Origin of the sequence: Citrobacter sp. Cb080 (assembly GCF_030334745.1) — a bacterium.
Lineage (GTDB): Bacteria > Pseudomonadota > Gammaproteobacteria > Enterobacterales > Enterobacteriaceae > Citrobacter > Citrobacter braakii.
The window spans coordinates 1-57,671 of record NZ_JAOWDG010000021.1 but is presented as its reverse complement, the minus strand read 5'-3'; the positions used below and the strand labels follow the sequence as shown (position 1 = coordinate 57,671).

Genomic DNA, 57,671 nt, shown 5'->3' with positions numbered 1-57,671 from the left:
TAGTCGCCCGCCGCCGGGAGGCCGATAATATCCCGGACATCGGCGTGAGAATGGCTCGTATCGACGACACCCACCGCGATATCCCGTTCACAAATGGGTTAATCGCTATCCATTCTTCCGGCCGGGGGAGCATCAGCCTGGAGGCATGGCCGATCAATCTCCTCGGTGGAACGCCGGCCCCAGGTAAATTTAGCGGTACAGCCACGATTACCGTTCTCGTGAAATAGCGGTTTACTCTATCCTCTGGCGTTGTGCCAGTTCGATGAATTGCTGCAGGGCGGGCTTTAGCTCGCCCTTCTTCCATGCCATCAACAATGCCAGCGTTGGCGCTTCACCGACGATTGGCCGAAAAACCACCTGCCCGGTATTAAAATTATTCATATAACCGGGTATCAAAGTCACCCCCAGTCCCATGCCGACCAGATTCATGGTCACCAGAATATTGGTCGCTACCTGCACAATATTGGGCTGGCTTTCCTGCTGCTGAAACCAGTTTTTGACAATCATCGCTAGCGCCCCGGAATAAGCGGGATCGGTACTGACAAAATTTACGCCATGCAGCTGTTCTGCGGAGATCGCTTGCTCATTGGCTAACGGATGATTCACCGGTAACACCACGACCAGCGGCTCATGAATCAGCTCCAGATAATCCAGCTCCGGGCTGTACACCGGGTGACGCATTAAGCCCACGTCCAGTTCTCCGTTGAGGATCCTTTCTTCCTGTTCGGTTGTTATCAGGCTTACCAGCTCAATGTGTGTATCCGGTTGTTTTAAACGAAATAAGGGCAGCACTTTCGGGAGCAAATTCACCTCAGCGGAAGGGACAAAACCAATAGCGAAATGATTATCTTCCTGCCCCGTTTTACGGGCGCGAACTTTGGCATTTTCCGCCTGCTCAAGGATCGCCAGCGCATCCTGTAAAAAGCATTCCCCCGCCGCCGTCAGCGCAACTTTTCGCTTATCCCGCACCAGTAACGGAACGCCCACGCAGGTTTCCAGATCGCGGATCTGGCTGCTTAACGACGGCTGAGAGGTATGCAGCTTTTCTGCCGCCCGGGTGAAATTCAGCGCCTGCGCCACCGCCACAAAATAGCGTAAGTGCCTCAGTTCCATGCCCTTCTCCTTGTTATCGAAAAAATGTCTCAACTGGTAGAAATTTACTATTTCACAGATTGATAACTAACCAGCAACATCCTTATGACACAAAAATAGAAGGTCAATACATCTTATCTTTCAGGATTAAAAAATATGACCACACCCTCAAATTTAGACATCTACCAACTGCTCGACACGCAAAACGGTCGTGTAACCCCACGGATTTATACTGACCCAGAAATTTACCAACTGGAGCTGGAGCGCATCTTCGGGCGCTGCTGGCTATTTCTCGCCCACGAAAGCCAAATCCCCAAAGCCGGTGATTTTTTTAACACCTACATGGGCGAGGATGCGGTCGTGGTGGTTCGCCAGAAAGACGGCAGCATCAAAGCGTTTCTCAACCAGTGCCGCCACCGGGCGATGCGCGTCAGCTACGCCGACTGCGGGAACACTCGCGCCTTTACCTGCCCGTATCACGGCTGGTCGTACGGTATCAATGGCGAGCTGATCGACGTCCCGCTGGAGCCTCGCGCTTACCCGCAAGGGCTATGCAAATCGCACTGGGGACTGAACGAAGTTCCTGGCGTAGAGAGCTATAAAGGGCTGATTTTCGGCAACTGGGACACCACCGCGCCCACGCTACGCGATTATCTCGGCGACATCGCGTGGTATCTCGACGGTGTGCTTGACCGCCGCGAAGGCGGCACAGAAATCGTCGGCGGCGTACAGAAGTGGACCATCGACTGTAACTGGAAATTCCCCGCCGAACAGTTTGCCAGCGATCAGTATCACGCATTGTTCAGTCATGCCTCCGCTGTGCAGGTGTTGGGGGCAAAAGACGACGGTAGCGATAAACGCCTCGGTGACGGACAAACCGCTCGCCCGGTGTGGGAAACCGCCAAAGATGCACTACAGTTCGGCCAGGACGGGCACGGCAGCGGCTTCTTCTTTACCGAAAAGCCGGATGCCAACGTGTGGGTCGACGGCGAAGTCTCCAGCTACTACCGCGACACCTACGCGGAAGCTGAACAGCGTCTGGGTAAGGTTCGTGCCCTGCGTCTGGCCGGTCACAACAACATTTTCCCAACGCTTTCCTGGCTCAATGGTACCGCTACGTTGCGCGTCTGGCATCCGCGCGGTCCTGATCAGGTTGAAGTGTGGGCGTTCTGTATTACCGATAAAGCCGCCTCTGATGAAGTGAAAGCCGCATTTGAAAACAGCGCTACGCGCGCTTTTGGCCCCGCCGGATTCCTTGAACAGGACGACTCGGAAAACTGGTGTGAAATTCAAAAACTTCTGAAGGGCCATCGGGCGCGTAATAGCAAACTGTGCCTGGAAATGGGGTTAGGTCAGGAGAAACGTCGTGAAGACGGCATTCCGGGGATCACCAACTACATCTTCTCAGAAACCGCCGCCCGCGGCATGTATCAGCGCTGGGCTGATTTACTCAGCAGCGAAAGCTGGCAGGAAGTGCAGGAAAAAACCGCCGCTTACCAGCAGGAGGTGATGAAATGAGTGCTTTAGTTTCCCTGGAACTGCATCACCGCATTACGCAGTTTCTCTACCATGAAGCCAGCCTGCTGGATGACTGGCAGTTTCGCGACTGGCTGGCACAGCTGGATGACGACATTCGCTATACCATGCGCACAACGGTCAATGCCCAGACGCGCGACCGTCGCAAAGGCGTGCAGCCGCCAACCACCTGGATTTTTAACGACAACAAAGATCAGCTTGAACGCCGTATTGCACGACTGGAAACCGGGATGGCCTGGGCAGAGGAGCCGCCGTCGCGTACCCGGCACCTGATCAGCAACTGCCAGGTCAGTGAAACCGAAGTGCCGGATGTATTCGCCGTGCGCCTTAACTATCTGCTGTATCGCGCGCAAAAAGAGCGCGATGAAACCTTTTACGTCGGCATGCGCATGGACAAAGTGCGCCGTTTACCGGGCGATGAGTGGCTCTTACTGGAGCGTGAGATCGTGCTGGATCAAGCGGTGATCACCTCCCACAACTTGAGTGTATTGTTCTGATGAGTCGTATTTATGCCTGCCCCGTAGGGGATTTGCCGGAGGGTGAAGCGCTCCGGCTCGACACCTCGCCCGTCATCGCGCTGTTCAACGTTGGCGGCGAGTTTTATGCCATTAACGATCGCTGTAGCCACGGTAATGCCTCGATGTCGGAAGGTTATCTGGAAGACGATGCGACGGTGGAATGCCCGCTGCATGCCGCCAGTTTCTGCCTGAAAACCGGTAAGGCGTTGTGTTTACCTGCCACCGATCCGCTGACCACCTACGCAGTGTACGTGGAAGGTAGCGATGTGTTCGTTGATATTCCAGAGGACGCGAGATGAGCGATTTACGCGATAACGTGGTCTTTATCACCGGCGGCGGCTCCGGTCTTGGCCTGGCGCTGGTCGAGCGTTTCATTGAGGAAGGCGCGCGGGTCGCCACGCTGGAACTTTCGCCAGCCAAAGTCGCCAGCCTGCGCCAACGTTTTGGCGAACATGTGCTGGCAGTAGAAGGCAACGTCACCTGCTACGCCGACTATCAGCGCGCGGTGGATCAAATTCTGGCGCGCTACGGCACGCTGGACTGTTTGATCGGCAACGCCGGGATATGGGATCACAACGCCTCGCTGGTCAATACGCCAGCAGACGCGCTGGAGAGCGGCTTTCATGAGCTGTTTAACGTCAACGTGCTGGGCTATCTGCTGGGCGCAAAAGCCTGCGCCCCTGCGCTTATCGCCAGCGAAGGCAACATCATCTTTACCCTTTCCAACGCGGCGTGGTATCCCGGCGGCGGCGGTCCGTTGTATACCGCCTCTAAACATGCCGCCACCGGGTTGATTCGCCAGTTAGCCTACGAGCTGGCGCCAAAGGTGCGCGTCAACGGCGTCGGTCCGTGCGGCATGGCGACCGATCTGCGCGGCCCACAGGCGCTGGGCCAGGGCGATACGTCGATTATGCAGTCGCTGACGCCGGAAAAAATCGCCGCCATTTTGCCGTTGCAGTTTTTTCCTGAGCCAGCGGATTTTACCGGCCCGTATGTGATGCTGGCGTCAAAGCGCAACAATCGCACATTGAGTGGCGTGATGATCAATGCCGATGCCGGTTTGGGCATTCGCGGTATTCGTCACGTTGCCGCCGGACTGGATCTCTGAGGAGGCGTTATGAGCCATAAAGTTATCGCTATCGTCGGCGGTGGTCAGGCTGCGGCAATGGCCGCCGTCGCACTGCGTCAGCAAGGATTTAACGGCGAATTGCATCTGTTTTCCGATGAGCCGTATCTGCCCTATGAACGCCCTCCGCTCTCCAAAGCGATGCTGCTGGACGAAAATCCACAGCGACAGCCGATCCTGAACGCTGACTGGTGGCGGGAGAACAACGTACAGCTGCATCTTGGCGTCACGCTGCGTCAGATTGACCGCACCTCGCGCACGCTGATGCTCGCCGATGGTCAGTCCTACCGCTGGTCGCAGTTGCTGTTGGCGACCGGGGCCGCCGCCAGACCGCTGCCGCTGCTGGATAAACTGGGCGAACGTTGCTTTACCCTGCGTCACGCCACAGATGCCGAACGTCTGCGCGGTGTCTTGCTGCCGGGCAAGTCGATTGTGATTGTCGGTGCGGGCACCATTGGCCTGGAATTAGCGGCCAGCGCGATCCAACGCGGCTGTAGGGTGACGTTAGTGGAGCTGGCCTCAACGGTAATGGGTCGCAACGCCCCTGCTCCGGTGCGCGACTATCTGCTAAACCGCCACCGACGGGCAGGGGTGCGGGTGCTGCTCAACAGCGCCATTGAGCACGCTGAAGCGGGAGAGTTTCTCTCGCTTACCCTGCAAAACGGCGAGACGCTACAGGCCGATGCGCTGGTTTATGGCATCGGCATCGTGGCGAATGATGCGCAGGCTCGCGAAGCGGGGCTGGAGACGGCTAACGGTATTATCGTTGACTCCGCCTGCATCACCTCCGATCCCGCGATTTTCGCCGCCGGTGATGTGGCGATAACGCGCCAGCCTGACGGTTCGTTAGAACGAGTAGAAAGCTGGGAAAATGCCAATAACCAGGCACAGATTGCCGCTGCCGCAATGCTTAATCTGCCGTTGCCGGAGAAGACGCCAGGCTGGTTCTGGACCGACCAATTTAATGACAATCTGCAATTTGTTGGCGATATGCAAGGGCAAACATGGTTATGTCGTGGCAATCCGGATGACGGCAAGGCTATCTGGTTCCAACTGCATGATGGGAAGCTAATTGGCGCAGTAGCGCTCAACAATGGACGCGAAGTGCGCGCACTGCGTAAGTTAATTCATTCAGGACGAGTGGTAAGCGAGGAAGCGCTATGCGATGAAGGCGTGCCGCTGAAGTCGTTGTGATAGCAGCCTGATAAGCGCATTTTTGCCCAGTCAACAACGCCGGAATAAGTATAGAAGCCGCCGAAGTTGACGTTATTCCTGCCCGTTTCCGGGCAGGGAGTTTAATAAGACTGAATATTCAGAGTCATCTTTTGCCGCATGCTTTCGCCGCATGCCAACAGGGTTAACTGACCAAAATCCGGGCGATGGTGATCGTCAGGCGCATGGCTCATGGGTTCAAAACAGAAAAAATCGAATGCATATCCCTTATCAAATGCCGGATCGGAAACAAAAACAAAATAGCAGGGCGCAGGTGGCTCGGTAGTCATCAAAAGCTGATACCCCAAATCGGGTTGCTGGATTGCCGCAGCCCCATCCCAGCCGGAGAAACCATTATTCACCCAATGTTCAGGCAGCGGAGCGGGCTGATTGAAATCCAGCTCTTGCGGCAAGCTCTCCTGGTGCGCGCCGGTTAGCCAGTGTTCTTTCTCAAGCCAGTAGCCGTTGGCATGCGCCTGTATACGGGTTCCCGGCGACAGCGGGAAATAGGGATGCCAGCCCAGGCCAAACGGGAGCGAATCCCCCTCATTGGTGACGATCAGTTCAACCTCAACCCCGCTGGCGCTCAGGGTAAAAACCTGCTGCGCCGTATAAAGATAGACTCCCTGCCGATGGATATACTCCAGTCTGAGCTGCGTCGGAGAGTGTGCCACACAGCGCCAGCGATTCAGCCAGCCATCGCCGTGAAGGTAATGGCGGTCCCACTCAACGTTAGGTTGCAGCTGATGCTCTCCCGCCGGTGAGCGAAACCGATTTCCGCTCACCCGATTACCGAACGGCACGAGGGGGAAACAAGACGATTCCACCGCAATTCCGCTTTTCAGGCCTGGGCGCAGCACGGGGCTCATTTCCCCCTGATGTTGCCACCACAGTCCCTCAATCGCCCCGCCCTGCTCCGCAACCTGAAGCCGCAGATTGCTATTTTCCAGCGTATAAAGCGTCATCTGGCCCCCTTAATCCGGAAAGTTAATAACCACTTTGCCGCACTTCCCGCTCGCCATCAGCGCATAGGCTTCCCCTGCCTGTTCAAGAGAAAAACGATGCGTAATCGCACTATGCGGCCAAAGCTTCCAGTCGGTCAGATCGCGGGCGCATTTCTCCATATGGAACAGGCTGGTTACCCAGGAGCCAATAATACGCCGCTGGTGATGCATCAGGTCGGCACTCACTTCAAATTCAACTTTCCCGGTTTCACCGATATAGACAACCCGCCCCCAGTCCGCTGTCGACTGCAATGCCAGCAGACGACCCGCTGCATTACCGGAACAATCCAGCGCCACGTCCGCGCCGCCGTGCGTCAGTTCGGCAATCAGCGCCGGTAGATTCTCCGTCGTGGCCAGGAATCCGTTGTCCATCACGCCCAGCTGTTTTGCCGTCGCCAGGCGATCCGGCAGCATATCGACGCCAATAACGCGCTTCGCCCCACGCCCCTTCGCCAGCATCATGGCCATCATGCCGACAGGCCCGAGGCCGACAACCAAAACGTTGTCACTGCCGGACACTTCGCCACGCAGAATACCTTCGTAGGCTGTCCCAACGCCGCAGCTAATAAACGCCCCGTCTTCATAGCTCAGGGCATCCGGGAGATGAATCAGGTCTTTCTCTTCCGCTAATAAATATTCAGCATGACCCCCGTCGCGCTGCCAGCCGTAGGCGGCTTTGCCCTCCCCGGTACAGGAGATCGGAAAACCCCGTCGGCAGTTGGAACAGAATCCGCAGCCGGAAATATGGTAAACCAGCACCCGGTCACCCGCTTTGAAGTGTCGACAGCCAGCCCCGGTTTCAATAATTTGTCCACAAGGTTCATGACCGTTAACAAACCCCTGATACAATGGCTTATCCGGCGCAGCAGCAGTCCCCCTATGCTGATGATAAATATAATGAACATCGCTCCCGCAAATTCCTGATGACTTCATTTTAATAAGAACCTGATTGATCCCCGGCGTTGGCACAGGAATTTCTCTGAGTTCAACGGTGGAATTTCCCGGTAAAAAAGCAGCCAGCATTGTTTTCATCATTCCCTCTACATAAATTAATAAATATTAATGTTTACTGTTACGTTGGGTCAGCAATATATTCGCCAGCACTGCCACCACAATAATTAGTCCGCGAACAACCTGCTGGAAGAAAGAGTTAATTCCCAGCAGCACCAGTCCATTACCAATAAGGGTAATCACCAGTACGCCTAATAAAGTGCCAAACAGTGAACCGCGACCGCCGGACAGCGCGGTGCCTCCGACCACAACCGCCGCAATGACGTCAAACTCCAGTCCATTTGCCGCCCCCGCATTACCTGAGCCAAGCCTGGCGGCCAACAGAATCCCGGTAATGGCAGCCAGCAAACCGGAGAGCGTAAAAATCAAAATACGCACCCGCTTAACGTTAATCCCGCAAAGCTGCGCGGCGGTCGCATTCCCGCCGGTGGCAAAAACGGAGCGACCAAACGCAGTCTTGCGGCTGATAAAGACAAAGATGACGAACAGAATCAGCATAATGAGTGCCGACACCGGGATGCCAAAAAGCTGCCCACCGAGCCATTCCAGCACCTCATTTTCATCAATCGGTACCGGAAGCGCGTTGGTCATAAACAGTCCCATACCGCGTAAGGCGCTCCACAAACCTAATGTGGCCACGAAGCTTGGAACGCTAAATACGCCACGCAATACGCCAGCAAGCGTGCCCAGCGCGGCGCCCAGAATTAACACCATCAGGCAGGCAAGGCTAAGCGGCACCTGAAACTGTAACAGGAAGGCCAGACAGACGGAGATAAACGCCACCATCGGCCCAACACTCACGTCTATCTCACCGGAAATAATAATGAGCGTCATTGCCCATGCGGCAATCCCAATAGTTGCGGCATCCCGGAGGACGTTCATTTGGTTATTTAACGAAATAAATCCTGGCGCGTTCAATGAAAATACCAGATATAAAATAGCAATAACCACCAGCAAACCAATTTCATTAATATGATTGCTAATAAATTGCTTTGGCGCGGTACTTTTGCCTTGCGGCAGCGTTAATGATGAGGCAGACATCTGTTATTTCCTCAATAAACGTAATGGCTAGTGCGTGGATAGAATGGCCGACATTAATTCATCGACATTTACAGGGGCTAAAAGCTCGCGGGTAAATTCGCCGTTTTGCAGCAGCAAAATACGATCGCAAACTAAAGGCAGTTCTTCTATTTCGCTGGAAATGAAGATGACACTTTTTCCTTCTGCGGCCAGCTCACGCACGATACGATATATCTGCTGTTTGGCTTCGATATCGACGCCGCGCGTCGGCTCATCAAGGAGCAAAATTTCGCTTTCGGCATATACCCAGCGTCCAATGACCACCTTTTGCTGATTGCCGCCCGATAACGTCCCGATTGCGGTCTGCGTATTTGCCGCTTTTACCGTCATCCTGCTCATCACCGCCGCCGTCAGCGCCTGGATCCGCTGCCAGTTCAACACGCCACGCTGACTCACCTTGTGTCGGTTGGTCATTACCGTGTTTTCATCCACACCCAGTAGCGGAATGATCCCCGCTTCTTTACGGTTTTCCGGGGTATAGCCCACGCCGCTTTTGAGCATTGCGGCATAATCAGGCTGCGGAGAAATCACGCCGTTCAGCGTGATTTCTCCGCGGGAAAATGACTCTAATCCAATGATTGCCTTGAGTAATTCGCTACGGCCCGATCCCAGCAGACCTGCAATCCCCAGGACTTCGCCCCGGTGCAGCGTAAAGCTAATATTATGTAGCTTTGGCGGATGGCATAATTGCGCAACCTGCAGAACCGGAGTCGTTAGCGAGATGCCGGGTTTAACCCGCGGGAGATCGATATGTTCCCTGCCCAGCATCAACGATACGATTTCCTGAGTGGTCGTGCTCTCCAGCGTAACATCCCCGGCGACCTGACCATCGCGCATGATCGTTGCGCAAGAGGCGATACGGCGGATCTCCTCCATGCGATGACTGACATAAATCACGGCGACGCCCAGCGCTGACATCCGTTTTACCGCGTTGATCACCAACTCAACTTCCGCATTAGCCAGCGAGCTGGTCGGTTCATCGAGAATAACCACCTGCGGCTGGCCTTTCATTACACGGGCAATCTCCACCAGTTGCTTTTGTGCCGGACTCAACGTCCCGACTAAAGCATCGGGTGGAACATCAACACCGAGAGCCGCCAGTGCCTCTGTCGCCTGGCGAGCCATCATAGTCTGATTAATCATGCCATTACGACGCGGCCATTGACCAAGACAGAGATTTTCAGCAACCGTCAATCCCTCAACCAGACTCAGCTCCTGGTATACGGCTCTGACCCCCAACTCCGCTGCGCGTCGCGTCAGCGTGGCATCGCTGCCCTCAAGGCGGGTTCCACCCAACCAAATTTCGCCGCTATCAGGACTTTCACTGCCGGTCAGCATACGAATGAGCGTGGACTTTCCCGCGCCATTTTTCCCCAATAGCGCCCGAACCTCACCTTTTGAGAGCATAAAATTCACGTTATCCAGCGCCACGACGCCGGGATAACGCTTATTTCCTGCGACTATCTTCGCGACCGGTGTCGACGTTTTTTCACTTGCTGTCATCACATCTCTACCTCAGTTAACGGACAAGAGTCATCAAGGCAGACCGTCGACATGCGTAGTCAGCCACTGCTTACCATCTTCAGATTTAACGTAGGTATCGATGTCCACAGGGATGATTTTGTTTGCCTGTGGGGTTTTATTAATCACATTCATGGCTTGTGCGAAAACGGCATTGCCCATTTTCTTACCCGAAATGTCGACAACGGCTTTCAGCACCTGATAGCTTTGCAATTCCTGAGCGATTTCCGTTGTCATATCCGAGCCGAACACGGCAATTTTGCCCGCTTTCCCTTGATTGCGGACCGCTTTAACCGCACCCAGCGTCGCCCCGCCGGACTCCCCCATAATGGCGTCCAGACTGGATGAGGAGATAATCAGCTTTTCGCCCACAGAGATGGCTTTATCGAGAACAGTTCCTTCCTGATTCGCGACAATCTGCATATCCGGAACGCGTGCTTTTAGCGCCTCTTCAAAGCCTTTACGCCGCTGCACACAGACCTCGAACGCTTCACAGTTAATTATCGCAATTTTTGGGGCACTGATTTTTTGTGCAATAAAATAATCAGCCGCGGCCTCCCCCAGCTTTTTACCAAATTCAACCGGATCGCCAACCAGGTAGGCAGAGACATACTTGTCCACGCCTTTATCATTGATACAGGTGTTGTAGCAAATCACCGGAATACCGGCTTCACTGGCCCGGCGAACCGCGCGGCTGCTGCCGTTTTCTGAAACGGCAGAGAGAATAATGGCGTCCACGTTGCGCGCGACCAGCGTATCGATAAACGAACTCTCTTTGGAAATATCGCCCTGAGCATTGGTTTCAATGAGCTGAATTTTTGCCTGATTCTCTAGTGCCGCATCCTGAACGCCCTGACGTACGCCAGCGTAATACCCCTGAGTATCAAGGTAGATTGCACCGACGGTAATCTCTTTCTCTGCGCTAAAGCCGGGGAATGAAATACTCAACAACGTTAACAGTAAATATGAAAAAAATGAGACTACCTTATTTTTAGACATACGTGCCTCCTGTAGGGTCAGGCATTTATTGTTGTTTAGCTTCGGCGGAACATAAGCGTCCGCCGGGCGATTTCACATATTCTAAACATCCCGAAGAAAGCGGCGGGTCAGGCCGCTCAAAGATTACAGTAAACGTTCTTTAGTTAATGAGGTGCAGCACGAAGGGCATTGTCTGTCGAAACAGCGCAGCTTTCGCCCAGGCGGGATTGAGCGCTTCCAGCTCAGATAGCGCCTGCTCGTAGCTTGCTCCGCCGCCCAGTCCTGCCGTCGCCAGGGAGCGCACAAGCAAACATTTCTCCTGATGCTGCTTTTGGATATCGGCATATAACGAGAGGAGATCGGGTTGGGATACCGCGAAGAAATCGGCCTCCACCTGCTCAGCCTCCATGTGTTGCGACCATTGCAGCATATCGTTGAAAAGCTGGTGGCTGGCCGCGTTTTCACCCGTCATCCGCAAGGCAATACCTTGCCAGAAGAGGTAATCCACCGGCTGATCGTTGTAGTAGCTATGAATGTTGATCGTCCGATCGCCCCGCGCCGCTTTCTGGAAACACTCGACAGCACGTTCTTCCATACCCTGCTGCCGGGCGCAAATCCCCAGCCAGAACCAGATATCGTTATCGGTCTGACCCGGCAACCGTCCTTCGCTGAGGTTATCCGGGTAGTGCAGCGCGGCAGTCAGCAACGCTTCAGCCTGCTGCGGACGCTGGTGCTGAATATGCTGCCAGGCTCGCAAAAGGTGATTGATAATAAACTGACTGGTTATTTTTCCTTCGCCACCTTCCCAGGGATGAAACTTACGCGAAGAAAGGATCCCGGCCGCGTGATCCGTTTTCCCGGCGAGATGCCAAAGATGCAGCAGCTCCGCCGTTAAATCGTCGCGTTTCAGTGCCGTAGCGAGATTTGCCTCCAGCCGGGCAAGGCGTTTGCCTGGCTCTGCGGCAGTGAGCTTATCCAGCAGATCGCGCTCAAACAAAAGACGAGCGTCTTGCGGTTGTTGCTCACACGCTTTATCCAGATACGCCGTCGCCAGACTGGCATCAGACAGTTTATTCCACGCATGAATCGCCAGCCCTCGCCAGGCATCAGCAAAATCAGGGGCCATCTCAACACAGCGCTGCCACAGGTGAGTCGCTTTCTCATAGTTACGCCGGCTGTAGTGAAAGCAGGCGAGCAGGTGCTGAGCAAAATAGCACTCTGTGACATTTTCCAGCGCCGCCACTTCCGGCAGCAGATTGGGAAAACGCACAAAGTCAGGAAACACCTCGCGCGCGCGGTTTATCAGCGCAAGGCGCTCATTCCCCTCGCTCAAACTGGCTTGCAAATAGAGCGGTAGCGTTTTCTGGCAGTTAAGCGCGGTCAGGACGGCTTTCGCCCGCTCAGTCATTCCCCAGTCCAGCAATAATCCGGCGGTCTGCAAGGCGTTAATATCCCGCGACTGGCAGACGCCCACCCAGCGGGCCATGTCCGATTCGGCTGCAGAGATCGTCGCTTTCACCCACCAGAAAGTGGGATTCAGCGGATAGTCGCGCAGCAGGTTTTCGGTCAGTTGCAGTGCCTCGCCATGACGACCGGTGAGGTGCAGTAATAATGTTTCGAGAGACAGCACATCCTGGTTGGTCTGACACGCCAGCAGACTCTGCCGACAAAAATTCAGGGCATCATCGTAACGCTCATTTCGCGTAGCCAGCCTGGCAAGCCCATAATATCCGCCCGCTTTGCTGTTACCACTCCACACTGCGCGCCCAAAATCCTCCTGCGCATCGTGCCATTGCTGTAGCCGTTCTCTGGCGCTGGCGCGGATCAGGCTTGCCTGCCCGCACTGCGGATTTTTGTTCAGGCGATGCGCACGCGCCAACGCCTGAGTGGCATAATCGCTCGCTCGTACGTAGTCGGCGCGATTATATTCCAGCATCGCCAGCGCCAGATTGCAGCGGTAATCCAGTGGATCCAGCTCAAGGCCGCGAAGGTAATAGTCGAAAGGTGAACGGCTGGCGTGGTGATATTGCTCCAGATGCTGGCCGATAAACCACGCCTCATCCACGCTGCCGATCTCATCCGCGCTTAGCGGGGCTTTCGCCACTTCCGGCAGCGGTATCTCCTGCGGCTGATGTTCCTGATAACGCAATACGCTCCTGTCGTGGCGATCGGACAGCGTTATCGTCAGACGAGCGGGATTAATCCCGGTTAACGCCCCCTGCACAACGGCGCATGGCATCAGCTCAATCACTTCATCCAACAGCGGCTGCGGGTTCCCCTCTTCGCAAAGGGTAAGACGGTGGGCGGAAAGAGGCGAAATGGCATACACACCCCAGGCAATCCCCTCGTCATCACGCTGTAGTTTAATCACCGCATCGCGCGAGGCGTTCTGTACCATGCCCAGCGAGTGGTAAGGCAGGAAGTATTGCTCAAAACGCTTTTCTTCAAATGGGTCAAGCCAGGTAAAATCCGGTTGGTTATCGGCAAAAATACCGGTCATCAGTTCGATATAAGGCCCATTCTCATCGGTCAGATTTTTATCCCATGCCTGACCAAATTCGCTATACCCCCAGCTCCACTGTTTTTTCCCCGGCGCGATATGATGATCCGCAACATGCAGAAGCCCGCCATTTTCATCATGGCACCAGGCGCCGACAAAATCGTATTCTGACTTTTCCGCCATGTAGGAGGTCGGTACCGGAACATTTTTATAGCGAGAGATATCAACACCCGCCGAATAGTCCACCTTGTAATACGTTCCGGTGGCGATCGGGAAGGCTGAAACCGCACGTTTGCCGTGATCAAACACCGCGGTGACATCCGGTGGAAAGACGCTTTGATGCCCGTCGCCACCTTTCACTGCCGGATTCGCCCACCATAAGAAATGACGCGGCGTGGCATTGCTGTTGTAGACCCGACTGCCAATCTCCAGCGCTGCACGTTGCGGGCGCAGAGTAAATCCGGTCATCACCTGCAGCCCATGCATCGGCTCTGTCTCGCCAACCCACACTGTTTTTGAGCCATCGTCATTTTCGCTAATCGTAAAATCCACCGGCATATACGTAGTGGGTCGATGGTGCTGCGGCCAGTTGAACTCGATCCCCCCGGAGATCCACGGACCAAGCAGCCCCACCAGCGCGGGTTTGATAACGTCATTGTGATAAACGAAATCACGCTGCCTCACCTTATCCCATGCGCGATGCACGCGGCCCCCAAGCTGAGGCAGGATCATGATTTTGATATAATCATTTTCCAGCCATACCGCCTGCCAGGCCTTTAACGTTTTATCCTCGCTCAGCGTATCCGTCACACCGTAGGGATACACGGCCCCGGAAGACCCCTGATAAACCCGATTCTCCAGAAACATGGGATGTACATCCTGCGCCCCCGTTTCATAGGTCGGAATATGTACCGTCTCCTGCCAAACGTTTACTGAACTCATAACGCCCTCAAAGTTAACAAGACATACTAGAGTGAAATAATGAGAGCAGTGTAATGGACAGAATTACGGGTTTTACGCACAATAATCACGCAATTTAGTTAACAAGGTTTAGTGTATGAAAGCCTGCATTAACAATCAGCAAATTCGCCATTACAACAAGGGTGTGCTGCTGGAGTACCTGTATCGCAAGAAACGAGCCAGCAAATCGACCCTCGCCCGACTGGCACAAATCTCGATTCCTGCCGTCAGCAATATTCTTCAGGAGCTGGAGGAAGAGGGACGCGTCGTAAATGTACCGGACGACCGTCTGTCACGCGGCCATAGCAGCGGCGCCTGGCTTATCGCCCCGGAGGGTGACTGGACCTTATGCATGAACATCACGCCTACCAGTATCGAGTGCCAGCTTGGCAACGCCTGCCTGAGTCCAAAAGGCGACGTTGAATACCATGCGATTGACGCCCCCCATCCCCAGGCATTACTCGCGGCCATTGAGAAATGCTGGCATCAGTACCGTAAAAATTGGCCTAATCGAAAAATCAATCTGGCGTTGGCGGTTCATGGACAGGTTGATGCGGGAACTGGCGTATCGCAGACGATGCCGCAGGCGCCCTGGAAACAACCCGTGGAGTTGAAATACCTACTGGAAGAAAAACTCAACGTGCGCGTCATGGTCGATAACGATTGTGTGATGCTGGCGCTGGCGGAAAAATGGCAAAACGACGGTCAGTATCGGGACTTTTGCGTCATCAATGTCGATTATGGTATTGGCTCATCATTTGTTATCAACGACCAGGTATGGCGCGGCAGTCTCTACGGCAGCGGACAAATCGGGCACACGATTATCAACCCTGATGGCGTAGCCTGCGATTGTGGTCGATACGGTTGTCTGGAAACCGTAGCGTCCCTCAGCGCGCTAAAAAAACAGGCGAGAATGTGGTTAAAAACGCGCCCCGATCTCGCTGATAATCCTGAAGCACTAACCATTGATGCCTTGATTGAAAAATGGCAACAGGGGGATTTACGCCTTCATGCCTGGGTTGAAGACTCGGCCAACGCCATCGGACTTAGTCTCTACAACTTCCTGAATACCTTAAATATAAACAATATTTTGTTATACGGCCGCAGCTGTGGCTTTGGGGAAGAGTGGCTGAATATCATCATCAGGCAGACGGGATTTAACCCCTTCGATCATCGTGACGCGACTCGCACCAGAGCAACCCAAATCGGCTTTGGCAAGCTGAGCCGCGCACAACAGCTGATGGGAATTGGTTATCTGTATGTGGAGGAGCAACTACAGACGATTCGTTGACCGGGATGAGCATGAAAAAAGGCCGCATCAGCGGCCTTTCGTTTTGCGTTAAGCAGAATTACGCGTAAACCGGGAAGCGTGCGCAGATATCCAGAACTTTACCTTTGACGCGCTCGATAACGGCTTCGTCATTGATGTTGTCCAGAACGTCACACATCCAGCCAGCCAGCTCTTTCACTTCCGCTTCTTTAAAGCCACGGCGAGTTACAGCCGGAGAACCGATACGGATACCGGAAGTCACAAACGGACTCTTCGGATCGTTCGGCACGCTGTTTTTGTTAACAGTGATGTTAGCGCGGCCCAGTGCGGCGTCAGCTTCTTTACCGGTCAGGTTTTTATCAACCAGATCCAGCAGGAACAGGTGGTTTTCAGTACCGCCAGATACCACTTTGTAGCCACGGTTCAGGAACACTTCCACCATCGCTTTGGCGTTTTTGGCAACCTGCTGCTGGTAAACCTTAAACTCAGGCTCCATCGCTTCTTTCAGCGCCACGGCTTTCGCCGCGATCACGTGCATCAGCGGGCCGCCCTGCGCGCTTGGGAACACCGCGGAGTTCAGTTTTTTGTACAGCTCTTCGTCACCGCCTTTCGCCAGGATCAGGCCGCCGCGCGGACCCGCCAGGGTTTTGTGGGTGGTGGTGGTCACTACGTGTGCGTGTGGAACCGGGTTCGGGTAAACGCCTGCGGCGATAAGGCCCGCAACGTGCGCCATGTCAACGAACAGGTATGCGCCAATGCTGTCGGCGATTTCACGCATTTTTGCCCAGTCAACAACGCCGGAGTAAGCAGAGAAGCCGCCGATGATCATCTTCGGCTTGTGCTCTTTGGCCTGCTTAGCCATATCTTCGTAGTCAATTTTACCGGACTCATCAATACCGTAAGGGATGATGTTGTACAGCTTGCCAGAGAAGTTAACCGGGGAACCGTGAGTCAGGTGGCCGCCTTGCGCCAGGTTCATACCCAGAACGGTATCACCCGGTTGCAGCAGAGCGGTGTAAACAGCGAAGTTAGCCTGGGAGCCGGAGTGCGGCTGTACGTTAGCGTAGTCAGCGCCAAACAGCTCTTTTGCACGATCGATAGCCAATTGCTCAACGATATCAACGTACTCACAACCGCCGTAGTAGCGCTTGCCCGGATAACCTTCAGCGTATTTGTTGGTCAGCTGAGAACCCTGCGCCTGCATAACACGCGGGCTGGTGTAGTTTTCGGAGGCGATCAGTTCGATGTGCTCTTCCTGACGTACTTTTTCCTGCTCCATAGCCTGCCACAGTTCGGCATCATAATCGGCAATGTTCATTTCACGCTTTAACATCCGCATCTCCTGACTCAGCTAACAATAGAATTTCGGCCTAAAAAGGCAGTCCCGTTGGACGACGGCGAACAGTATAACCGAATCATTCTTCGATAACAGGTCTTGACAAAGGATTTTACGCAAACGATTACCTTCACGGCGCGCAAGGCTTTGGAGAACAAAGGTCTGCTGAATTTCAACGGATTTCTTTTCAGGTTTGTGATGCAGATTTTTCACGATGTAACCTTTACAACGCAAAGTTACAAAGAACCATTTACAATGCAGGGGTATTTTTTATAAGATGCATTTGACATACATCATTGAAATTTCAGATAAAGGAAGACCGTATGCTTGACGCACAAACCATCGCTACAGTGAAAGCCACCATTCCCCTGCTGGTTGAAACAGGCCCGAAGCTGACCGCCCATTTCTACGATCGCATGTTTACGCATAACCCAGAGTTGAAAGAAATCTTCAACATGAGTAACCAGCGTAATGGCGATCAGCGGGAAGCGCTGTTTAATGCTATTGCCGCGTATGCCAGCAATATCGAGAACCTGGCGGCGCTGTTGCCTGCCGTTGAGAAAATCGCGCAGAAGCATACCAGCTTCCAGATTAAGCCGGAGCAGTACAACATCGTAGGTGGCCATTTGCTGGCAACGCTGGACGAAATGTTCAGCCCAGGCCAGGAAGTTCTGGATGCATGGGGCAAAGCATACGGCGTGCTGGCGAACGTTTTCATCAACCGTGAAGCGCAGATCTACAGCGAAAATGCCAATAAAAATGGCGGCTGGGAAGGTACCCGTCCTTTCCGCATCGTGGCAAAAAACCCACGCAGTGCGCTTATCACCAGCTTTGAATTTGAACCTGTCGACGGTGGCGCAGTGGCTGAATATCATCCGGGGCAATACCTGGGCGTCTGGCTGAAGCCGGAAGGTTTCCCGCATCAGGAAATTCGTCAGTACTCACTGACCCGTAAACCCGATGGCAAAGGCTACCGTATTGCTGTGAAGCGTGAAGACGGTGGTCAGGTTTCCACCTGGCTGCACAACCATGCGAATGTTGGCGACATCGTTCACTTAGCCGCACCTGCGGGCGATTTCTTTATGGACGTCGCGACCGATACCCCAGTGTCTCTGATTTCAGCAGGCGTAGGTCAGACCCCGATGCTGGCGATGCTGGATACGCTGGCAAAAGCGAATCATACGGCGCAGGTTAACTGGTTCCACGCGGCAGAAAATGGCGATGTACATGCCTTTGCCGATGAAGTGAATGAACTGGGCAAAACGCTGCCACGCTTTAGCGCACACACCTGGTATCGTGAGCCAACCGAAGCCGATCGCGCGAAAGGTGCGTTTGATAGCGTTGGTCTGATGGATTTGAACAAACGGGAAGGCGCAATCAGCGATCCGGCGATGCAGTTTTATCTGTGCGGTCCGGTTGGCTTTATGCAGTTTGCCGCGAAGCAGCTGGTCGGCCTGGGCGTGAAAAACGAGAACATTCATTACGAATGCTTCGGCCCGCATAAAGTCTTGTAATTACATCATGCCTGAAGGCGCTGCGCTTATCAGGCCTACGGGATATTGTAGGCCTGATAAGGTGTTTACACCGCCATCCGGCAAGCACGGCGCGGCTTAGATTGCCGCGTCGTCTTCTTCACCGGTGCGAATACGAATCACGCGTGCCACGTCGAAGACAAAAATCTTACCGTCGCCGATTTTACCGGTCTGGGCAGTACGAATAATGGTATCGACGCAGGTATCGACGATATCGTCGGTGACCACAATTTCAATTTTTACCTTCGGCAGAAAATCCACCATATATTCCGCACCACGGTACAGCTCAGTATGGCCTTTCTGACGGCCAAACCCTTTCACTTCTGTTACAGTCATACCGGTAATGCCGACTTCAGCCAGCGCTTCGCGGACGTCGTCCAGCTTGAAGGGTTTAATAATCGCATCAATCTTTTTCATGCTATTCCTTGAAAAGGTCGCCTGTCTTTTGATCGAATAAAACTAACATAATCCGCAGATTTATTCTTTGAAATCGTTTGCATCCAGCTCATGGCGAGAGAGCAACTTGTAGAATTCGGTGCGGTTGCGCCCCGCCATTCGCGCCGCATGGGTCACATTGCCCTTGGTGATTTGCAACAGCTTACGCAGGTAGTTGAGTTCAAACTGGTTACGCGCTTCAACAAAGGTCGGCAGCGCGGTGTTCTCCCCTTCCAGCGCCTGCTCCACCAGCGCGTCGCTGATCACCGGCGAAGAGGTCAACGCCACGCACTGCTCAATCACGTTAACCAACTGACGCACGTTACCAGGCCAACTGGCGGTCATTAACCGTTTCATGGCATCGGTCGAAAAGGCGCGCACGAACGGTTTGTGTCGTTCAGCAGACTGGCGCAGCAGATGGTTTGCCAGCAGCGGAATATCTTCCGTACGCTCGGCCAGCGCCGGGATCTTCAAACTCACCACGTTGAGGCGATAGTACAAATCTTCGCGAAATTCCCCCCGAGCCATCGCTTTGGGTAAATCACGGTGGGTCGCGGAAACGATCCGCACATCAATATCGATATCGCGGTTACTGCCCAGCGGCCTCACTTTTCGCTCCTGCAATACACGTAGCAATTTAACCTGCAACGGCGCGGGCATATCGCCAATCTCATCGAGAAACAGCGTCCCGCCTTCCGCGGCCTGAAACAGCCCTTCACGATTGCTCACCGCGCCGGTAAAGGCGCCGCGCGCATGACCAAACAGCTCAGACTCCAGCAGTTGTTCCGGCAATGCGCCGCAGTTAATGGCAATAAAGGGCTTGTGGCTGCGCGGGCTGGCGTTGTGAATGGCCTGGGCAAAAACTTCTTTCCCGGTTCCGCTTTGGCCGTTGATCAATACGCTTACGTCCGATTGCGCCACCATGCGCACCTGTTCCAGCAGGCGCAGCATCAGTGGGCTGCGGGTGACGATGGACTCACGCCAGCTGTCATCAGCGGCAGGCGCAGACTGTTCCAACGCCCCGTCGATCGCATGGTATAACGCGTCTTTATCGACCGGCTTAGTGAGAAAGCTGAACACCCCTTGTTGAGTCGCCGCAACGGCGTCGGGGATGGAACCGTGAGCGGTGAGGATAATAACCGGCATTCCCGGCTGCACTTTCTGGATTTCAGTAAACAGCTGCATGCCGTCCATTTCATCCATGCGCAGATCGCTAATAACCAGATCCACTTTTTCACGGTTCAGTACCCGTAACCCTTCCTGCCCGCTTTCTGCGGTTACGACGCTGTAGCCTTCGCTGGTCAGGCGCATTCCAAGTAATTTCAACAGACCGGGATCGTCATCCACCAGCAGCAGATGCGCGGGCTTACGGCTTATCATGGCGTGACCTCATCGGCAGACGGCGCTGCGCCTTCCTCGTTATCAGGTGGGGTGAGTTTATCGTTCCCGTGCGGCGCATCAGGGTTGTAACTACCGGCAGGTTTGCGCGTGGAAAGCTGGCGTTCAATATCGGTTAGATTCTCCAGCTTGCGGGTCGTGAGATCGAGCTGAGACTGCAAATGTTGTTGCTGCTGACGTAGCGTATCAAGATCGCTGTCTGACGCCTGCTGAAGCTTGCTGTAGCGCATACGCTCTTCGGCCAGTTGCAACTGCAACGTCTGACTGCTGCGCCAGACCTGATACAGCGGCCGTACCTGTGGCGGAATTTGCGGGCTTAATGCGTCGAGGCGCGTAACCGTCTCCCGCCTTTCAGGCGGCGTAATGTTGGCGTTATCAAGCAGGATCCCGCGCCTGAAAGCCCCCTGCCAGGTATCAGGCATCATCGTGCTGGCTTCACTACGCGCCTGTACCGGCATCAGGCGATTGGCGCAATCCATCGCCCGCAGCCAGTACAGCGGATTGGTCTCTGTGGGCTGACCAGACAGCGACCAGATATCGCTACAGTCGGTAGCAAGGTAGTCCGCCAGTTGATGAGGCGGAATTTTCTCCTGCGAAGGGTCGCCGATAATATGATTCACCGCGTTCGGGACGCAGCCTACCAGCGCCAGACACGGCAGGCTTGCGAGGATGACGCGACGGAAAAAATGTCGTTTAAGCATTCGGACAACAACGTATGGCATACTCACCAGACTTAGGTTTATTTTAGTGATTTTTCGCTGCAGATAGCGGCAGTTCTATGCGAAAACAAACGTTTTGCGCATGCTCATCAACCAGATACAGTTTGCCCCGCATACGGCGGATGCAATCTCTGGCAATGCTCAGCCCCAACCCGCTTCCTTTTACCGCCCCTTTTCGCTGATGGCTACCCTGGAAAAAAGGCTCGAAGATCATGGTCTGTTCTGCTTCTGGAATCGGTGTGCCGGTATTCATTACATCAATGTATACCATTGAGCCATGCAAACTGCTGCGGATCCAAATGTTACCGGATTCAGCGCCATAGTGCACCGCATTGGAATAAAGATTGTCCAGCACGCTCATCAATAGCATCGGTTCTGCCAGGCAGGCGTTCACCGCAAGCGCAACATCAGTATGTATCATTTTGGCGCGAGCGGGCAGGCTATGTGCAGAAACAACGCTTTCCACTAGCGGCGCGATTTCCACACGTTCAAGCTCAACCTCGTCATCCGCCAGCTTGCGGTTGTAATCGAGCAGTTGCTCAATCAGTTTTTGCAGGTTGCGGCTACTGTCATCAAGAATACCGACCACCTCTTTTTGCTCTGGCGTTAACGGCCCAACGACCTGATCGGCTAACAGCTCGGTACCTTCGCGCATGCTCGCCAGAGGCGTTTTTAGCTCATGGGACAGGTGGCGTAAAAACTGATGTCGTTGTGACTCCAGCCAGGAGAGACGTTCGCTCAGCCAGATAATGCGCTGGCCCACGGACCGCAGCTCCCGGGGTCCCGTAAATAATACGCTATCGCCCAGCGAGCGCCCTTCCCCCAGACGATTGATCATTTTTTCTATGCCCTTCACCGGACCGATTATCATGCGGGTAAACAGCAACACCATCGCCAGGCTGACAAGAAACAGCACCAGCGCCTGCCAGCCAAAGAACTGCCCACGTTCGGCGATTTCCTGCTGTAGCTGCTGCCCACGAGAAAAGACGACCGTGCGCGTCGCTTGTACCATTTCAGTATTGGCACTGGCGAAAGCGTCCAGCCGCGCCGCCGCCACGCTATCAGGACCACTGTTGGTGCACTGTAACTGCGCGAGATCGTTGAGGTCCTGACGCAGTGCCTGATAAAGCTTGGTATCCGGCAACACGCCCGCATGCGCATCCAGCATGTCGCTGTAGCGTTTACGTTGGCTCTGGTAAACCTTAGCCAGCGTCGGGTCATCAAGCACACAGTATTGCCGGTAGCTACGCTCCACCTCCAGCGCGGCATTGGTCATCGCTTCGCTGCGTCTGGCGTCAATCAGCGTGGTTTGGTTCGTCAGCGCCGCCTGCGCGCTCAGGGCATTCAGACTTTGCCACGCCTGCCAGGCCAAAACTAACAACGGCAGCAGGATAAGCAAAAATGCCAACGTAACCAATTGACGTAAAGATCGGGGGAAAACAGACCAGCGCTTCAAGGCGTTACTCTCAATGGACAGGAATAGGTTGATGCTAACTGAGGGGAACGTCAGATACAACAAAGCCGGGATTAACCCGGCTTTGTTGTGGAATAAGGCGGTGCCTAACTCGACGTTTCGCCCGAAGGTTGATATGAGCGATGCTAATATCAGATGTTGGACGGCAGGCACCTTGTTGTGCGTCATTCGAAGTTTATGTAGCACGTCCCGAAGGGGCTGACATAAGAAGGTGAATGAGCCACTGGGCAATATTATGCAGCATCTGTGCCAATATTCAAAACACTTTATTAACACAATGATAAATATAGAAAATGTTCTTATTCACATGAAAAATAATTTTGGCTATTTTTCACCCTTACTGTCGCCAATCAGCAACACTTGCAGCACTTAAAAACAAATTCATTGTAAATCATATAATTAAATGTCTCTTTTTAGCGACAACGTAACCCCACCTATGTCGGGATTTCCCGACACTTAAACGCATTGTCGGATAGCGGCATACAAAATGACAGACAAAAAAAAGCCCCTTACACAGAGGGGCTTAAAGGTTATCGAGCTGATTACCCGAGCTGTTTACGCGCGTTGCGGAAGATACGCATCCACGGGCTGTCCTCGCCCCAGTTTTCCGGGTGCCAGGAGTTGCTCACGGTACGGAATACGCGTTCCGGGTGCGGCATCATAATGGTGACGCGACCATTTTCAGTAGTAACGGCAGTAATTCCGTTCGGCGAACCGTTCGGGTTAGCCGGGTAGGTCTCGGTCACCTTACCGAAGTTATCAACGTAGCGCAGCGCCACCAGTCCCTTACTCTCCAGCGCGGCCAGATGCGCGCCGTCACGCACTTCCACACGGCCTTCACCGTGAGAAACGGCAATCGGCATCATCGAACCAACCATATCGGCAAGCAGTAAAGACGGGCTTTGCGTCACTTCGACCAGGCTGAAGCGGGCTTCAAAACGATCGGAGTGGTTACGCACAAAGCGTGGCCACAGCTCGCTTCCCGGGATCAGTTCACGCAGGTTAGACATCATCTGGCAACCGTTACACACCCCGAGCGCCAGCGTTTGCGGGCGATGGAAGAAGGTTTCGAACTCATCGCGGACGCGGTTGTTGAACAGAATCGACTTCGCCCAGCCTTCCCCTGCGCCGAGCACATCGCCGTAAGAGAAACCGCCACAGGCTACCAGCGCCTGGAAGTTACCCAGACCGATGCGTCCGCCCAGCAGGTCGCTCATATGCACATCGATGGCGTCAAAGCCCGCACGGTGGAAGGCAGCCGCCATTTCAACGTGGGAGTTCACGCCCTGCTCGCGCAGCACGGCCACTTTTGGACGCGCGCCGGTAGCGATGTACGGGGCGGCAACATCTTCGTTGATATCAAACGACAGTTTAACGTTGAGGCCAGGATCGGCATCGTTGGTTTTAGCGTCGTGTTCCTGATCGGCACACTCCGGGTTGTCGCGCAGACGCTGCATCTGCCAGGTGGTTTCCGCCCACCACATGCGCAGCGTGGTGCGGCTTTCGCTGAACACCGGCTGACCGTTGGCGCTCAGGGTGAAACGGTCACCCGTTACCGCCTGGCCGAGATAGTGCACGCAATCTGCCAGGCCATGTTGTGCCAGCAACACCTCAACCGCTTCACGGTCAGCAGCGCGAACCTGGATCACTGCGCCCAGCTCTTCATTAAACAGCGCCGCCAGACGATCGTCACCCAGAGAGTGGATATCAGCGTCAATACCGCAGTGACCGGTGAAGGCCATTTCCGCCAGCGTAACCAGCAGTCCGCCGTCGGATCGGTCATGGTAGGCCAGCAGCTTACGCTGCGCGACCAGCACCTGAATGGCGTCGTAGAAGCCTTTCAGTTGCTCAACGTTACGCACGTCGGCAGGCTTGTCGCCCAGTTGACGATAAACCTGTGCCAGCGCCGTCGCGCCCAGCGCGTTGTGACCAAGACCGAGGTCAATCAGCAGCAGGGCGTTGTCTTCAGTAGAGAGCAGTGGGGTTATCGTGTGGCGCACGTCTTCCACGCGGGCAAAGGCGGTGATCACCAGCGACAGCGGCGAAGTCATTTCACGCTGCTCATTACCTTCCTGCCAGCGGGTTTTCATCGACATAGAGTCTTTGCCCACCGGAATAGTCAGGCCAAGCGCCGGACATAATTCTTCCCCAACGGCTTTTACCGCTTCGTACAGCCCGGCATCTTCACCGGGGTGACCTGCAGCCGCCATCCAGTTAGCCGACAGTTTAATGCGTTTGATATCGCCAATCTGCGTTGCCGCAATGTTAGTCAGCGCTTCACCTACCGCCAGACGCGCAGAGGCCGAGAAATCCAGTAGCGCAACGGGCGCACGCTCACCGATAGACATCGCTTCACCGTAGTAGCTATCCAGGCTTGCGGTGGTGACCGCGCAGTTGGCTACCGGGATCTGCCACGGACCAACCATCTGGTCACGCGCCACCATGCCGGTAACGGTACGGTCGCCGATCGTCACGAGGAACGTTTTCTCAGCGACAGTCGGCAGATGCAGCACGCGGTTAACCGCATCTGCAATCGAGATTTCGCCACGATTCAGGGCGTCGCCTTTGGCTTTCAGCGTCTGCACATCGCGGGTCATTTTCGGGGTTTTACCCAGCAGCACATCAAGCGGCATGTCGATCGGCTGGTTATCGAAGTGGCTGTCGCTCAGTGTGAGATGCTGTTCTTCAGTGGCCTCACCGATCACCGCATACGGCGCGCGCTCGCGCTTACACAGTTCGTCAAACAGCGGTAGCTGGTCAGCGGCAACCGCCAGCACATAACGCTCCTGGGATTCGTTACACCAGATTTCCAGCGGGCTCATACCCGGCTCGTCGCTAAGGATATCGCGCAGCTGGAACTTACCGCCGCGACCGCCATCGCTTACCAACTCCGGCATGGCGTTAGACAGACCGCCCGCGCCAACGTCATGGATAAACAGGATCGGGTTCGCATCGCCCATCTGCCAGCAGCGGTCGATAACCTCCTGGCAACGACGTTCCATTTCCGGGTTGTCGCGCTGTACCGAAGCGAAATCAAGATCGGCATCAGACTGGCCGGAAGCCATGGAGGAGGCCGCCCCGCCGCCAAGCCCGATGTTCATCGCCGGGCCGCCGAGGACGATCAGCTTGGCGCCAACGACGATCTCACCTTTTTGCACGTGATCGGCACGGATGTTACCGATCCCGCCCGCCAGCATGATCGGTTTATGGTAACCGCGTAGCTCTTCGCCGTTGTGGCTGTTGACCTTTTCTTCGTAGGTGCGGAAGTAGCCGGTCAGCGCCGGGCGACCGAATTCGTTGTTAAACGCCGCGCCGCCCAACGGACCTTCGGTCATGATATCGAGCGCGGTAACAATACGGTCCGGCTTACCAAAGTCTTCTTCCCACGGCTGTTCAAAGCCAGGAATACGCAGGTTGGAAACGGAGAAGCCCACCAGCCCGGCTTTCGGTTTTGCACCGCGACCGGTTGCACCCTCGTCGCGGATTTCGCCGCCGGAGCCGGTAGCCGCGCCCGGCCACGGAGAGATAGCCGTCGGGTGGTTGTGGGTTTCAACCTTCATCAGAATGTGGGCTGGCTCCTGATGGAAATCGTAGCGGCCGGTTTTGTGGTCGGCAAAGTAGCGGCCCACTTCAGAACCTTCCATGACCGCGGCGTTGTCTTTATAGGCAGACAGCACGTGGTCCGGCGTGGTTTCGAAAGTGTTTTTGATCATCTTGAACAGCGACTTGGGCTGCTGTTTACCGTCGATAACCCAGTCGGCGTTAAAAATTTTGTGGCGGCAGTGCTCGGAGTTAGCCTGCGCAAACATGTACAGTTCAATATCGTTCGGGTTGCGTCCCAGTTTGGTAAACGCATCCTGCAGATAGTCGATTTCGTCTTCCGCCAGCGCCAGACCCAGACGCAGGTTAGCGTCGATCAGCGCCTGGCGTCCCTCACCCAGCAGATCAACACTGGAGACCGGCGCAGGCTGGTGATGGACAAACAGTTTTTCGGCATCGTTCAGCGCAGAGAAAACCGTTTCCATCATGCGGTCGTGCAGTTCGTCGGCAACCATCTGCCACTGCTCAGCGGTCAGCGTAGAGGCTTCTACATACCAGGCAATGCCACGTTCCAGACGGCTAATCTGTTGCAGGCCGCAGTTGTGGGCAATATCAGTCGCTTTAGAAGACCACGGGGAGATGGTGCCAGGGCGAGGCGTAACCAGCAGCAGTTTGCCTTCAGGGGCATGGCTGTGAAGAGCAGGACCATATTTCAGCAGGCGTACAAGCTGGGCGTGCTCATCCTCATTCAACGGTGCATTCAGATCGGCAAAATGGACGTACTCGGCGTAAATATTGTGGACCTGGAGGTTGGCAGCCTGAAAACGTGCCAGCAGTTTGTTAATACGGAATGCAGACAGTGCAGGTGAACCACGCAGAATTTCCATCATAAGTCTCTCGTCTTCTAAGCTTTCGGTGTGCCCAAGTGGGGGAAACGGGCGTCATTATAAAGAATCTACCGCGCCGACGAAACCGTTTGCGTCGAAATAAAATCACGACCTTCTCTTATCATCAAATGCGGTCTGGTTTCTGAATAAGTTGCCAACTGACGCAAGTTTAAGCAAAATGCCGCTCATTAATGACGACTTCACTTCTTAATCATCACCACAGCAGGCAGAGACAACGTACGGTTCAGAGAATTAACTAATTGAAAAAATTAAAGATTAATTATCTGTTCATCGGCATATTAACGCTGTTGTTGGCAGCGGCCCTCTGGCCATCTATTCCCTGGTTCGGTAAAGCCGAAAATCGTATCGCCGCCATTCAGTCGCGGGGAGAACTGCGCGTCAGTACCCTCGACTCGCCGTTAACTTACGCGACCCTCAACGGTAAGAAATTCGGCCTGGATTATGAACTGACTCAGGCGTTCGCCAACTACCTGGGCGTGAAGTTAAAAGTCACCGTGCGCCAGAACATCAGCCAGCTTTTTGACGACCTGGATAACGGTCATGCCGATCTGTTAGCCGCAGGCCTGGTATATAACAGCGAGCGGGTGAAAAATTACCAGCCAGGTCCGACCTACTATTCGGTTTCACAACAGTTGGTGTATCGGGTTGGGCAATACCGCCCGCGCACTCTTGCCACCGTGAACGAAAATCAGCTGACCATCGCCCCGGGGCACGTGGTGGTTAACGATCTCCAGTTGCTTAAAGAGAATAAATTTCCCGATCTGAGCTGGAAGGTGGATGACAAAAAGGGCACTACTGAACTGCTTGATGATGTTATCGCCGGGAAGCTGGATTACACCATTGCCGATTCCGTCGCCATCAGCTTATACCAACGCGTACATCCTGAGCTGGCCGTAGCGCTGGACGTATCTGACGAACAGCCGGTGACCTGGTTTAGTCGCCTGGACGATGACAACACGCTGTCTGCCGCCCTGTTGGATTTTTTTAACACCATGAATGAAGACGGCTCTCTGGCGCGACTAGAAGAAAAGTATCTCGGACATGGCGATGATTTTGACTATGTTGATACCCGCACCTTTTTACGCGCCGTAGACAGCGTATTGCCGGACCTTAAGCCGCTGTTTGAGAAATATGCTCAGGAGATAGACTGGCGACTGCTCGCCGCAATCTCTTATCAGGAGTCACACTGGGACGCGCAGGCCACTTCCCCGACCGGCGTACGCGGGTTGATGATGCTGACCAAAAATACCGCTCAAAGTCTCGGACTTACCGACCGTACCGATGCCGAACAAAGCATCAGCGGCGGCGCGCGGTATTTGCAGGATATGATGAGTAAAGTGCCCGATACCGTCCCCGAAGGGGAACGCATCTGGTTTGCGCTCGCAGCCTACAACATGGGTTATGCGCACATGCTGGATGCACGGGCGCTGACCGTGAAAACCAAAGGCAATCCGAACAGCTGGTCCGACGTAAAACAGCGTCTGCCACTGCTCAGCCAAAAGCCGTATTACAACAAGCTGACCTATGGTTATGCGCGAGGCCACGAAGCCTACGCTTATGTAGAAAATATCCGTAAGTACCAGATTAGTCTGGTGGGGTATCTGCAGGAGAAAGAAAAACGGGCGCTTGAAACGCAGCAACTGGCGCAGGATTACCCGGCGGTGACGCCGGCAGAGCTAATAGGTAAAGATGAATTGCCGCTTTCGGCGTTTTTGTCTCAGACGTCGTCAAATTACCTGTCGCACTCCCCTTCCCTGCTGTTTTCACCGCAGAAAAAAGAGGGCAAGTAGCCTCGTAGGCCTGATAAGCGCAGCGTCATCAGGCAATCAGACCGGCATTTACAAATTGGCGTTTTTTTTCAGCGCTTTGATTTCCTGACGACGCATGCGGAAGAAATCACTGAGCAACGTGGCGCATTCATCCCGTAGCACCCCTTCGGTCACCTCCACCCGATGATTCATTCCAGGGTGATGCAGTACATCCATTAATGACCCGGCAGCCCCCGTTTTCGCATCGCGCGCGCCAAAAACGACATGGCCGATACGGCTGTGCACCATCGCGCCTGCGCACATCACGCACGGCTCCAGAGTGACATACAGCGTGGTATCCAACAGACGGTAGTTTTGCAGCACCAGGCCGCCCTGACGCAGCGCCATAATTTCAGCGTGGGCAGTCGGATCATGGTGACCAATCGGACGGTTCCAGCCTTCGCCAATCACGCGGTTGTTATGTACCAATACCGCGCCCACCGGGACTTCACGCTCATCCCAGGCGCGCTTAGCCAGCGTTAAAGCATGACGCATCCAGTATTCGTGGCTAAATTCAACTTCAGACAAAGGGGGTAACTCCAGTAATCAAAGCGGGCGCATTATACACAGACGCTATCGTTTACTCTATTCGAGTTGTTGCAGCTCTCCGCGCGGCGTGACGCGCCAGCGATGCTGGCAAAAAGAGAGCAGAGGATTGTCCTGATTACTGTCGCTGTAGCCACTATAAAGCTGAAGCGGCGCACCAATGTGGCGTTCCAGTTGCGTCACTTTCTCATGGCCCAAACAGCGCAGAGGCAGCACCCACCCGCCGAATCCCCGCGCCATTTTACTGGCGATCAGATTGACACGCGGTAGCCACGGCGTGTCGAAGTACACCTGCTCGACCAGCGACTGCGGGGAGCCAGTGATAAGCCAGATTTCGGCGTCAGAGCTTAACAGGTAGGTTGTCAGCCGCTGCTGCACGAGCGGAAAGGCCGTCACGTTACTGCGAAACCAGCGCACAAAGTCAGCCTGATGCCCTTTCAGACGCGCCTCGCTACGACCAAAAGTGCATCCCCATAACAGCAGGCTCATTGGCCAGCGGGCGGCGCGCCCTTGTATCAGCAGCGCCAGCGCAATCACCGGTAGCAGAGGCAGCACAAGCAACGCATTCAGCGGCTGGCGACGCAGCAGATAACGTATAAAGCTACCGAACATATCCTGCTGATGTAACGTGCCATCCAAATCAAAAAAAACAACGCGGCGCTGGTGATTGGTCAAACCTTATTCCTCTGGATCGTTGAACCCCAATAGCCAGGTAAACAGGAACCCGGCGATAACTGCTACCAGATAGCCTAACAGATAGAACATCACTTTTCCGGCAACAATCGTCAGTGCCAGCGGCAAACCGGAGATGCCAAAGGTGATAACCGTCGCCACCTTCCAGTAGCTAATCAGCGCCCCGCCTACCGCTCCGCCAAGACAGGCACCGATAAACGGTTTACCCAACGGCAGCGTGACGCCAAAAATAAGCGGCTCGCCAATACCCAGCAGCCCGACCGGCAGCGCTCCTTTGATCACTTTCTTAAGCCGCGCATTGCGGGTTTTCATCAACACCGCTATCGCAGCCCCTACTTGTCCAACGCCTGCCATCGCCAGGATAGGAAAGAGCGCGTTATAACCGTGTGCCTGTACCAGCTCAACGTGGATGGGCACCAACCCTTGATGAAGTCCGGTGAGCACCAATGGCAGGAAAGTTCCCGCCAGTATCGCACCAACCAGGAACCCGCCGCGGTCGATAGCCCAGGATGCGCCGTGAGCGATAGATTCAGAAATCCAGCCTCCAAGCGGTTGTAGCGCCACAATCGCGATGGCCCCGGTAATGATGGTGGTCAGCAGCGGGTTAAGAATAAGCTCCAGCGATTCCGGCAACAGCTCGCGGAATTTGCGCTCGATCCAACACATCAGCGCAACCACCAGCAGCACTGCGATCACCCCGCCGCGCCCCGGCTGCAACGCTTCGCCAAACAGGGTAATCTGCGCCAGCTGCGGACTGGAGAGGATCCCCGCCATCACCCCGCCCATCGCCAGAGAGCCGCCGAAGACTTTGGCGGTATTCACCCCAACCAGAATATTCATGATGGCAAACACGGCACTACCAAATATGCCCATCAGCCCCAGCATATTCGGATAATGGGTCGCAAAATCCCCCACGATATCCGGTCGCTTAAGGATGTTAATAATGCCGGTGATCAAACCGGAGGCGATAAACGCCGGAATAAGAGGGATAAAGACGTTCGCCAGCTTGCGCAGCGCATCGCTCATTGGTGCTTTGTACTTCGCTTTGGCCTCTGATTTGGTGCGCTCGATATTATTCACATCTGCACGCTCGCCGCCACCGGCAATCAGGGAGCGCATGGCATCCACCACCTTGGCAGCTTTACCGGGGCCGACGATTATCTGATGCTGCGCGCCCTGCTTCACGTAACCGCTAACACCGGGCAGTTGCCTGAGACGGGGAATATCAATCTGATCGTCATCCTGAACTTCCACCCTGACGCGGGTCATACAGTTTTCCAGGCGCAGAATATTTTGCTCTCCACCTACGCCCAGCAGAATGTCGCTGGCCAGCACCGCCGTCTTATCCATATACACCTCTTAGTGTTCTAACGCCGCGCGTAAAAAACCCTGGTGAGCGGCAAGCTTTTCGCGGGCGGTAGCGGCATCCAGGCCGGTGAGCGCCATTAAAATCGCTGGCTTAACGTCAAAATCAGTCTGCTTTAGCAGCGCTTGCGCCTGTTCACGCGCAATGCCGGTGGCTTCAACCACCATACGGCACGCCCGATCGACCAGTTTGACGTTGGTTGCCTGCATATCCACCATCAGGTTCTGGTACACCTTGCCAAATTTCACCATCGCACCGGTGGAGATCATATTGAGCACCAGTTTTTGCGCGGTGCCGGATTTCAGTCGCGTTGACCCGGTCAACGCCTCCGGCCCCACCACCGGGGAGATAGCAATATCCGCTTCATGCGCGACAGGAGAATCCGGATTGCAGGAAATAGCCGCCGTCGTACAACCCACCGAACGCGCATATTTCAGCCCGCCAATCACATACGGCGTGCGACCTGAAGCCGCCAGACCAACCACCAGATCCTGTGCGGTAAGGTTGAGTGCGCGCAGATCGTCCTCGCCTAACTGCGGGTTATCTTCCGCGCCTTCTACCGCCTTGAGCAGCGCGCCCGGCCCCCCGGCAATCAGCCCAACCACCAGACCATGCGGTACACCGAAGGTCGGTGGGCACTCAGACGCGTCCAGCACCCCAAGACGCCCGCTGGTCCCTGCGCCCATGTAAATAATGCGTCCACCGGCTTTTAACGCGTTGGCTGCCGCATCGACCGCGCACGCAACTTGAGGCAGAGTTGCTTTTACTGCTTCCGCTACCAGCGTATCCTGTTGATTAAATCGATGAACCAACTCCAACGTTGAGAGCGCATCCAGATCCATGGTCTGTGGATTGCGGGTTTCTGAAACTAATGCACCGAGATTCATTTTTTGTTCCTTAGGAATTTTTAATTCATAATAATCTGTCATAATGGAATATTATATTCATCCAGGCGAGTGAAATTTTGTTTTGCAATCGCCATCACGTTTTCGCCAGGAGACAGCATGAACTGTTTAATTCGCATTCGTCAGCGTTACCCGGACCTCGCGCAAAGCGATAAAAAACTTGCGGATTATCTTCTTGCTCAGCCGGATACCGCGCGTCATCTCAGCTCACAGCAGCTGGCCTTTGAAGCAGGCGTCAGCCAGTCCAGCGTGGTGAAGTTCGCGCAAAAGATGGGCTTTAAAGGGTTTCCGGCGCTGAAACTGGCGATTAGCGAAGCGTTGGCAAGCAATCCCAACCCTCATTCCATTCCGGTGCATAATCAGATTCGCGGTGACGACCCCATGCGTATGGTGGGCGAAAAGCTGATTAAAGAGAACGTGGCGGCGATGCATGCGACGCTGGACGTCAACAGCGAAGAGAAACTGATAGAGAGCGTCACGATGCTGCGCTCAGCCCGGCGCATTATCCTGACCGGGATTGGCGCATCGGGTCTGGTAGCGCAGAATTTTGCCTGGAAACTGCTAAAGATTGGGTTTAACGCGGTGGTTGAACGCGATATGCACGCCCTGCTGGCGGCGGTGCAGGCGCTTTCACCCAACGATCTGCTGCTGGCCATTTCGTATACCGGAGAACGGCGCGAACTCAACCTGGCTGCGGATGAAACGTTGCGCGCCGGAGCCAAAATTCTCGCCATCACCGGATTTACACCTAACGCCCTGCAACAGCGCGCAACTCATTGTCTGTACACGATTGCTGAAGAACAGGCCACGCGCAGCGCAGCGATTTCCTCTACCCATGCGCAAATGATGCTCACTGATTTACTGTTTATGGCGCTGGTGCAGCAAGATCTGGAGCATGCTCCGGAACGCATTCGCCACAGCGAAGCACTGGTAAAAAAACTGGTCTGAGCAAAGAATGCGCGTATAATGCCCGCCCGATTTGTGATGTTTTGAGAGTTTCCTGATGGCCCTGTTAATCACTAAAAAGTGTATCAATTGCGATATGTGCGAGCCCGAATGCCCGAATGAGGCGATTTCGATGGGTGACAGCATTTACGAGATTAACAGCGACAAGTGTACGGAATGCGTAGGCCATTACGACACGCCAACCTGCCAGAAGGTGTGCCCGATCCCCAATACTATTTTGAAAGATCCGGCACATGTCGAAACGGAAGAGCAGCTGTGGGATAAGTTTGTACTGATGCACCACGCCGATAAGCTGTAACGTTGCCTGATGACGCTATGCTTATCAGGCCGATGAAACGTTAGCTCTCGATAATCACCGTGGCGCAGGCGTAGTGACGCTCATCGGCCAGCGTCACATGCATATGTGCGACGCCGAGTTTTTCCGCCAGTTTTAACGCCTCCCCCCATAACCGCAGACGCGGCTTACCGAGTTCGTCGTTAAAGACTTCAAACTGATTAAACGCCAGACCGTTGCGAATACCGGTACCAAAGGCTTTTGCTGCCGCCTCTTTGACCGCAAAACGTTTCGCCAGAAAGCGCACCGGTTGCTGATGCGTCTCCCAGATTGCCCATTCGTTGTCGCTGAGCACGCGTCTTGCCAGACGGTCGCCGGAACGGGAGATCACCGCTTCGATGCGGGCAATCTCCACGATATCCGTACCTAATCCCAGAATCGCCATTAGCCACGCGCTTCCAGCATCAGGCGCTTCATTTCGACTACTGCATCTTTCAGACCGCTCATCACCGCGCGGCCGATAATGGCATGGCCAATGTTCAACTCGTGCATTTCCGGGATCCGGGCGATGGCTTTAACGTTGTGGTACGTCAGGCCGTGCCCCGCATTCACCTTCAGGCCAAGGCTGGCGGCAAAGGTCGCCGCTTTGGCGATACGCGCCAGTTCGCTGGCCTGTTCAGCGTCGGTTTTCGCATCGGCGTAACAGCCGGTGTGAATTTCGATGTACGGCGCGCCGACTTCAGCAGCGGCCTTAATCTGTTCGTCATCAGCATCGATAAACAGCGAAACCAGAATGCCTGCGTCCGCCAGGCGTTTGCAGGCATCACGCATCTTGTCACGCTGACCGGCGACGTCCAGGCCACCTTCAGTCGTCACTTCCTGACGTTTTTCCGGCACCAGGCAGCAAAAATGCGGCTTAGTCTCAACGGCAATCGCCAGCATCTCTTCGGTTACCGCCATTTCCAGATTCATACGCGTATCCAGCGTCTGGCGCAAAATGCGCACGTCGCGATCGGTAATATGGCGACGGTCTTCACGCAGGTGCACGGTAATGCCGTCTGCGCCCGCCTGCTCAACGATAAACGCCGCCTGAACCGGGTCAGGGTATGCGGTGCCGCGTGCATTACGTAAAGTGGCAATGTGGTCAATGTTGACGCCTAACAGTAATTCGGCCATGGCAATCCATCCTCGTTAATCATTTTTTGTTTTTACTGCGCGTTTTGGCATAAATTGCCGGAACAGTTCCCGGCTTTTTAACGGCTTACCACCAAGATACGGCTTTAACGCCATGCGGGTAAAGCGTTTCGCGGCGCGAAGCGTATCAGCATCCGGAAATTCCCGCGATTCGAGTGCTTTCAGATGGCGTCCGGTAAAGGTGGCGTTATCAATCACTACGCTTGCGATAAACCCTTTTTCTTCCCGATAACGATAGGTCATGGTGTCGTCCACCGGCTCGCCACTACCCGCACAGTGGGTAAAATCGACGCCGTACCCCAGATGTCCAAGTAAGGCCAGCTCAAAGCGACGCAGCGCAGGCTCTGGCGAACCCGTCGCGCCAGCCAGCGCCTGAATACAGTTGAGGTAGTCGAAAAAGAGTTCAGAAAAGCGGGTCTCATACTCAAGTACACGAGAGATAAGCTCGTTGATATACAAGCCGCTGTACAGTGTGATACCGCTAAGGGGGAGAGCCAGAGAAACGGCTTCGGCACTGCGTAAGGTTTTGACCTCACCACGTCCACCAAAGCGAAGCAACAACGGAGTAAAAGGCTGGAGCGCGCCTTTGAGATTAGAACGTTTGGAGCGCGCGCCTTTAGCCACCAGGCGCACACGACCCGATTCTTCCGTGAAGACGTCCAGCACGAGACTGGTTTCGCTCCACGGGCGGCTATGCAGGACAAAAGCGCGTTGCCATCCTTCCATCATACCCGCCGTCTTTCAAGCTGCAGGTGTGTTGGCTGCGCCCACTCACCCCAGTCACTCACTTGAGTAAGCTCCCGAGGATCTGCGGTCTTGCCGCCTTCCTGCACCTCGAAAGCCATAACCTATGAAAAATTAGACGTCGTCGCCGTAACCGAGGCTACGCAGCGCGCGCTCGTCATCGGCCCAGCCGGATTTCACTTTCACCCACAGCTCGAGGTGAACGGGCGCTTCGAACATCTCCTGCATGTCTTTACGCGCTTCGATGCCGATGGTTTTAATTTTGGCCCCTTTGTTGCCAATAACCATTTTCTTCTGCCCTTCACGTTCAACGAGGATCAGACCGTTAATATCGTAACCACCGCGCTCGTTAGATATAAAGCGCTCAATCTCCACGGTAACGGAGTACGGCAGTTCAGCCCCCAGAAAACGCATCAGCTTTTCACGGATGATTTCAGACGCCATAAAGCGCTGAGAACGGTCGGTGATGTAATCTTCCGGGAAGTGATGAATGGCTTCCGGCAGGTGCTTACGCACGATGCCCGCAACGGTATCAACATTCAGGCCGGTTTCGGCAGAAATCGGGACAATATCAAGGAAGTTCATCTGGCTTGCCAGGAACTGCAGGTGCGGCAGTAAATCGGCTTTTTCCTGAACGTTGTCCACTTTGTTCACAGCCAGAATAACCGGGGCTTTACCGTCGCGCAGCTTGTTGAGCACCATTTCGTCGTCCGGCGTCCAGCGGGTGCCTTCCACAACGAAAATAACCAGTTCAACATCACCAATCGAGCTGCTTGCCGCTTTGTTCATCAGGCGGTTGATCGCCCGTTTTTCTTCCATATGCAGGCCCGGGGTATCAACATAAATTGCCTGATACGCACCTTCGGTATGGATGCCAACAATACGGTGACGTGTTGTCTGAGCCTTACGTGAGGTAATGGAAATCTTCTGCCCAAGCAGATTATTCAACAGGGTGGATTTGCCGACGTTCGGGCGACCGACGATGGCAATAAATCCGCAGTAAGTTTTCTCTTCGCTCATTCCAGCTCCAGTTTTTTCAACGCCTGTTCGGCGGCAGCCTGCTCAGCCTTACGACGGCTCGAACCTGTGCCAACCACCGGTTCACTCAGGCCGCTGACCTGGCAGTGGATAGTAAATTCTTGATCGTGTGCTTCACCACGAACCTGCACCACCAGATAGGACGGTAGCGGCAGGTGGCGACCCTGCAAATATTCCTGCAGGCGCGTTTTCGGATCTTTTTGTTTATCGCCTGGGCTAATTTCATCCAGACGAGTCTGATACCAGTTCAGGATCAGTTGTTCAACGGTTTGAATATCGCTGTCGAGGAAGACGCCGCCGATCAAAGCTTCAACGGTATCAGCCAGGATCGATTCACGACGGAAACCGCCGCTTTTCAGCTCGCCTGGCCCCAAACGTAAACATTCACCGAGGTCAAACTCACGGGCTAATTCAGCCAGCGTATTGCCGCGAACCAGCGTCGCGCGCATGCGACTCATATCACCTTCATCCACACGCGGAAAACGGTGATACAGCGCATTAGCGATAACAAAGCTCAGAATAGAGTCGCCTAAAAATTCTAAACGCTCGTTATGTTTGCTGCTGGCGCTACGGTGAGTTAATGCCTGCTGCAACAGCTCCTGATGATTAAAAGTGTAGCCCAGCTTCCGTTGAAGCCGATTAATTACGATGGGGTTCATGCGATACCAATAAATGAATGCGTCAACAATTCAGCACACGAAACAGACCTGATATACGCATTTCGCTTAGCCATCCCGCTTCGGCTGAATGCATTTATACACAAACCAACGCTGTTTCGTGTGCCGTGGCAACCTGTCGGTGCCAACCTCAAACTTCGGGGGAATATTCTATACACGACGACAAGGGATGTCGTTAGTCTGCGGGAATTTATCCGAGAAATAATTCACGCTGTCGCCATAATGACGACAACGTGAACGATTATCAGCGATTAGTGAATGCCACCAATACGGCTTAAGCGCACACCGGTCGGCCATTCGCCTTCTTGCTTATCGAAACTCATCCAGATAGCGGTTGCTTTACCAACCAGATTCGCTTCCGGCACAAATCCCCAGTAACGGCTGTCCGCGCTGTTGTCACGGTTATCACCCATCATGAAGTAGTGTCCCGGCGGGACGATCCAGGTTGCCAACTGCTGGCCTGGCTGGCGGTAATACATCCCCACCTGATCCTGCGCGATTGGCACGGTCAGAATGCGGTGCGTTACCTCACCCAGCGTTTCTTTACGCTCGGAGAGGCGAATACCGTTATCTTTCGTTTCATTCAGCGGAACCTCAAAGAAGCCGCTGGTCGCTTCACCGCCGTTACGACGCGCAAATGTCTGCACAAAATCACTTGGCTGAACATCAGAGTACGTTACCGGCAGCGCGTTTTCACACGCCTGACCGGAACTGCATCCTGGCTGAATAGTTACCTCTTTCGCCACCGGATCGTACGTCACTTTGTCTCCCGGTAAACCGACAGCACGTTTGATGTAGTCCAGACGCGGATCTTCCGGGTATTTAAACACCACGATATCACCGCGTTTCGGATGGCCGGTTTCGATCAGCGTTTTCTGGTAAATCGGATCTTTAATCCCGTAGGCGAATTTCTCCACCAGGATAAAGTCACCGATAAGCAGTGTCGGCATCATCGAACCAGACGGGATCTGGAACGGCTCATAAATAAATGAACGCACCACCAGCACAATAGCTAAAACCGGGAAAACGGATGCCCCGGTTTCCAGCCAGCCTGGCTTAGGGGCCACTTTTTTCAGCGTTGCTTTATCCAGTGAATCACCTGCAGCAGCTTGCGCTGCTGCCTGACGCTCCCGGCGTTTAGGCGCGAAGATGAATTTATCTACGCACCATAAAATGCCCGTCACCAGTGTGGCAATCACCAGAATCAGGGCAAACATGTTCGCCATGCCAACTCCTTAAGATTATTTGCTGTCTTTACCGACATGCAGAATGGCGAGGAAGGCTTCCTGTGGCAGTTCGACGTTACCGATCTGCTTCATGCGCTTTTTACCCTCTTTCTGTTTTTGCAGCAGCTTTTTCTTACGGCTGATATCGCCACCGTAGCATTTCGCCAGAACGTTTTTACGCAGCTGCTTAACCGTTGAACGCGCGATGATGTGCGTACCAATGGCCGCCTGGATCGCGATATCAAACTGCTGGCGAGGGATCAGATCTTTCATCTTCTCGACCAGTTCACGACCACGGCTCTGGGAGTTGTCGCGGTGGGTAATCAGCGCCAGCGCATCGACACGTTCGTTGTTGATGAGAACATCAACGCGCACCATGTCAGACGCCTGGAAACGTTTGAAGTTATAGTCCAGCGACGCATAGCCGCGAGAAGTTGACTTCAGACGGTCGAAGAAGTCGAGTACCACTTCCGCCATCGGAATTTCATAGGTCAGCGCCACCTGGTTACCGTGGTAAACCATGTTGGTCTGTACGCCGCGCTTCTCGATACACAGCGTGATGACGTTACCGAGGTAAGCCTGCGGCAGCAGCATGTGACACTCAGCAATCGGCTCACGCAGTTCGTAAATGTTGTTCAACGGCGGCAGCTTGGACGGGCTATCGACGTAGATCGTCTCTTTCGCCGTGGTTTCGACTTCGTAGACTACGGTCGGCGCGGTAGTGATCAGATCCAGATCGTATTCACGTTCCAGACGTTCCTGAATGATCTCCATGTGCAGCAGACCGAGGAAGCCACAGCGGAAGCCGAAGCCCAGCGCGGTTGAGCTTTCCGGTTCATAGAACAGGGAGGCGTCGTTGAGGCTCAGCTTGCCGAGCGCGTCACGGAAGTTTTCGTAGTCGTCAGAGCTCACCGGGAACAGACCGGCGTAAACCTGTGGCTTCACTTTTTTAAAGCCTGGCAGCGGCTTGTCCGCCGGGTTACGCGCCTGCGTCAGGGTATCGCCAACCGGTGCGCCCAGGATGTCTTTAATCGCACAAACCAACCAACCCACCTCGCCGCATTTCAGCTCGGTACGGTCAACCTGTTTTGGCGTGAAGATGCCCAGACGGTCAGCGTTATAGACCTGACCGGTGCTCATCACTTTAATTTTGTCGCCTTTACGCATGGTGCCGTTTTTAATACGCACCAGTGATACGACGCCCAGGTAGTTATCGAACCAGGAGTCGATGATCAGCGCCTGTAACGGACCTTCCGGGTCGCCTTCCGGCGGCGGGATGTCGCGCACCAGACGTTCAAGAACGTCAGTGACGCCAACGCCGGTTTTCGCCGAACAGCGAACGGCATCCGTCGCATCGATACCGACGATATCTTCGATCTCTTCCGCCACACGCTCAGGATCGGCGGCTGGCAGGTCAATTTTATTCAGTACCGGCACCACTTCCAGATCCATTTCCATGGCGGTATAGCAGTTAGCCAGGGTCTGTGCTTCGACGCCCTGTCCGGCATCAACCACCAGCAGTGCGCCTTCACAGGCGGCAAGCGAGCGGGAAACTTCATACGAGAAGTCAACGTGGCCCGGGGTGTCGATAAAGTTAAGCTGATAGGTTTCACCATCAGATGCTTTGAAATCGAGCGTCACGCTCTGCGCTTTGATAGTAATACCGCGCTCACGCTCAAGATCCATCGAGTCGAGAACCTGCGCTTCCATTTCACGGTCAGACAGGCCACCGCAGATCTGGATAATACGGTCAGACAGCGTCGATTTACCGTGGTCGATGTGAGCTATGATTGAAAAGTTACGTATGTTCTTCATATAGTGTAATTATTGTGCCTTACGCCCGCCTGAGCAGGCTCTGAGAAGTCGCTGATCTGAGCTTAACGTCTGTTTAAGTGAAACGCCGCATTCTACACTACAACGCTGAGGCGAGGAAATGTTCATAGAGCAAGGATAGCGGGAACTGGAAACAACTTTGCAAAGTCGGTGAAACTTTTGCCGGATGGCGACACAAGCGCCATCAGGCAAAGCTATCACTGTGGGGTTTCGACGCGAATGAGATCGGGTGGGAGAGCAACGTTCAGAATGACCGGCTGCCAGGCTTCGCGCTCAGCAAGCTTACGAGAGTATCCACGGGCAATCAGGAATCCGCCCACGCCCCCCAGCACGGCACCGCTTAATGCCGCAAGGTCGGAACCAAACAGCACCTGGAATAACGCCGCGAAGAGAAAGAGCCCCGCCAACGGAGACATGTAGACCAACATCGCTGAACCCAGCAGGCTACCCTCGGCAATACCCAGTTCAACTTTTTGACCGGGCGCTAAGGGTTCGTCGCTGGGCACCACAATGGTATGCGTGGTCTGCGGCCCAAGTTTGTTCAGCACGCGGCTCCCGCATCCGGCCCGCGAAGCACAGCTGCTACATGATGCTTTAACATCACAGCTGACCGTCGCCAGACCATTTTGCCAGGAGACGACTGTCGCCCACTCTTTAATCATTGTGCAGCCCTGAACTTAATATTGTCCGCGATACGCTTCGCCGTTTGCGGTGGAAGCTCGCCCACAATCGTAATTTCCGCGTTATCACGCACGCTGGTACTAACCGTTCTACGCCCGGTTCGCAACAGCTGATCGGCGCTGTTTTGCATCGCACGGTTTACGTTTACGGAGAAACTGAACAGGCCATCAGAATATAGGCGCGATTCGATCGGCATGTTATCCATCGTCGGCAGCGGACGTCGACTGCTGGAAACTTCGCTGAAGCCTTGCGGCAACCACGACGGACTCCAGTTGAAGTTGGTTTTTTCGCCCGCAGGAACTGACAGCAACGGCGGTAGATTGGCTTTCGCCAGCGTCTGCATGCTATCGCTAACGCCGTTGTTTACGGTAAACGCGATAACACGGAACTGTTCCAGCGTCTCACCATCACGGTCGAGAAGATCGACGCGCATCGGCAGCTTAGTCTCCGTGTCCATCCAGACGATATAGCTGTAACGCGTACCGTCACGGGCGACTACGCGGATCACTTCACAGAGCCGATCGGCAATGCGGGTGCGACCTACTGAGATAAAGTCATAGTAGGGAGCAAGACGTTTGAAGTCGGTGTAAATCAGAGAGGGCAGAGAGTCAACGATATAGTCGCCGTTCAGCGTGAACGGTTCGAGACCAGGCTCAAAATAGCTGATTTCATTGCCACGCTGCACCACTTCCCGGCGCGGTCCATCCATTTGCAACAGTTGCGCTAGCGGACGGTTATCCAGGCGAGCATGGCGATAACGTAGGGATTCAACACCCTGCTTATTGATGCTGACAAATGACAGCTCATAAGTTAGCGACTGGCTGGCCAGATTCATCTGCTGCAACAACGCCCCGGACGCAGGATTGGCCGAGGCGTTTACAGAGAAAAACAGGCTACCAGCCACAAGTGACATGGCAAACCAAAGTTGCTTCATTACTGCGATTGCGTTCCTAAAGTTTGAATTCCTGGCACCTGCACAGCGGCTTGCTGTGTTTGGGCCTGCTCAAACTGAAGCTGTTCAGAGTGCAGTCGACGTTGCAGTTCGTAGTCCTGCAACATGGCATTAATACGACGACGCTGCTCCTGTACCTGCTGTTGCTGACCACCGCTGGCCGTCGCGTCAGAGGGTACACCCAAGCTTACCGGACTGGCTTTACCCATCATCGGTAATGTATTAAATACCGGCGTTTCGGGCTGCTGGGACGTTTCAGATTGCCCATTATAGTGCTGGACGCCAACAATAACTGCAAGTGATACACACGCGGCCACACCCATTTGGGTAAGCTGCGCGGCCCATGGACGCATTTTCTTCCAGAATGGCATTTTCTGCCACTGGTGCGGTGCTGGCTGGGCCTCAGGAATCAATGGCACCGTCTGACGTACTGGCTCATCCTGGATGGCAGCCATTACGCGGGCGGAAATATCGAAATGGAGAACGTCGGCGGTATCACCTCGCATAGAATCGCGAATCAGGTGATAACTCTCCCAGGTTTTTTGCATTTCCGGGTCCTGAGTCAGCTCTTTGAGTAACTCAGTATCCAGCGTTTCGCCATCCATTAAAGCGGAAAGTTTTTCTTTCTGCATGCCTAATACCTTTTCCAGTATCCCGCTATCGTCAACGCCTGATAAGCGGTTGAACTTTATTATCAATAGCTTCCCTCGCTCGGAAGATACGTGAACGCACCGTACCTACCGGACAATCCATGATAGCGGCTATCTCTTCATAGCTCAGGCCATCCAGCTCCCGCAAGGTTATTGCCATGCGTAAATCTTCCGGGAGGGACTCAATAGTCCGGAAAACTATCTGTCTCAGTTCTTCTGACAACATTAAGTTCTCAGGGTTCGAAATTTCTTTCAGCGCACCGCCACTTTCGTAATTTTCTGCTTCAATCGCATCAATATCACTGGAAGGTGGACGACGCCCCTGAGCGACCAGGTAATTCTTCGCTGTATTGACTGCAATACGATACAGCCAGGTATAAAAAGCACTATCTCCCCGGAACGAGTCCAGCGCACGATAGGCCTTGATAAATGCTTCTTGTACTACATCGGGTACATCGCCCGATGGTACATAGCGAGAAACCAGACTCGCCACCTTATGCTGATAGCGCACTACCAGTAGGTTAAAGGCTTTCTGATCTCCCTTCTGGACCCGTTCTACCAGGACCTGGTCCGTTAACTGCTCGCTCATCCGAGGTAAAGTCTCCCCAAACCAAATTTCCACGCGCCTTCGAAACGCCACTCCATCAGCTTCACTATGAGCAAGCAAATGCTTAGAGTGCTCAAGTTTCGTAAAGTTCCGTTACGCATTGTTTTTTGTTTGTCATGTTGTAGACAGGTCTTATCTCTCATTATAAGTCTACATAATCCGATCGACGCACTATCTGTTTAGAAATGCCCATTTCACCGCTTGCAGAGTAACCCAACGGCCACTTTATTTCATCACATAATCTGGTGCTAACGGCCTGCTTCACAAAATATTTTTGCTCATTTCGTCCTCGTCATGCTTTTTTTTCATGTTTAGTCACTGCAACACATTTAAAAATAAAACGTGCAGTATCGCGCAATGTGGTGCTATGGTGACCAAACACTGTTTAGTAAATTAAACAAAAATCATGAATACGACTCCTGAATTATCCTGTGACGTGCTGATCATTGGCAGCGGGGCTGCCGGACTCTCACTGGCGCTGCGCCTGGCCGAAAAACATCAGGTTATTGTCCTGAGCAAAGGTCCGGTCAGCGAAGGCTCGACATTTTATGCCCAGGGCGGTATTGCCGCGGTGTTTGATGAAACCGACAGCATCGATTCCCACGTTGAAGATACTCTGATTGCCGGGGCCGGCCTGTGCGATCGCCATGCGGTTGAATTTGTCGCCAGCAATGCCCGCACCTGCGTTCAGTGGCTTATCGATCAGGGCGTTTTATTTGATACGCAGGTTCAGCCCAACGGTGAAGAGAGCTATCACCTGACCCGTGAAGGCGGTCATAGCCATCGACGCATTCTGCACTCTGCGGATGCCACCGGTAAAGAAGTCGAAACCACCCTCGTCAGCCAGGCACAAAATCACCCAAACATACGGGTTCTTGAGCGCAGTAATGCCGTCGATCTGATTGTCTCCGATAAAATCGGTCTGCCGGGAACGCGTCGGGTTGTCGGAGCCTGGATCTGGAACCGTAATAAAGAAGCCGTAGAAACCTGCCATGCCAAGTCAGTAGTGTTGGCCACCGGCGGCGCGTCAAAGGTGTACCAATACACCACCAATCCAGATATTTCCTCGGGTGATGGGATTGCGATGGCCTGGCGCGCGGGATGCCGTGTCGCCAACCTGGAATTTAACCAGTTTCACCCGACGGCGCTGTATCATCCGCAGGCGCGCAACTTTCTGCTAACCGAGGCGCTGCGTGGCGAAGGCGCACATCTGAAGCGCCCGGACGGTTCGCGCTTTATGCCCGATTTTGACGAGCGTGGCGAACTGGCTCCCCGCGATATTGTTGCCCGCGCCATTGACCACGAAATGAAGCGCCTGGGCGCTGACTGCATGTTTCTCGACATCAGCCATAAACCGGAAGAATTTGTTCGTCAGCATTTCCCGATGATTTATGAAAAATTGCTGGGACTGGGCATCGATTTGACCAAAGAGCCGGTTCCCATCGTTCCTGCCGCGCACTATACCTGCGGCGGCGTGATGGTGGATGACTTTGGCCGTACGGATGTCGACGGGCTGTATGCGATCGGCGAAGTGAGTTACACCGGCCTGCATGGAGCCAACCGGATGGCGTCAAACTCATTACTGGAGTGCCTGGTTTACGGCTGGTCCGCGGCTGAAGATATCGACAGGCGAATGCCTTATGCTCGCAGCGTCAGCACCCTCCCGGATTGGGATGAAAGCCGGGTAGAAAACCCGGATGAACTGGTTGTGATTCAGCATAACTGGCATGAGCTGCGGCTATTTATGTGGGATTACGTCGGTATCGTGCGCACAACTAAACGTCTGGAGCGCGCCCTACGCCGTATCACCATGTTGCAACAGGAAATCGACGAGTATTACGCTCATTTCCGCGTGTCGAACAACTTGCTGGAACTGCGCAATCTGGTGCAGGTTGCTGAGCTGATTGTCCGCTGCGCGATGATGCGTAAAGAGAGTCGGGGCCTGCACTATACGCTGGATTATCCAGAACAGCTTCCAGAGGCGGGCCCGTCCATTCTCTCACCGCTAAGTCATCACATGAACAGATAAAACGCCTGGGTCAGCGCCGTGTAACCTTCAGAGTAACGTTGGTCTGGCCCACGGATCACCAGCCTGTCACTAAAGCACTCCCCGGCCTGCGGGGAGAATGCCAGCAGTACCCGATTCGGTAGTCGGGCCTCAGTTTCTGCTACATCCGTGCGCAATCGCAGATGCCAGCCCATGCCCAGTGCCTGCTGGGAAAAGGCGTTACCAATCTGTTCGGGCAGCACCACACAGAAAAAACCTTCTTCCGTAATGCTGTCTGCCGCCAGCGTCAGCAATACTTGATGATCGAGCGTGGTGGTGTAGCGAGCCTGCTCGCGCTGCGGCGTGGCACATTCCACTCCCTGTTCATAATAGGGAGGGTTGCTGATGATCAAATCAAAGCGCACGGTCTGGCGCGGTACCCACTGCTGCACATCTTCCGTATGAACGTTCACGCGATGCATCCACGGGGATTGCGCGATGTTCTCCTGCGCCTGCTGCGCGGCATCAACATCAAGCTCCACAGCGTCAATGATGACGTTTTCATCTGTGCGCTGGGCCAGCATCAGCGCCAACAGGCCGCTCCCGGTACCAATATCCAGGATCCGCTTTACGCCAGCAACAGGGGCCCAGGCCCCCAATAAAATGCCGTCCGTTCCGACTTTCATTGCACAACGATCGTGTGCCACAAAAAACTGCTTAAAAGTAAATCCATTACGTCTAAGTACGGATGTAGACTGGGGCATGAAGAACAACCTTCCTGGAAAAAAAACGATAACATAGGATAAAAACAATACCTGAGAAGGTATATCCATACAAACAGATGAAGATTGCAGCCGTAACGTCTATAATCAGCGCCCCACTCAGAGGTAGAACATGACTGTAACGACTTTTTCCGAACTTGAACTCGATGAAAGCCTTCTGGATGCCCTCCAGGAAAAAGGTTTCACTCGCCCGACCGCCATTCAGGCTGCCGCCATTCCGCCTGCGCTCGATGGCCGTGATGTACTCGGTTCTGCGCCGACAGGCACCGGTAAAACGGCGGCATATTTGCTGCCAGCGTTGCAGCACCTGCTCGACTTCCCGCGCAAGAAATCTGGCCCGCCGCGCATTTTGATTTTGACACCGACGCGCGAACTGGCGATGCAGGTTGCCGAACACGCCCGTGAACTGGCGAAGAATACGCATCTGGATATCGCCACGATTACCGGCGGCGTGGCTTACATGAACCACATGGAAGTCTTTAGCGAAAACCAGGACATCGTGGTCGCCACTACCGGTCGTCTGCTGCAGTACATTAAAGAAGAAAACTTTGACTGCCATGCGGTTGAGACACTAATCCTCGATGAAGCAGACCGCATGTTGGACATGGGCTTTGCCCAGGACATCGAGCATATCGCTGGAGAAACCCGCTGGCGTAAGCAAACTATGCTGTTCTCCGCCACGCTGGAAGGCGATGCGATTAAAGATTTTGCTGAGCGTCTGCTGGAGGATCCGGTTGAAGTTTCGGCGGATCCGTCTACCCGCGAACGCAAGAAGATTCATCAGTTTTACTACCGTGCCGATGATATCGAGCACAAAACGGCCCTGCTGATCCATTTGTTAAAACAGCCGGAAGCGACCCGCTCGATTGTTTTTGTACGTAAACGCGAGCGTGTGCACGAGCTGGCAGGCTGGTTGCGCCAGGCGGGCATTAATAACTGCTATCTCGAAGGCGAGATGGTGCAGAACAAACGTAATGAAGCGATCAAACGCCTGACCGATGGTCGTGTGAACGTGCTGGTAGCAACCGACGTTGCCGCTCGTGGGATCGATATTCCTGACGTCAGCCACGTGTTTAACTTCGACATGCCGCGCAGTGGCGATGCCTATCTGCACCGCATTGGCCGTACCGGTCGTGCAGGCCGTAAAGGTACTGCGATCTCTTTGGTTGAAGCCCACGACCATCTGCTGCTCGGCAAAGCGAGCCGCTACATTGACGAGCCACTGAAAGCACGCGTCATCGACGAACTGCGTCCAACCACGCGCGCGCCAAGTGAGAAATCTAACGGTAAGCCATCCAAGAAAGTGCTGGCGAAGCGCGCCGAGCAAAAAGCGAAAGAGAAAGAGAAACCGCGGGTGAAAAAACGTCACCGCGACGCCAAAAATGTCGGCAAACGCCGTAAGCCGAGCGGAGCTGCTACCCAGCAGTCCGACAAAGAGTAAACCGAATGCCGGGCCGTTTAGCCCGGCATTTTTTGTGCACAAAAAAGCGGAAGATACGTTGGCATCTTCCGCTTTCAGATTCTCTGCCAGACGGGGTTATTCCCCGTGAGCCTTACAGGCTCTCAGTAAAGGTACGAGCAATAACGTCGCGCTGCTGTTCTGGCGTCAGAGAGTTGAAACGCACGGCATAACCAGAAACACGGATGGTCAACTGCGGATATTTTTCCGGATGCTTAACCGCATCTTCCAGAGTTTCGCGGCGCAGAACGTTCACGTTCAGGTGCTGACCACCTTCCACACGGACTTCCGGCTGTACGTCTACCGGTACTTCACGGTATTCGATCTCACCCAGTTTGCTGACAGCAACGACTTCATCAGCATTGAAACCTGCTTTCGCAACGATGCAGCGTGCTTCGCCTTTTTCGCTGTCCAGCAGCCAGAAAGAGTTCAGCAGGTCGTCGTTTGCAGCTTTAGTAATCTGGATACCTGTAATCATTTGATACCTCCCCGGCAAAATTATTTGATCTCGGTTGGCCGTCTTCCGGCCAATTGGTAAAACCATTGTTGCTTGAGTGTATATATACCCCTCACACACCCTTGAATCTTTGATTTAAATCAATAAAAACCACACATGAAAAGTGGTGATAGGTGGATTTTATTGTTTTACATCAACTTACGCCACATGCGCAGCTAAACTTTTTACATAAATTTTCAACTATCTTTAAGGGGTAGACCCTTGAGAAACGTACAGAATTTTGCGACGTCGAAAGAAGCAGTTAAGCTAGGGGGATTGAAAATTCGCAGGAGAGCGAGATGGCCACCGAATTAACCTGGCACGATGTGCTGGCAGAAGAGAAACAGCAGCCTTATTTTGTTAACACGCTGCATACTTTGGCGGGCGAGCGTCAGTCAGGTATGACAATTTATCCGCCACAAAAAGATGTATTCAACGCTTTTCGCTTTACCGAACTTGGCGACGTGAAAGTCGTCATCCTGGGGCAGGATCCATACCACGGTCCGGGCCAGGCACACGGTCTCGCGTTTTCTGTCCGCCCCGGTATTGCCACCCCGCCCTCGTTGCTGAACATGTACAAAGAGCTGGAAGCAACGATTCCTGGCTTCACACGCCCAACGCACGGATATCTGGAAAGCTGGGCACGCCAGGGTGTGCTGTTACTCAACACCGTGCTTACCGTCCGTGCCGGGCAGGCACATTCGCACGCCAGTCTGGGATGGGAAACATTTACCGATAAAGTCATCAGCCTGATTAACCAACATCGGGAAGGCGTGGTATTCCTGCTCTGGGGTTCACACGCACAAAAGAAAGGTGCGATTATTGATGCGCAGCGTCACCATGTATTGAAAGCGCCGCACCCATCACCGCTCTCTGCGCATCGCGGTTTCTTTGGCTGCAATCACTTTGTACTGGCTAATGAGTGGCTGGAACAACGAGGTGAAAAGCCGATTGACTGGACGCCGGTATTACCCGCAGAAAGCGAGTAAAAAAATGCCAGCGAATCGCTGGCATTTTTATTATCAGGCTTTGTTCTGACGCCACCACTCCGCGAGCAGCACGCCGGTCGCAACAGAAACGTTGAGCGTTTCTACGTTGCCCGTACCGTCTATCGCCACGCACAGGTCGTCGGCTGAGCATGCTGCTTCTGGCAGAGCCTCGCGCTCACGCCCTAATACCAGCACCATTTTTTCCGGCAACGTGGTAGTAAACAGCGGCTTGCCTTTCACGCTTGAGGTCATCACTACCGTGTAACCCGCTTTACGGAAGTCGTCCAGCACATCGACAATACTGTCACCGGTGATCGGCTGAACGTGCTCAGCTCCGCCTTCAGCAGTGCGGATAGCCGCACCTGATTCCAACAGCACCGCATCCTGTACCACTACGCCTTTCACACCGAAGTGCGCGCAGCTACGCATCATGCCGCCCAGGTTGTGCGGGTTAGCAATGTCTTCCAGGGCCAGCACGCAATCCTGCGCCCCGGCCTGACCAACCCACTGCTTAACAGTGGTACCGTTACGTTTCTTGATCAGGAAACAGACGCCGCCATGGTGTTCAGTGCCGGAGGCTTTCGCCAGCTCGGCTTCGTCAACCACGTGGTAGGCTTTGCGGTTCGCCGCCATCCAGCGTAATGCTTCTTTAAAGCGCGGGGTTACGCTCTGAACAAACCAGGCGCGAACAATAGCGTCCGGACGACTCTGGAACAGAGCCTGACAGGCATTCTCACCGTAAACGCGGGTTTCTTCCGCGCGCTGACGACGTAATACTTCAGGATCGATAAAGCTTTTGCCGCTGATACCACCGTGATCGGCTTTGTCTGCTGCATCATCATTCGGTGCGCGGGACACGGTACGCCATGGTGAATCTTCACGTCCACGGTCGCGTTCTACATCGCGGCCACGACCACGTTCACGACCACGTTCGCTGTTCGGACCCTTTCTGTCATCACGGGCAGGGCGACGACCGCCTTCGGCTCGGGAAGTACCGGGGCGACCGCCGCCTTTACCAGTACGTGGATTTTGGGTGCGTTTGTCCGAGTCATCGTCACTGCGGACGTACATCACTTTGACCTTGCCGTTTTTATTCTTCAGTTCGTCGCTCATGTTTTTCTCCACCTGCTCTGCGCGAAGCGCGAAGATTACCCGATGTGCACGTCGTTAGCCATTATTTCATTTAAAAGCTAAGGACTATTGTACTCATTGAATAAAACGCATTGTTGTTTAGAACAGACTCCCCGATAATATGTAACATAATAGAAACATACTGGCGTTACTGCCGTGAAGTCCACTCCACTCATCCAGAGGTTAGTTATGAATACCGTTTGTACCAGCTGCCAGGCTATCAACCGCATCCCCGACGATCGTGTCCAGGAAGCGGCTAAATGCGGACGCTGTGGTCACGACCTGTTTGATGGGGAGGTGATCAATGCGACCGGTGATACACTGGATAAACTGTTAAAAGACGATCTCCCGGTGGTGGTTGATTTTTGGGCCCCCTGGTGTGGTCCATGCCGTAACTTCGCCCCGATTTTTGAAGATGTCGCGGAAGAGCGTAGCGGTAAAGTGCGTTTTGTTAAAGTGAATACAGAAGCCGAGCGAGAACTCAGCGCCCGTTTCGGTATCCGCAGCATCCCGACCATTATGATCTTCAGAAAAGGTGAAATCGTCGACATGCTTAATGGCGCCGTACCTAAAGCCCCGTTTGATAGCTGGCTTAACGAATCATTATAATCTCTACGGGGCGCATCTTGTGCCCCGTTTTCACCTCTGCGACAATAGCGTTTTTCAACGTGTTCTCCCATGACCGATAACGCTGTTCTTCAGTTACGCGCTGAGCGCCTCGCGCGCGCCACGCGCCCTTTCCTTGCCCGAGGTAATCGCATTCGCCGCTGTCAGCGCTGCCTGTTGCCACTGAAGCTCTGCTTGTGCGCAACGCTGGTGCCGTCTGAGGCCAAAAGCCGCTTTTGTCTGGTGATGTTTGATACCGAGCCGATGAAGCCCAGCAACACGGGACGTTTGATTGCCGATATTTTGCCCGATACCACGGCGTTTCAGTGGTCACGCACCGAACCGCCGCAGGCGCTGCTCGAACTGGTGAAAAATCCGGATTACCAGCCGATGGTTGTATTCCCGGCATCCTATGCGGGCGAAGAGCGTGAAGTGATTTTCGCTCCACCAGCCGGTAAACCGCCGTTGTTTATCATGCTTGATGGTACCTGGCCTGAAGCACGTAAAATGTTCCGTAAAAGCCCGTACCTTGATAACCTGCCGGTGATCTCTGTTGATTTATCGCGACTTTCCGCTTACCACCTGCGTGGCATTCACGCCGAAGGGCAATACTGTACTGCCGAAGTGGCCATCGCGTTGTTGGATCTGGCGGGCGATACGCAAGCTGCGGAGGGGTTGAGCGATCATTTTACTCGCTTTAAAACCCGCTACCTGGCAGGAAAAACTCAACATCAGGGAAGCGTCACAGCAGACTCGCCAGAAAGCGTTTAAAATCATTCGGTCACTGGTGTCATTAAGGAAGCCGATATGAGTCAGCGTGGTCTGGAAGCACTACTGCGACCGAAATCCATTGCGGTGATTGGGGCGTCAATGAAGCCTAATCGCGCAGGTTACCTGATGATGCGTAACCTGCTTGCCGGCGGTTTCAATGGACCTGTTTTACCAGTGACGCCAGCATGGAAAGCAGTGTTGGGCGTCCTGGCCTGGCCCAATATCAACAGCCTGCCTTTTAGCCCAGACCTTGCCGTGTTGTGCACCAATGCCAGCCGCAACCTGGCATTACTCGAAGCGCTTGGCGAGAAAGGCTGTAAAACCTGCATTATTCTTTCAGCTCCCGCATCGCAGCACCTGGAATTGTTGGCCTGCGCCGCACGCTACAACATACGTCTGCTAGGCCCCAATAGCCTGGGACTTCTCGCGCCCTGGCAGGGGCTTAACGCCAGCTTTTCCCCCGTCCCCATCAAGCGCGGTAAGTTGGCATTTATTTCCCAGTCAGCGGCGATTTCCAACACCATTCTGGACTGGGCGCAGCAGCGCGACATGGGTTTTTCCTGGTTTATCGCGCTGGGCGACAGCCTTGATATCGACGTTGATGAACTGCTGGATTACCTGGCGCGCGACAGTAAAACCAGCGCGATATTACTTTATCTCGAACATTTAAGTGATGCCCGGCGCTTTGTCTCCGCCGCCCGTAGCGCCTCGCGCAATAAACCCATTCTGGTGATTAAGAGTGGTCGTAGTCCGGCGGCGCAGCGTTTACTGCATACCAGTGCAGGGATGGACCCTGCGTGGGACGCGGCTATCCAGCGCGCCGGTTTATTACGCGTACAAGACACTCACGAGCTGTTCTCTGCGGTAGAAACCCTGAGCCACATGCGTCCACTGCGCGGCGACAGGCTGATGATCATCAGCAATGGGGCCGCGCCTGCCGCACTGGCATTAGATGAGCTGTGGTCAAAAAATGGTAAGTTGGCGACATTGAGTGAAGATACCTGCCAGAAATTACGCGATGCGTTACCTGAACATATTGATATCGCCAACCCGCTGGATCTGCGTGACGACGCCAGCAGCGAACACTACGTTAAGACGCTGGATATCCTGCTCGCCAGCCAGGATTTCGACGCACTGATGGTGATTCACTCACCCAGCGCAGCCGCCCCGGGAACAGAAAGCGCACAAGCGTTAATCGAAGCGGTAAAACGTCATCCCCGCGGTAAGTTTGTCTCGTTGCTGACCAACTGGTGCGGAGAGTTTTCCTCTCAGGAAGCCCGTAGACTGTTTAGCGAAGCCGGATTACCTACCTACCGCACGCCAGAAGGCACCATCACCGCGTTTATGCATATGGTGGAGTACCGGCGTAACCAGAAGCAACTGCGGGAAACCCCTGCGCTGCCCGACTACCTGACCACCAACACCGCCGAGGCGCATAATCTGTTACAGCAGGCGATTGCTGAAGGAGCAACGTCGCTGGATACCCATGAAGTGCAGCCGATTTTACAAGCCTATGGCTTACACACGCTGCCGACGTGGATCGCCAGCGACAGCGCTGAAGCCGTACACATCGCGGAGCAAATCGGTTACCCGGTGGCGCTAAAGCTGCGTTCTCCTGATATCCCGCATAAATCAGAAGTTCAGGGGGTAATGCTCTACCTGCGGACAGCAACAGAGGTGCAGCAGGCAGCCAATGCGATTTTTGATCGGGTAAAAATGGCCTGGCCGCAGGCGCGCATTCACGGTTTATTAGTACAAAGTATGGCGAATCGCGCTGGCGCTCAGGAGCTGCGCGTCGTCGTTGAACATGACCCGGTATTTGGCCCGTTGATTATGCTTGGTGAAGGCGGAGTTGAGTGGCGACCAGAAGAGCAGGCCGTGGTGGCGTTGCCGCCATTGAACATGAATCTGGCGCGTTATCTGGTGATCCAGGGGATCAAAAATAAAAAGATCCGCGCTCGCAGCGCATTACGCCCATTGGATATCGACGGGTTAAGTCAGCTTCTGGTGCAGGTCTCCAATCTGATCGTCGATTGCCCGGAAATTCAGCGTCTGGATATTCATCCGCTGTTGGCCTCCGCCGGTGAATTTACCGCGCTGGATGTCACGCTGGACATTGCCCTTTTCACGGGCGATAACGAAAGCAGACTGGCTATACGTCCCTACCCCCATCAGCTTGAAGAATGGGTGGAGTTGAAGAACGGCGAGCGTTGCTTGTTCCGCCCTATTTTGCCCGAGGATGAACCTCATCTGCAGCAGTTCATTTCTCAGGTAACAAAAGAAGATCTTTATTATCGCTATTTCAGTGAGATCAACGAATTTACCCACGAAGATTTAGCCAATATGACGCAGATCGACTACGATCGGGAAATGGCCTTTGTTGCGGTACGCTGTAAAAACAATCAGCAAGAGATCCTCGGCGTAACGCGAGCAATCTCGGATCCTGATAACATTGACGCCGAGTTCGCCGTGCTGGTTCGTTCAGATCTCAAAGGGCTTGGACTGGGTCGCCGGTTGATGGAAAAATTAATTGCATATACCCGAGATCACGGACTTAGACGTTTGAATGGTATTACGATGCCAAACAATCGTGGGATGGTCGCCCTGGCCCGGAAACTCGGGTTCGCTGTTGACGTCCAACTCGAAGAGGGAATTGTTGGGCTAACGCTTAATCTGGCCCAATTTGAGGAATCGTGAGTAAGGTACTGGAAATGTTGACCACATTAATAGGTACTGGTGGTATCATTACCCGCTTATGTCGTCTGCATAGCACAGAGGACCCTTCAATGAACAGAGAAGAAATGCACTGTGATGTTGTCAAAATTTAAGCGTAATAAACATCAACAACACCTTGCCCAACTACCCAAGATTTCTCAGTCAGTTGATGATGTAGATTTCTTTTATGCTCCCGCTAATTTCAGGGAGACTCTGCTGGAAAAAATAGCCAGCGCGACGCGACGGATCTGCATTATTGCGCTGTACCTGGAACAGGATGACGGTGGCAAAGGCATACTCGACGCGCTCTATGCGGCAAAACGGCAGCGTCCTGAACTGGATGTCCGGGTGCTTGTCGACTGGCACCGAGCCCAGCGCGGACGTATTGGTGCTGCGGCATCGAATACCAACGCTGACTGGTATTGCCGAATGGCACAAGAAAACCCAGGTATTGATATTCCTGTCTACGGTGTTCCGATTAACACCCGAGAAGCGCTTGGCGTCCTGCATTTTAAAGGCTTTATCATCGATGACAGCGTCCTGTACAGCGGGGCCAGCCTGAATGATGTTTATCTGCATCAGCATGATAAATATCGCTATGACCGTTATCAGTTGATTCGCAACGCGCAAATGGCCGATATCATGTTCGATTGGGTCACGCAGAACCTGATGAACGGTCGCGGCGTTAATCGTCTTGATGATATTAATCGCCCTAAAAGCCCGGAAATTAAAAACGACATCCGCCTTTACCGTCAGGAACTGCGCGATGCGTCATTCCATTTTCAGGGTGATGCGGATAATGAACAGCTCTCGGTAACGCCTCTGGTAGGCCTTGGAAAATCCAGTCTGTTAAATAAGACCATTTTCCACCTTATGCCCTGCGCGGAGCACAAGCTCACAATCTGTACCCCTTATTTCAACCTGCCCGCTATACTGGTGCGCAATATCATTCAGCTGCTGCGTGAAGGCAAAAAGGTCGAGATCATTGTCGGTGATAAAACCGCCAACGACTTTTTCATTCCAGAAGATGAGCCATTTAAAATCATCGGCGCGCTGCCCTACCTGTATGAAATTAACCTGCGCCGTTTCCTGAGCAGACTGCAATATTACGTGAATACCGACCAACTGGTCGTGCGCTTATGGAAAGATGATGACAACACCTATCATCTGAAAGGCATGTGGGTTGATGATAAATGGATGCTGCTCACCGGCAACAACCTTAACCCTCGCGCCTGGCGTCTGGATCTGGAAAACGCCATCCTTATCCACGATCCGAAGCAAGAGCTGACTCCCCAGCGCGATAAAGAGCTGGAGCTTATTCGCACGCATACCACCGTCGTTAAGCACTATCGCGACCTGCAAAGCATTGCCGACTATCCAGTCAAAGTGCGTAAGCTCATCCGTCGACTACGCCGTATCCGTATCGACAGATTAATTAGCCGTATTCTGTAACCAAGACCCCGTCAAGTGACGGGGTTTTTCCTATGGAGGCAACGGTGCGCTTGTTTATTCTTTTCAGTATCCTGGCCATTTCTGGCTGCAGCCACATGGCAAACGACCGCTGGAGCGGACAAGACAAGGCTCAACACTTTATCGCCTCCGCTATGCTCTCCGCAGCTGGAAACGAATATGCTCAACATCAGGGCAACAGCCGCGATCGCAGCGCGGCTATCGGCCTGATGTTCTCTGTCAGCCTGGGCGCATCAAAAGAGTTATGGGACAGCCGTCCCGCTGGGAGCGGCTGGAGCTGGAAAGACTTCGCCTGGGATGTTGCAGGTGCGTCTACCGGCTATGCGGTCTGGCAACTGGCACATCACTAGAGGCGCAGACCTTTCCCCTTCCCATGCAGCATCAGCGATACCAAAAATGCGACTATTGCCAGTGCTGTAACGTACCAGAAGAATGTTGTTTCCATACCGACAGACTTCAGGGATAACGCAACATATTCGGCTGAGCCACCAAACAGAGCATTGGCCACCGCATAAGATAATCCAACCCCCAGAGCGCGCACCTGTGCCGGGAACATCTCGGCCTTCAGAATACCGCTGATTGACGTATAGAAACTCACAATTAGCAAGGCACACATCACCAGAGCAAACGCCATATACGGAGACGTCACGCTTTGCAACGCTGTCAGAATGGGGACGGTGAAAATCGCGGCCAACGCGCCAAAACACAGCATTGAAGTACGTCGGCCAATTTTATCTGACAAGGCACCGAACAACGGTTGCACCAGCATAAACACACACAGTGCCGCCGTCATAATCCCACTGGCTACGTTGGCATGCATACCGGCAGTGTTAACCAGGTACTTCTGCATGTAAGTTGTGAACGTGTAAAAACACAGCGAGCCAGCAGCGGTAAAGCCAAGCACCATGATGAAGGCTTTGCGATTACGCCACAGACCTTTCAGAGAGCCAGCTTCTTTCAGCGCGCGAACGTCCTGTTTCGAGGTTTCATCCAACTGTCGACGCAGCCATAACGCAACAATAGCCAGTACGGCGCCCAACGCAAATGGAATACGCCAACCCCACGATCTTAGCGCTGAGTCTTCTAACGTTTGCTGTAATATGACCACAACCAGCAGTGCCAGTAACTGCCCGCCGATTAACGTCACGTACTGGAAGGAAGCATAAAAACCTTTCTTCCCTTCAACGGCTACTTCACTCATATAGGTAGCGCTGGTCCCGTATTCACCACCGACAGACAGCCCCTGAAATAACCTAGCCAGCAGCAATAGAGCAGGAGCCCAGGTACCGATGGTTTCATATCCCGGAAGACAAGCGATCACCAGCGATCCCATACACATCATACAAACTGACAGCAGCATCGACTTTTTACGCCCGTGCTTATCCGCGATGCGACCAAACAGCCAGCCGCCAATCGGTCGCATCAGAAAGCCTGCAGCAAAAACTCCGGCTGTTTGTAAGAGTTGCGTGGTGGTGTTTCCTGATGGAAAAAAGATATGAGCAAAATAGAGAGAGCAGAAAGAATAGATATAGAAATCAAACCATTCGACCAGATTCCCTGATGATGCTCCGACAATCGCCCATATACGACGCCGAGTATCGCCGTCTGCCAGCGCCCCGTTCTCAGTTACACTGCTATCAGCCATTAGAATTGTACCCCTGCCAACGATTGCATTAATTTATCAATGGTGGTTGTGTCTTTTTTGGTGAAATAAATGTTATATAATTGTTATAATTTATTATGAGAGAAAGATCACGGTTTTCATTAGCAGAGAAAGGATTCAGATATGTTCGAGAAAGAGAAAAATCGGTTTGAAATAGAGTGGGCTTTTATGGGCTGGATAAAATGGTACGCTGCATCCGGCAGTTTCATTCTCTGCAGACGCAAAAAAGCCCATCCGGCAGGATGGGCTTCTTCACTTATTTGATGCCTGGCAGTTCCCTACTCTCGCATGG

At 53.9% G+C, this 57,671-nt stretch carries 53 protein-coding genes (1 of these 53 running past the window's edge); 20 read left to right on the top strand and 33 right to left on the bottom strand.

From position 1 onward, the window contains the following. Positions 1 to 227 carry the 3' portion of a fimbrial protein gene (locus tag OGV38_RS00515; RefSeq protein ID WP_077249785.1) on the top strand. It extends 865 nt beyond the left edge of the window, so only the last 227 of its 1,092 coding nucleotides appear in the window; its start codon lies off the left edge, out of view; its stop codon occupies positions 225 to 227. Between the two features lie 4 nt (positions 228 to 231). Here the strand turns inward: OGV38_RS00515 and hcaR are convergent, their stop codons facing one another. Next, entirely contained in the window at positions 232 to 1,113 is an 882-nt protein-coding gene (gene hcaR / locus OGV38_RS00510) for a DNA-binding transcriptional regulator HcaR (RefSeq protein ID WP_019077393.1), read from the bottom strand. A gap of 135 nt (positions 1,114 to 1,248) precedes the next feature. On the opposite strand from hcaR, the gene hcaE reads away from it, so the two are divergent. From hcaE to hcaD, 5 genes are read left to right on the top strand one after another with little or no spacing between them, the layout of a single operon-like run. Then, entirely contained in the window at positions 1,249 to 2,610 is a 1,362-nt protein-coding gene (hcaE, locus tag OGV38_RS00505) for a 3-phenylpropionate/cinnamic acid dioxygenase subunit alpha (protein ID WP_049041536.1), read from the top strand. Continuing rightward, positions 2,607 to 3,125, top strand: a complete 519-nt coding sequence (gene hcaF, locus OGV38_RS00500; protein WP_202195619.1) for a 3-phenylpropionate/cinnamic acid dioxygenase subunit beta — start codon at positions 2,607 to 2,609, stop codon at positions 3,123 to 3,125. Before hcaE ends, hcaF begins: the two co-directional genes overlap by 4 nt. Then, positions 3,125 to 3,445 (top strand): 3-phenylpropionate/cinnamic acid dioxygenase ferredoxin subunit, encoded by a 321-nt coding sequence (gene hcaC, locus OGV38_RS00495; protein ID WP_016154025.1) that lies wholly within the window; start codon positions 3,125 to 3,127, stop codon positions 3,443 to 3,445. Before hcaF ends, hcaC begins: the two co-directional genes overlap by 1 nt. Next, a complete protein-coding gene (hcaB, locus tag OGV38_RS00490; protein ID WP_019077395.1) occupies positions 3,442 to 4,254 on the top strand; it encodes a 3-phenylpropionate-dihydrodiol/cinnamic acid-dihydrodiol dehydrogenase in 813 nt (270 codons plus the stop codon). Before hcaC ends, hcaB begins: the two co-directional genes overlap by 4 nt. A gap of 9 nt (positions 4,255 to 4,263) precedes the next feature. After that, positions 4,264 to 5,466 (top strand): phenylpropionate dioxygenase ferredoxin reductase subunit, encoded by a 1,203-nt coding sequence (hcaD, locus tag OGV38_RS00485; protein ID WP_269517400.1) that lies wholly within the window; start codon positions 4,264 to 4,266, stop codon positions 5,464 to 5,466. Positions 5,467 to 5,567: 101 nt separating this feature from the next. Here the strand turns inward: hcaD and OGV38_RS00480 are convergent, their stop codons facing one another. From OGV38_RS00480 to OGV38_RS00455, 6 genes are all read right to left on the bottom strand, one after another. After that, positions 5,568 to 6,449, bottom strand: coding sequence for an aldose 1-epimerase (locus tag OGV38_RS00480; protein ID WP_016157153.1), 882 nt, complete (start codon positions 6,447 to 6,449; stop codon positions 5,568 to 5,570). 9 nt (positions 6,450 to 6,458) lie between these two features. Continuing rightward, complete coding sequence (locus OGV38_RS00475; protein WP_049041530.1) at positions 6,459 to 7,520, bottom strand: zinc-dependent alcohol dehydrogenase family protein; 1,062 nt, start codon at positions 7,518 to 7,520, stop codon at positions 6,459 to 6,461. Positions 7,521 to 7,547: 27 nt separating this feature from the next. Then, a complete protein-coding gene (locus tag OGV38_RS00470; RefSeq protein ID WP_016154030.1) occupies positions 7,548 to 8,540 on the bottom strand; it encodes an ABC transporter permease in 993 nt (330 codons plus the stop codon). 27 nt (positions 8,541 to 8,567) lie between these two features. Next, positions 8,568 to 10,082 (bottom strand): sugar ABC transporter ATP-binding protein, encoded by a 1,515-nt coding sequence (locus OGV38_RS00465; RefSeq protein ID WP_502874066.1) that lies wholly within the window; start codon positions 10,080 to 10,082, stop codon positions 8,568 to 8,570. Between the two features lie 33 nt (positions 10,083 to 10,115). Further along, positions 10,116 to 11,099, bottom strand: a complete 984-nt coding sequence (locus tag OGV38_RS00460) for a substrate-binding domain-containing protein (RefSeq protein ID WP_286472828.1) — start codon at positions 11,097 to 11,099, stop codon at positions 10,116 to 10,118. 139 nt (positions 11,100 to 11,238) lie between these two features. Further along, a complete protein-coding gene (locus OGV38_RS00455; RefSeq protein ID WP_286472827.1) occupies positions 11,239 to 14,520 on the bottom strand; it encodes a DUF5107 domain-containing protein in 3,282 nt (1,093 codons plus the stop codon). Between the two features lie 115 nt (positions 14,521 to 14,635). Between OGV38_RS00455 and OGV38_RS00450 the strand changes: the two genes are divergently transcribed. Beyond that, positions 14,636 to 15,829 carry an ROK family transcriptional regulator gene (locus OGV38_RS00450; protein WP_016154034.1) on the top strand — a complete coding sequence of 398 codons (1,194 nt, stop codon included), beginning with the start codon at positions 14,636 to 14,638 and terminating at the stop codon, positions 15,827 to 15,829. Between the two features lie 58 nt (positions 15,830 to 15,887). Here OGV38_RS00450 and glyA read toward each other — a convergent pair whose 3' ends face one another. Continuing rightward, positions 15,888 to 17,141, bottom strand: coding sequence for a serine hydroxymethyltransferase (gene glyA, locus OGV38_RS00445; RefSeq protein WP_003835277.1), 1,254 nt, complete (start codon positions 17,139 to 17,141; stop codon positions 15,888 to 15,890). 326 nt (positions 17,142 to 17,467) lie between these two features. On the opposite strand from glyA, the gene hmpA reads away from it, so the two are divergent. Then, positions 17,468 to 18,658 (top strand): NO-inducible flavohemoprotein, encoded by a 1,191-nt coding sequence (hmpA, locus tag OGV38_RS00440; protein ID WP_269517403.1) that lies wholly within the window; start codon positions 17,468 to 17,470, stop codon positions 18,656 to 18,658. A 96-nt stretch (positions 18,659 to 18,754) separates the two neighbouring features. Here the strand turns inward: hmpA and glnB are convergent, their stop codons facing one another. From glnB to purL, 5 genes are all read right to left on the bottom strand, one after another. After that, positions 18,755 to 19,093, bottom strand: a complete 339-nt coding sequence (gene glnB, locus OGV38_RS00435; RefSeq protein ID WP_002914032.1) for a nitrogen regulatory protein P-II — start codon at positions 19,091 to 19,093, stop codon at positions 18,755 to 18,757. 60 nt (positions 19,094 to 19,153) lie between these two features. Then, positions 19,154 to 20,488 (bottom strand): two-component system response regulator GlrR, encoded by a 1,335-nt coding sequence (gene glrR, locus OGV38_RS00430; RefSeq protein ID WP_332113124.1) that lies wholly within the window; start codon positions 20,486 to 20,488, stop codon positions 19,154 to 19,156. Continuing rightward, positions 20,488 to 21,231 (bottom strand): two-component system QseEF-associated lipoprotein QseG, encoded by a 744-nt coding sequence (gene qseG, locus OGV38_RS00425; protein WP_049041523.1) that lies wholly within the window; start codon positions 21,229 to 21,231, stop codon positions 20,488 to 20,490. Before qseG ends, glrR begins: the two co-directional genes overlap by 1 nt. A 22-nt stretch (positions 21,232 to 21,253) precedes the next feature. Next, on the bottom strand, positions 21,254 to 22,684 hold the full coding sequence (gene qseE / locus OGV38_RS00420) for a two component system sensor histidine kinase QseE/GlrK (protein ID WP_286472851.1): 1,431 nt from the start codon (positions 22,682 to 22,684) through the stop codon (positions 21,254 to 21,256). A 560-nt stretch (positions 22,685 to 23,244) separates the two neighbouring features. Beyond that, entirely contained in the window at positions 23,245 to 27,132 is a 3,888-nt protein-coding gene (gene purL, locus OGV38_RS00415; RefSeq protein ID WP_286472825.1) for a phosphoribosylformylglycinamidine synthase, read from the bottom strand. Positions 27,133 to 27,389: 257 nt separating this feature from the next. Between purL and mltF the strand changes: the two genes are divergently transcribed. Further along, a complete protein-coding gene (gene mltF / locus OGV38_RS00410; RefSeq protein WP_016154040.1) occupies positions 27,390 to 28,940 on the top strand; it encodes a membrane-bound lytic murein transglycosylase MltF in 1,551 nt (516 codons plus the stop codon). A 48-nt stretch (positions 28,941 to 28,988) separates the two neighbouring features. Here mltF and tadA read toward each other — a convergent pair whose 3' ends face one another. From tadA to murQ, 4 genes are read right to left on the bottom strand one after another with little or no spacing between them, the layout of a single operon-like run. Beyond that, positions 28,989 to 29,486, bottom strand: coding sequence for a tRNA adenosine(34) deaminase TadA (gene tadA / locus OGV38_RS00405; RefSeq protein WP_046275235.1), 498 nt, complete (start codon positions 29,484 to 29,486; stop codon positions 28,989 to 28,991). Positions 29,487 to 29,543: 57 nt separating this feature from the next. Continuing rightward, positions 29,544 to 30,179: a phosphatidylglycerophosphatase C gene (gene yfhb / locus OGV38_RS00400; protein ID WP_016157167.1), complete on the bottom strand. Its 636-nt coding sequence runs from the start codon at positions 30,177 to 30,179 to the stop codon at positions 29,544 to 29,546. A 3-nt stretch (positions 30,180 to 30,182) separates the two neighbouring features. Then, entirely contained in the window at positions 30,183 to 31,547 is a 1,365-nt protein-coding gene (locus tag OGV38_RS00395; RefSeq protein WP_016157168.1) for a PTS transporter subunit EIIC, read from the bottom strand. Positions 31,548 to 31,556: 9 nt separating this feature from the next. Continuing rightward, positions 31,557 to 32,450 carry an N-acetylmuramic acid 6-phosphate etherase gene (murQ, locus tag OGV38_RS00390; RefSeq protein WP_019077406.1) on the bottom strand — a complete coding sequence of 298 codons (894 nt, stop codon included), beginning with the start codon at positions 32,448 to 32,450 and terminating at the stop codon, positions 31,557 to 31,559. 117 nt (positions 32,451 to 32,567) lie between these two features. Between murQ and OGV38_RS00385 the strand changes: the two genes are divergently transcribed. Then, positions 32,568 to 33,416, top strand: a complete 849-nt coding sequence (locus tag OGV38_RS00385) for a MurR/RpiR family transcriptional regulator (RefSeq protein WP_016154045.1) — start codon at positions 32,568 to 32,570, stop codon at positions 33,414 to 33,416. A 55-nt stretch (positions 33,417 to 33,471) separates the two neighbouring features. Next, on the top strand, positions 33,472 to 33,732 hold the full coding sequence (locus OGV38_RS00380) for a YfhL family 4Fe-4S dicluster ferredoxin (protein WP_003037590.1): 261 nt from the start codon (positions 33,472 to 33,474) through the stop codon (positions 33,730 to 33,732). A gap of 40 nt (positions 33,733 to 33,772) precedes the next feature. Here OGV38_RS00380 and acpS read toward each other — a convergent pair whose 3' ends face one another. From acpS to rseD, 12 genes are all read right to left on the bottom strand, one after another. Continuing rightward, positions 33,773 to 34,153, bottom strand: a complete 381-nt coding sequence (gene acpS / locus OGV38_RS00375; protein WP_003037588.1) for a holo-ACP synthase — start codon at positions 34,151 to 34,153, stop codon at positions 33,773 to 33,775. After that, positions 34,153 to 34,884 (bottom strand): pyridoxine 5'-phosphate synthase, encoded by a 732-nt coding sequence (pdxJ, locus tag OGV38_RS00370; protein WP_016157172.1) that lies wholly within the window; start codon positions 34,882 to 34,884, stop codon positions 34,153 to 34,155. Before pdxJ ends, acpS begins: the two co-directional genes overlap by 1 nt. Positions 34,885 to 34,899: 15 nt before the next feature. After that, positions 34,900 to 35,628, bottom strand: coding sequence for a DNA repair protein RecO (recO, locus tag OGV38_RS00365; RefSeq protein ID WP_016154047.1), 729 nt, complete (start codon positions 35,626 to 35,628; stop codon positions 34,900 to 34,902). Positions 35,629 to 35,760: 132 nt separating this feature from the next. After that, positions 35,761 to 36,666, bottom strand: a complete 906-nt coding sequence (gene era / locus OGV38_RS00360) for a GTPase Era (protein ID WP_003037581.1) — start codon at positions 36,664 to 36,666, stop codon at positions 35,761 to 35,763. Further along, positions 36,663 to 37,343, bottom strand: a complete 681-nt coding sequence (gene rnc / locus OGV38_RS00355; RefSeq protein ID WP_003037579.1) for a ribonuclease III — start codon at positions 37,341 to 37,343, stop codon at positions 36,663 to 36,665. The genes era and rnc overlap by 4 nt, the downstream gene beginning before the upstream one ends. Before the next feature lie 269 nt (positions 37,344 to 37,612). Then, positions 37,613 to 38,587 (bottom strand): signal peptidase I, encoded by a 975-nt coding sequence (lepB, locus tag OGV38_RS00350; RefSeq protein ID WP_016154048.1) that lies wholly within the window; start codon positions 38,585 to 38,587, stop codon positions 37,613 to 37,615. A gap of 15 nt (positions 38,588 to 38,602) precedes the next feature. Beyond that, complete coding sequence (lepA, locus tag OGV38_RS00345; protein WP_003037577.1) at positions 38,603 to 40,402, bottom strand: translation elongation factor 4; 1,800 nt, start codon at positions 40,400 to 40,402, stop codon at positions 38,603 to 38,605. 215 nt (positions 40,403 to 40,617) lie between these two features. Further along, entirely contained in the window at positions 40,618 to 41,082 is a 465-nt protein-coding gene (gene rseC / locus OGV38_RS00340) for a SoxR-reducing system protein RseC (RefSeq protein ID WP_080860016.1), read from the bottom strand. Then, entirely contained in the window at positions 41,079 to 42,035 is a 957-nt protein-coding gene (rseB, locus tag OGV38_RS00335; RefSeq protein WP_003847063.1) for a sigma-E factor regulatory protein RseB, read from the bottom strand. Before rseB ends, rseC begins: the two co-directional genes overlap by 4 nt. Then, positions 42,035 to 42,685 (bottom strand): anti-sigma-E factor RseA, encoded by a 651-nt coding sequence (rseA, locus tag OGV38_RS00330; RefSeq protein ID WP_019077408.1) that lies wholly within the window; start codon positions 42,683 to 42,685, stop codon positions 42,035 to 42,037. The genes rseB and rseA overlap by 1 nt, the downstream gene beginning before the upstream one ends. Before the next feature lie 31 nt (positions 42,686 to 42,716). Then, complete coding sequence (gene rpoE, locus OGV38_RS00325; RefSeq protein WP_003037573.1) at positions 42,717 to 43,292, bottom strand: RNA polymerase sigma factor RpoE; 576 nt, start codon at positions 43,290 to 43,292, stop codon at positions 42,717 to 42,719. Next, positions 43,289 to 43,411, bottom strand: a complete 123-nt coding sequence (gene rseD / locus OGV38_RS00320) for a rpoE leader peptide RseD (protein ID WP_223306697.1) — start codon at positions 43,409 to 43,411, stop codon at positions 43,289 to 43,291. Before rseD ends, rpoE begins: the two co-directional genes overlap by 4 nt. Positions 43,412 to 43,716: 305 nt before the next feature. On the opposite strand from rseD, the gene nadB reads away from it, so the two are divergent. Further along, complete coding sequence (gene nadB, locus OGV38_RS00315) at positions 43,717 to 45,339, top strand: L-aspartate oxidase (protein WP_047358259.1); 1,623 nt, start codon at positions 43,717 to 43,719, stop codon at positions 45,337 to 45,339. On the opposite strand, the gene trmN is transcribed toward nadB, so the two are convergent. Further along, a complete protein-coding gene (gene trmN, locus OGV38_RS00310) occupies positions 45,324 to 46,061 on the bottom strand; it encodes a tRNA(1)(Val) (adenine(37)-N(6))-methyltransferase TrmN (protein ID WP_016154053.1) in 738 nt (245 codons plus the stop codon). The genes nadB and trmN overlap by 16 nt on opposite strands. Positions 46,062 to 46,191: 130 nt before the next feature. On the opposite strand from trmN, the gene srmB reads away from it, so the two are divergent. Next, a complete protein-coding gene (srmB, locus tag OGV38_RS00305; RefSeq protein WP_016157176.1) occupies positions 46,192 to 47,520 on the top strand; it encodes an ATP-dependent RNA helicase SrmB in 1,329 nt (442 codons plus the stop codon). A 112-nt stretch (positions 47,521 to 47,632) separates the two neighbouring features. Here srmB and grcA read toward each other — a convergent pair whose 3' ends face one another. Then, positions 47,633 to 48,016, bottom strand: a complete 384-nt coding sequence (gene grcA / locus OGV38_RS00300) for an autonomous glycyl radical cofactor GrcA (protein WP_003037563.1) — start codon at positions 48,014 to 48,016, stop codon at positions 47,633 to 47,635. Between the two features lie 317 nt (positions 48,017 to 48,333). On the opposite strand from grcA, the gene ung reads away from it, so the two are divergent. After that, positions 48,334 to 49,023 carry a uracil-DNA glycosylase gene (ung, locus tag OGV38_RS00295; protein ID WP_286472824.1) on the top strand — a complete coding sequence of 230 codons (690 nt, stop codon included), beginning with the start codon at positions 48,334 to 48,336 and terminating at the stop codon, positions 49,021 to 49,023. A gap of 33 nt (positions 49,024 to 49,056) precedes the next feature. On the opposite strand, the gene OGV38_RS00290 is transcribed toward ung, so the two are convergent. Next, entirely contained in the window at positions 49,057 to 50,136 is a 1,080-nt protein-coding gene (locus OGV38_RS00290) for a tRNA/rRNA methyltransferase (protein WP_286472823.1), read from the bottom strand. Between the two features lie 207 nt (positions 50,137 to 50,343). Here OGV38_RS00290 and trxC point away from each other — a divergent pair, with 207 nt between their 5' ends. From trxC to OGV38_RS00260, 5 genes are all read left to right on the top strand, one after another. Further along, positions 50,344 to 50,763, top strand: a complete 420-nt coding sequence (gene trxC, locus OGV38_RS00285; protein WP_137380500.1) for a thioredoxin TrxC — start codon at positions 50,344 to 50,346, stop codon at positions 50,761 to 50,763. A 69-nt stretch (positions 50,764 to 50,832) separates the two neighbouring features. Then, on the top strand, positions 50,833 to 51,531 hold the full coding sequence (gene tapT, locus OGV38_RS00280; RefSeq protein ID WP_019077411.1) for a tRNA-uridine aminocarboxypropyltransferase: 699 nt from the start codon (positions 50,833 to 50,835) through the stop codon (positions 51,529 to 51,531). A 36-nt stretch (positions 51,532 to 51,567) separates the two neighbouring features. Then, positions 51,568 to 54,228 (top strand): bifunctional acetate--CoA ligase family protein/GNAT family N-acetyltransferase, encoded by a 2,661-nt coding sequence (locus OGV38_RS00275; protein WP_101700140.1) that lies wholly within the window; start codon positions 51,568 to 51,570, stop codon positions 54,226 to 54,228. Between the two features lie 114 nt (positions 54,229 to 54,342). Further along, the gene (pssA, locus tag OGV38_RS00265; RefSeq protein ID WP_003835350.1) at positions 54,343 to 55,698 is read left to right on the top strand and encodes a CDP-diacylglycerol--serine O-phosphatidyltransferase; all 1,356 of its coding nucleotides are present in this window, start codon (positions 54,343 to 54,345) and stop codon (positions 55,696 to 55,698) included. Positions 55,699 to 55,730: 32 nt separating this feature from the next. Next, positions 55,731 to 56,066: a YfiM family lipoprotein gene (locus OGV38_RS00260; protein WP_019077413.1), complete on the top strand. Its 336-nt coding sequence runs from the start codon at positions 55,731 to 55,733 to the stop codon at positions 56,064 to 56,066. Here OGV38_RS00260 and OGV38_RS00255 read toward each other — a convergent pair. Beyond that, positions 56,063 to 57,361 (bottom strand): MFS transporter, encoded by a 1,299-nt coding sequence (locus OGV38_RS00255; RefSeq protein WP_016154060.1) that lies wholly within the window; start codon positions 57,359 to 57,361, stop codon positions 56,063 to 56,065. The two genes, OGV38_RS00260 and OGV38_RS00255, sit on opposite strands and share 4 nt — an antisense overlap. A gap of 141 nt (positions 57,362 to 57,502) precedes the next feature. Between OGV38_RS00255 and OGV38_RS00250 the strand changes: the two genes are divergently transcribed. After that, positions 57,503 to 57,643 (top strand): hypothetical protein, encoded by a 141-nt coding sequence (locus OGV38_RS00250; RefSeq protein WP_161801229.1) that lies wholly within the window; start codon positions 57,503 to 57,505, stop codon positions 57,641 to 57,643. The last annotated feature ends 28 nt before the right edge of the window (positions 57,644 to 57,671 follow it).

Bases quoted from the DNA above. Each gene is read 5' to 3' on its own strand.
- OGV38_RS00250 (WP_161801229.1), top strand. From the start codon at position 57,503: ATGTTCGAGAAAGAGAAAAATCGGTTTGAAATAGAGTGGGCTTTTATG.
- rpoE (WP_003037573.1), bottom strand. From the start codon at position 43,292: ATGAGCGAGCAGTTAACGGACCAGGTCCTGGTAGAACGGGTCCAGAAG.
- rnc (WP_003037579.1), bottom strand. From the start codon at position 37,343: ATGAACCCCATCGTAATTAATCGGCTTCAACGGAAGCTGGGCTACACT.
- era (WP_003037581.1), bottom strand. From the start codon at position 36,666: ATGAGCGAAGAGAAAACTTACTGCGGATTTATTGCCATCGTCGGTCGC.
- qseG (WP_049041523.1), bottom strand. From the start codon at position 21,231: ATGCCATACGTTGTTGTCCGAATGCTTAAACGACATTTTTTCCGTCGC.
- trxC (WP_137380500.1), top strand. From the start codon at position 50,344: ATGAATACCGTTTGTACCAGCTGCCAGGCTATCAACCGCATCCCCGAC.
- hmpA (WP_269517403.1), top strand. From the start codon at position 17,468: ATGCTTGACGCACAAACCATCGCTACAGTGAAAGCCACCATTCCCCTG.
- OGV38_RS00395 (WP_016157168.1), bottom strand. From the start codon at position 31,547: ATGGATAAGACGGCGGTGCTGGCCAGCGACATTCTGCTGGGCGTAGGT.
- hcaE (WP_049041536.1), top strand. From the start codon at position 1,249: ATGACCACACCCTCAAATTTAGACATCTACCAACTGCTCGACACGCAA.
- rseA (WP_019077408.1), bottom strand. From the start codon at position 42,685: ATGCAGAAAGAAAAACTTTCCGCTTTAATGGATGGCGAAACGCTGGAT.
- pssA (WP_003835350.1), top strand. From the start codon at position 54,343: ATGTTGTCAAAATTTAAGCGTAATAAACATCAACAACACCTTGCCCAA.
- OGV38_RS00470 (WP_016154030.1), bottom strand. From the start codon at position 8,540: ATGTCTGCCTCATCATTAACGCTGCCGCAAGGCAAAAGTACCGCGCCA.
- lepB (WP_016154048.1), bottom strand. From the start codon at position 38,587: ATGGCGAACATGTTTGCCCTGATTCTGGTGATTGCCACACTGGTGACG.
- grcA (WP_003037563.1), bottom strand. From the start codon at position 48,016: ATGATTACAGGTATCCAGATTACTAAAGCTGCAAACGACGACCTGCTG.
- lepA (WP_003037577.1), bottom strand. From the start codon at position 40,402: ATGAAGAACATACGTAACTTTTCAATCATAGCTCACATCGACCACGGT.
- OGV38_RS00260 (WP_019077413.1), top strand. From the start codon at position 55,731: ATGGAGGCAACGGTGCGCTTGTTTATTCTTTTCAGTATCCTGGCCATT.
- hcaC (WP_016154025.1), top strand. From the start codon at position 3,125: ATGAGTCGTATTTATGCCTGCCCCGTAGGGGATTTGCCGGAGGGTGAA.
- purL (WP_286472825.1), bottom strand. From the start codon at position 27,132: ATGATGGAAATTCTGCGTGGTTCACCTGCACTGTCTGCATTCCGTATT.
- OGV38_RS00290 (WP_286472823.1), bottom strand. From the start codon at position 50,136: ATGAGCGACGAACTGAAGAATAAAAACGGCAAGGTCAAAGTGATGTAC.
- tapT (WP_019077411.1), top strand. From the start codon at position 50,833: ATGACCGATAACGCTGTTCTTCAGTTACGCGCTGAGCGCCTCGCGCGC.
- hcaB (WP_019077395.1), top strand. From the start codon at position 3,442: ATGAGCGATTTACGCGATAACGTGGTCTTTATCACCGGCGGCGGCTCC.
- rseD (WP_223306697.1), bottom strand. From the start codon at position 43,411: ATGCGTAACGGAACTTTACGAAACTTGAGCACTCTAAGCATTTGCTTG.
- rseB (WP_003847063.1), bottom strand. From the start codon at position 42,035: ATGAAGCAACTTTGGTTTGCCATGTCACTTGTGGCTGGTAGCCTGTTT.
- OGV38_RS00460 (WP_286472828.1), bottom strand. From the start codon at position 11,099: ATGTCTAAAAATAAGGTAGTCTCATTTTTTTCATATTTACTGTTAACG.
- OGV38_RS00480 (WP_016157153.1), bottom strand. From the start codon at position 6,449: ATGACGCTTTATACGCTGGAAAATAGCAATCTGCGGCTTCAGGTTGCG.
- OGV38_RS00465 (WP_502874066.1), bottom strand. From the start codon at position 10,082: ATGACAGCAAGTGAAAAAACGTCGACACCGGTCGCGAAGATAGTCGCA.
- OGV38_RS00455 (WP_286472827.1), bottom strand. From the start codon at position 14,520: ATGAGTTCAGTAAACGTTTGGCAGGAGACGGTACATATTCCGACCTAT.
- OGV38_RS00475 (WP_049041530.1), bottom strand. From the start codon at position 7,520: ATGAAAACAATGCTGGCTGCTTTTTTACCGGGAAATTCCACCGTTGAA.
- glyA (WP_003835277.1), bottom strand. From the start codon at position 17,141: ATGTTAAAGCGTGAAATGAACATTGCCGATTATGATGCCGAACTGTGG.
- hcaD (WP_269517400.1), top strand. From the start codon at position 4,264: ATGAGCCATAAAGTTATCGCTATCGTCGGCGGTGGTCAGGCTGCGGCA.
- hcaF (WP_202195619.1), top strand. From the start codon at position 2,607: ATGAGTGCTTTAGTTTCCCTGGAACTGCATCACCGCATTACGCAGTTT.
- ung (WP_286472824.1), top strand. From the start codon at position 48,334: ATGGCCACCGAATTAACCTGGCACGATGTGCTGGCAGAAGAGAAACAG.
- rseC (WP_080860016.1), bottom strand. From the start codon at position 41,082: ATGATTAAAGAGTGGGCGACAGTCGTCTCCTGGCAAAATGGTCTGGCG.
- glnB (WP_002914032.1), bottom strand. From the start codon at position 19,093: ATGAAAAAGATTGATGCGATTATTAAACCCTTCAAGCTGGACGACGTC.
- hcaR (WP_019077393.1), bottom strand. From the start codon at position 1,113: ATGGAACTGAGGCACTTACGCTATTTTGTGGCGGTGGCGCAGGCGCTG.
- acpS (WP_003037588.1), bottom strand. From the start codon at position 34,153: ATGGCGATTCTGGGATTAGGTACGGATATCGTGGAGATTGCCCGCATC.
- OGV38_RS00380 (WP_003037590.1), top strand. From the start codon at position 33,472: ATGGCCCTGTTAATCACTAAAAAGTGTATCAATTGCGATATGTGCGAG.
- OGV38_RS00450 (WP_016154034.1), top strand. From the start codon at position 14,636: ATGAAAGCCTGCATTAACAATCAGCAAATTCGCCATTACAACAAGGGT.
- OGV38_RS00385 (WP_016154045.1), top strand. From the start codon at position 32,568: ATGAACTGTTTAATTCGCATTCGTCAGCGTTACCCGGACCTCGCGCAA.
- murQ (WP_019077406.1), bottom strand. From the start codon at position 32,450: ATGAATCTCGGTGCATTAGTTTCAGAAACCCGCAATCCACAGACCATG.
- srmB (WP_016157176.1), top strand. From the start codon at position 46,192: ATGACTGTAACGACTTTTTCCGAACTTGAACTCGATGAAAGCCTTCTG.
- recO (WP_016154047.1), bottom strand. From the start codon at position 35,628: ATGGAAGGATGGCAACGCGCTTTTGTCCTGCATAGCCGCCCGTGGAGC.
- OGV38_RS00255 (WP_016154060.1), bottom strand. From the start codon at position 57,361: ATGGCTGATAGCAGTGTAACTGAGAACGGGGCGCTGGCAGACGGCGAT.
- nadB (WP_047358259.1), top strand. From the start codon at position 43,717: ATGAATACGACTCCTGAATTATCCTGTGACGTGCTGATCATTGGCAGC.
- OGV38_RS00275 (WP_101700140.1), top strand. From the start codon at position 51,568: ATGAGTCAGCGTGGTCTGGAAGCACTACTGCGACCGAAATCCATTGCG.
- pdxJ (WP_016157172.1), bottom strand. From the start codon at position 34,884: ATGGCCGAATTACTGTTAGGCGTCAACATTGACCACATTGCCACTTTA.
- trmN (WP_016154053.1), bottom strand. From the start codon at position 46,061: ATGCCCCAGTCTACATCCGTACTTAGACGTAATGGATTTACTTTTAAG.